The organism is Winogradskyella litoriviva, from assembly GCF_013249065.1.
GTDB lineage: Bacteria > Bacteroidota > Bacteroidia > Flavobacteriales > Flavobacteriaceae > Winogradskyella > Winogradskyella litoriviva.
Genome location: NZ_JABRWQ010000005.1, coordinates 1 through 57,671 on the forward strand (window position 1 = coordinate 1; position 57,671 = coordinate 57,671).

45 protein-coding genes (1 of these 45 running past the window's edge) are annotated in these 57,671 nt (G+C 31.2%); 11 read left to right on the forward strand and 34 right to left on the reverse strand.

The window, feature by feature from the left end:
* From HNV10_RS11505 to HNV10_RS11535, 7 genes are all read right to left on the reverse strand, one after another.
* A partial coding sequence (locus tag HNV10_RS11505) for a choice-of-anchor L domain-containing protein (RefSeq protein ID WP_173301536.1) occupies positions 1-3,931 on the reverse strand: 3,931 nt, incomplete at its 3' end.
* A 112-nt stretch (positions 3,932-4,043) separates the two neighbouring features.
* Positions 4,044-8,885 (reverse strand): T9SS type B sorting domain-containing protein, encoded by a 4,842-nt coding sequence (locus HNV10_RS11510; protein WP_173301537.1) that lies wholly within the window; start codon positions 8,883-8,885, stop codon positions 4,044-4,046.
* 406 nt (positions 8,886-9,291) lie between these two features.
* The gene (locus HNV10_RS11515; RefSeq protein WP_241695501.1) at positions 9,292-11,073 is read right to left on the reverse strand and encodes a gliding motility-associated C-terminal domain-containing protein; all 1,782 of its coding nucleotides are present in this window, start codon (positions 11,071-11,073) and stop codon (positions 9,292-9,294) included.
* A 36-nt stretch (positions 11,074-11,109) separates the two neighbouring features.
* A complete protein-coding gene (locus HNV10_RS11520) occupies positions 11,110-13,581 on the reverse strand; it encodes a T9SS type B sorting domain-containing protein (protein ID WP_173301538.1) in 2,472 nt (823 codons plus the stop codon).
* Positions 13,578-17,021: a T9SS type B sorting domain-containing protein gene (locus tag HNV10_RS11525; protein WP_173301539.1), complete on the reverse strand. Its 3,444-nt coding sequence runs from the start codon at positions 17,019-17,021 to the stop codon at positions 13,578-13,580. Before HNV10_RS11525 ends, HNV10_RS11520 begins: the two co-directional genes overlap by 4 nt.
* 104 nt (positions 17,022-17,125) lie before the next feature.
* Positions 17,126-17,950 (reverse strand): ABC transporter permease, encoded by an 825-nt coding sequence (locus tag HNV10_RS11530; RefSeq protein ID WP_173301540.1) that lies wholly within the window; start codon positions 17,948-17,950, stop codon positions 17,126-17,128.
* Positions 17,951-17,997: 47 nt separating this feature from the next.
* On the reverse strand, positions 17,998-18,900 hold the full coding sequence (locus HNV10_RS11535; protein ID WP_173301541.1) for an ABC transporter ATP-binding protein: 903 nt from the start codon (positions 18,898-18,900) through the stop codon (positions 17,998-18,000).
* 138 nt (positions 18,901-19,038) lie between these two features.
* Between HNV10_RS11535 and HNV10_RS11540 the strand changes: the two genes are divergently transcribed.
* Together HNV10_RS11540 and HNV10_RS11545 are read left to right on the forward strand one after the other, a co-directional pair.
* Positions 19,039-20,100 carry a hypothetical protein gene (locus tag HNV10_RS11540; protein WP_173301542.1) on the forward strand — a complete coding sequence of 354 codons (1,062 nt, stop codon included), beginning with the start codon at positions 19,039-19,041 and terminating at the stop codon, positions 20,098-20,100.
* Between the two features lie 37 nt (positions 20,101-20,137).
* Entirely contained in the window at positions 20,138-20,590 is a 453-nt protein-coding gene (locus HNV10_RS11545; RefSeq protein WP_173301543.1) for a hypothetical protein, read from the forward strand.
* A 58-nt stretch (positions 20,591-20,648) separates the two neighbouring features.
* Here HNV10_RS11545 and HNV10_RS11550 read toward each other — a convergent pair whose 3' ends face one another.
* From HNV10_RS11550 to HNV10_RS11580, 7 genes are all read right to left on the reverse strand, one after another.
* Positions 20,649-21,164, reverse strand: a complete 516-nt coding sequence (locus HNV10_RS11550) for an IS1096 element passenger TnpR family protein (RefSeq protein ID WP_173301544.1) — start codon at positions 21,162-21,164, stop codon at positions 20,649-20,651.
* A gap of 25 nt (positions 21,165-21,189) precedes the next feature.
* Positions 21,190-22,206 carry a COX15/CtaA family protein gene (locus tag HNV10_RS11555; RefSeq protein ID WP_173301545.1) on the reverse strand — a complete coding sequence of 339 codons (1,017 nt, stop codon included), beginning with the start codon at positions 22,204-22,206 and terminating at the stop codon, positions 21,190-21,192.
* A complete protein-coding gene (locus HNV10_RS11560; protein ID WP_173301546.1) occupies positions 22,203-22,658 on the reverse strand; it encodes a GNAT family N-acetyltransferase in 456 nt (151 codons plus the stop codon). The genes HNV10_RS11555 and HNV10_RS11560 overlap by 4 nt, the downstream gene beginning before the upstream one ends.
* A gap of 3 nt (positions 22,659-22,661) precedes the next feature.
* Entirely contained in the window at positions 22,662-24,074 is a 1,413-nt protein-coding gene (locus tag HNV10_RS11565; protein WP_173301547.1) for a CCA tRNA nucleotidyltransferase, read from the reverse strand.
* A 128-nt stretch (positions 24,075-24,202) separates the two neighbouring features.
* Entirely contained in the window at positions 24,203-24,883 is a 681-nt protein-coding gene (locus tag HNV10_RS11570) for an acylneuraminate cytidylyltransferase family protein (RefSeq protein ID WP_173301548.1), read from the reverse strand.
* A gap of 1 nt (position 24,884) precedes the next feature.
* Entirely contained in the window at positions 24,885-25,589 is a 705-nt protein-coding gene (locus HNV10_RS11575; RefSeq protein WP_173301549.1) for a nucleotidyltransferase family protein, read from the reverse strand.
* A 3-nt stretch (positions 25,590-25,592) separates the two neighbouring features.
* Positions 25,593-26,807 (reverse strand): UDP-N-acetylglucosamine 4,6-dehydratase, encoded by a 1,215-nt coding sequence (locus tag HNV10_RS11580; protein WP_173301550.1) that lies wholly within the window; start codon positions 26,805-26,807, stop codon positions 25,593-25,595.
* Between the two features lie 233 nt (positions 26,808-27,040).
* On the opposite strand from HNV10_RS11580, the gene HNV10_RS11585 reads away from it, so the two are divergent.
* Complete coding sequence (locus HNV10_RS11585) at positions 27,041-27,805, forward strand: lipopolysaccharide kinase InaA family protein (RefSeq protein WP_317166901.1); 765 nt, start codon at positions 27,041-27,043, stop codon at positions 27,803-27,805.
* On the opposite strand, the gene HNV10_RS11590 is transcribed toward HNV10_RS11585, so the two are convergent.
* On the reverse strand, positions 27,806-28,570 hold the full coding sequence (locus HNV10_RS11590; RefSeq protein WP_173301551.1) for a glycosyltransferase family 2 protein: 765 nt from the start codon (positions 28,568-28,570) through the stop codon (positions 27,806-27,808).
* Between the two features lie 40 nt (positions 28,571-28,610).
* Here HNV10_RS11590 and HNV10_RS11595 point away from each other — a divergent pair, with 40 nt between their 5' ends.
* On the forward strand, positions 28,611-29,435 hold the full coding sequence (locus HNV10_RS11595) for a glycosyltransferase family 2 protein (protein WP_173301552.1): 825 nt from the start codon (positions 28,611-28,613) through the stop codon (positions 29,433-29,435).
* Here HNV10_RS11595 and HNV10_RS11600 read toward each other — a convergent pair whose 3' ends face one another.
* The 3 genes from HNV10_RS11600 to HNV10_RS11610 all read right to left on the reverse strand — a co-directional run bounded on the left by HNV10_RS11600 (position 29,436) and on the right by HNV10_RS11610 (position 32,455).
* Positions 29,436-30,518: a CDP-glycerol glycerophosphotransferase family protein gene (locus tag HNV10_RS11600; RefSeq protein ID WP_173301553.1), complete on the reverse strand. Its 1,083-nt coding sequence runs from the start codon at positions 30,516-30,518 to the stop codon at positions 29,436-29,438.
* Positions 30,519-30,570: 52 nt separating this feature from the next.
* The gene (locus tag HNV10_RS11605) at positions 30,571-31,560 is read right to left on the reverse strand and encodes a Stealth CR1 domain-containing protein (protein ID WP_173301554.1); all 990 of its coding nucleotides are present in this window, start codon (positions 31,558-31,560) and stop codon (positions 30,571-30,573) included.
* Between the two features lie 79 nt (positions 31,561-31,639).
* Positions 31,640-32,455 (reverse strand): 2,3,4,5-tetrahydropyridine-2,6-dicarboxylate N-succinyltransferase, encoded by an 816-nt coding sequence (locus HNV10_RS11610; protein WP_173301555.1) that lies wholly within the window; start codon positions 32,453-32,455, stop codon positions 31,640-31,642.
* Positions 32,456-32,948: 493 nt separating this feature from the next.
* Here HNV10_RS11610 and ruvX point away from each other — a divergent pair, with 493 nt between their 5' ends.
* The 4 genes from ruvX (at position 32,949) to mazG (ending at position 35,433) form a co-directional block, all read left to right on the forward strand.
* The gene (ruvX, locus tag HNV10_RS11615; protein WP_173301556.1) at positions 32,949-33,362 is read left to right on the forward strand and encodes a Holliday junction resolvase RuvX; all 414 of its coding nucleotides are present in this window, start codon (positions 32,949-32,951) and stop codon (positions 33,360-33,362) included.
* A 126-nt stretch (positions 33,363-33,488) separates the two neighbouring features.
* Entirely contained in the window at positions 33,489-34,079 is a 591-nt protein-coding gene (gene def / locus HNV10_RS11620) for a peptide deformylase (RefSeq protein WP_173301557.1), read from the forward strand.
* Between the two features lie 10 nt (positions 34,080-34,089).
* Positions 34,090-34,518 carry a DUF5606 family protein gene (locus HNV10_RS11625; RefSeq protein WP_173301558.1) on the forward strand — a complete coding sequence of 143 codons (429 nt, stop codon included), beginning with the start codon at positions 34,090-34,092 and terminating at the stop codon, positions 34,516-34,518.
* Positions 34,519-34,659: 141 nt separating this feature from the next.
* Positions 34,660-35,433 carry a nucleoside triphosphate pyrophosphohydrolase gene (gene mazG, locus HNV10_RS11630; RefSeq protein WP_173301559.1) on the forward strand — a complete coding sequence of 258 codons (774 nt, stop codon included), beginning with the start codon at positions 34,660-34,662 and terminating at the stop codon, positions 35,431-35,433.
* A gap of 68 nt (positions 35,434-35,501) precedes the next feature.
* On the opposite strand, the gene HNV10_RS11635 is transcribed toward mazG, so the two are convergent.
* The 16 genes from HNV10_RS11635 to HNV10_RS11710 form a co-directional block, all read right to left on the reverse strand.
* A complete protein-coding gene (locus HNV10_RS11635) occupies positions 35,502-36,323 on the reverse strand; it encodes a hypothetical protein (RefSeq protein ID WP_173301560.1) in 822 nt (273 codons plus the stop codon).
* 348 nt (positions 36,324-36,671) lie between these two features.
* Entirely contained in the window at positions 36,672-38,654 is a 1,983-nt protein-coding gene (locus HNV10_RS11640) for a DUF349 domain-containing protein (protein ID WP_173301561.1), read from the reverse strand.
* Positions 38,655-38,731: 77 nt separating this feature from the next.
* Complete coding sequence (locus HNV10_RS11645) at positions 38,732-39,493, reverse strand: shikimate dehydrogenase family protein (protein WP_173301562.1); 762 nt, start codon at positions 39,491-39,493, stop codon at positions 38,732-38,734.
* Positions 39,462-40,481, reverse strand: coding sequence for a DUF368 domain-containing protein (locus HNV10_RS11650; protein WP_173301563.1), 1,020 nt, complete (start codon positions 40,479-40,481; stop codon positions 39,462-39,464). Before HNV10_RS11650 ends, HNV10_RS11645 begins: the two co-directional genes overlap by 32 nt.
* Positions 40,481-41,449 (reverse strand): DUF368 domain-containing protein, encoded by a 969-nt coding sequence (locus HNV10_RS11655; protein ID WP_173301564.1) that lies wholly within the window; start codon positions 41,447-41,449, stop codon positions 40,481-40,483. Before HNV10_RS11655 ends, HNV10_RS11650 begins: the two co-directional genes overlap by 1 nt.
* Before the next feature lie 40 nt (positions 41,450-41,489).
* Positions 41,490-42,896 (reverse strand): tetratricopeptide repeat protein, encoded by a 1,407-nt coding sequence (locus HNV10_RS11660; protein ID WP_173301565.1) that lies wholly within the window; start codon positions 42,894-42,896, stop codon positions 41,490-41,492.
* Positions 42,897-43,057: 161 nt separating this feature from the next.
* Positions 43,058-44,233: an aspartate aminotransferase family protein gene (locus HNV10_RS11665; protein ID WP_173301566.1), complete on the reverse strand. Its 1,176-nt coding sequence runs from the start codon at positions 44,231-44,233 to the stop codon at positions 43,058-43,060.
* Positions 44,234-44,236: 3 nt separating this feature from the next.
* Entirely contained in the window at positions 44,237-46,084 is a 1,848-nt protein-coding gene (locus HNV10_RS11670) for an OstA-like protein (protein WP_173301567.1), read from the reverse strand.
* A gap of 80 nt (positions 46,085-46,164) precedes the next feature.
* On the reverse strand, positions 46,165-47,445 hold the full coding sequence (locus HNV10_RS11675) for an adenylosuccinate synthase (RefSeq protein ID WP_173301568.1): 1,281 nt from the start codon (positions 47,443-47,445) through the stop codon (positions 46,165-46,167).
* An 11-nt stretch (positions 47,446-47,456) separates the two neighbouring features.
* On the reverse strand, positions 47,457-47,909 hold the full coding sequence (locus tag HNV10_RS11680; RefSeq protein WP_173301569.1) for a Fur family transcriptional regulator: 453 nt from the start codon (positions 47,907-47,909) through the stop codon (positions 47,457-47,459).
* Between the two features lie 114 nt (positions 47,910-48,023).
* Positions 48,024-50,231 (reverse strand): RelA/SpoT family protein, encoded by a 2,208-nt coding sequence (locus tag HNV10_RS11685; RefSeq protein ID WP_173301570.1) that lies wholly within the window; start codon positions 50,229-50,231, stop codon positions 48,024-48,026.
* 96 nt (positions 50,232-50,327) lie between these two features.
* A complete protein-coding gene (locus tag HNV10_RS11690) occupies positions 50,328-50,810 on the reverse strand; it encodes a DUF2628 domain-containing protein (RefSeq protein WP_173301571.1) in 483 nt (160 codons plus the stop codon).
* Between the two features lie 212 nt (positions 50,811-51,022).
* Positions 51,023-51,742, reverse strand: a complete 720-nt coding sequence (locus HNV10_RS11695) for a 3-ketoacyl-ACP reductase (RefSeq protein WP_173301572.1) — start codon at positions 51,740-51,742, stop codon at positions 51,023-51,025.
* 113 nt (positions 51,743-51,855) lie between these two features.
* Entirely contained in the window at positions 51,856-52,305 is a 450-nt protein-coding gene (locus HNV10_RS11700; RefSeq protein ID WP_194241041.1) for an SET domain-containing protein-lysine N-methyltransferase, read from the reverse strand.
* 22 nt (positions 52,306-52,327) lie between these two features.
* Complete coding sequence (locus HNV10_RS11705; protein WP_173301573.1) at positions 52,328-53,560, reverse strand: M48 family metallopeptidase; 1,233 nt, start codon at positions 53,558-53,560, stop codon at positions 52,328-52,330.
* 135 nt (positions 53,561-53,695) lie between these two features.
* Positions 53,696-54,493 (reverse strand): TrmH family RNA methyltransferase, encoded by a 798-nt coding sequence (locus tag HNV10_RS11710; RefSeq protein ID WP_173301574.1) that lies wholly within the window; start codon positions 54,491-54,493, stop codon positions 53,696-53,698.
* Positions 54,494-54,811: 318 nt separating this feature from the next.
* Here HNV10_RS11710 and HNV10_RS11715 point away from each other — a divergent pair, with 318 nt between their 5' ends.
* The 3 genes from HNV10_RS11715 to HNV10_RS11725 form a co-directional block, all read left to right on the forward strand.
* Entirely contained in the window at positions 54,812-55,534 is a 723-nt protein-coding gene (locus HNV10_RS11715) for a hypothetical protein (RefSeq protein ID WP_173301575.1), read from the forward strand.
* Positions 55,535-55,789: 255 nt separating this feature from the next.
* A complete protein-coding gene (locus HNV10_RS11720) occupies positions 55,790-57,556 on the forward strand; it encodes a T9SS type A sorting domain-containing protein (protein WP_173301576.1) in 1,767 nt (588 codons plus the stop codon).
* A 103-nt stretch (positions 57,557-57,659) separates the two neighbouring features.
* Positions 57,660-57,671, forward strand: partial view of a hypothetical protein gene (locus HNV10_RS11725; protein WP_173301577.1) — the 5' end (the start) only. 786 nt of this gene lie beyond the right edge of the window; the window shows 12 of its 798 coding nt (coding positions 1-12); the start codon lies at positions 57,660-57,662; its stop codon lies off the right edge, out of view.

The window sequence follows — 57,671 nt, forward strand, 5'->3', positions numbered from 1 at the left end:
AGTCATCATCACAAACAATAATATCATTAGGTTGGTTGGCAACAGGTTGCGGATTTATAATTAATTGAAAAGGGTAGATAGCATAACATTGGGTAGTACTATATTCTACTCTAGCAAAAAGTGTTTCTATTGAGTTTTGGTATAAATAATTTGTGTCTAGCGGATTCTCCTTGTTGTCAGCATCAGTTTGGTTTGCGTAATAACCAATAATTAAATTAAATGTATCATTAAGTATAATTTCATTGATTTCTAATAAATTGACTTGATTTTCATTGTTTTCACAAATATTATAAGATTCAAAATCATTGATTTGTGGAGGACTATTTAAAATGATGTCAAAAGGTACAATATCAAAACAGTCTGTAGTTGCATTTCTAATCTTAGCATAGATAGTTTGAGGGTTTGACGTGTTAGTGTAGGCTAATGGATTTTGAATCCGATTATTATCATCAAGTAAATCCTCTTCCGATTCAAAATAAGAGAAGTCTACGTTATATTGTCTTCCGTCAAGAATATCTAATTCTATTTCTGTTAAGTCCCATTCTTGCGTATAGTTATAATTATCAGCACAGTCTATTAAAGATTTTCCAAATTTCACTTCAGGAAGTGATAACGTGTTAATGCTAAATTGTTGTATATCAAAACAACCAGAGTTCATATTTTCAATACGAGCATAAATTATTTGAGGATTACTAGTTGATGTATAATTTAATGGTATTGCATTGGTGCCAACTTGCGCATTAAGAGGTGAAAAGTGAAACGAAACATTTAAGTTAGTGGTGCTGCCAGCACTTATTTCTTCTATTTTTTCAATTAAATTCGTTGTCGCTAAACCTGTTTTGTTAACGTCGCATTCAAAAATATCAGTTGGATTATTATATATTGGTGCTTGGCGCACTTCTATTTGCATTGGTGCTACTTTAAAGCAATTGCTTTCTAAAATATTTTCTAATCTTACATATAAAGTTTGAGGATTAGAATTAGCAACGTATGGATTGTTTTTATCAATTGCATTGTCACTATTAATGGCATCCTCTTCAGACTCAAAATACAATACTTCTATATTTTCCTGTCCATTAATTATCTTAATGTCATTATTTGTTAATATGAAACCAGAAGGATTATAAGGTGTTATTTCGCAACTTATATAATCTGTAATGGAATTAAGTTGAGGTTGGTCATAAATTAGAACATTAAATCTAAATACTGTAAAACATTCCGAAGATTCTATTTGTGCTCTTACAAAAATCTCTTTACTTTCTGTTGTATAATTATTTGGATTTGAAATAGCATTTACATTGTCTGTGGCATTATCATAGGTTTCGAAAAAAGTAAAAATAAGATTATCATTTGCGGCTGATATTTCAGGAATTACGGTTTCTAAATTAATAGTAGATATACCATCTTGATCTTCATCACAAACAATTATAGGTTCAGGATTAACAGCATTAATTGAATTTGTGATATTTACTTGAATCGTAGTAAAGTTATAGCATTGGTTAGGAGAAAATATATCGAGAATCCTAGCGTAAAATAATTGTTGGTCTCCTTCTATACTGTATTCTTCATTAATAGAATTAACTTGATTTAATGCATCTTCTTCGGTAGAAAATAATTCTACTGAGGTTATAATATTTTGGTTTTGTTTTATAATGTCAATTAATGGAGGAATTGAAATCGTAGTATAGTTTGTTGTAGCATCTGCATTGCCACAATAATCTATTATCATAGGTTGTGGATTATAAATAGATTCAATTTCGTAGGTTATTTTTGAACTGTGTGTACAATCAAAATATCTAGAGTTTATATAAATACTCTGGTTATTAGCTATTTCTAAAACGGAATTTGGATCTAACTCATTAACATATGAATTTCTATCTTCCTCTGTTAAATAATATTTTAAAATAATATCATCGTAGCCACTTTTAAGTTCGTTAGTTAATGCAGATAAATCTACATTTGTAACTCCATCGTTAGAAGGGTCGTCACATTCAGAAAATACTATGTTATCTTTTAAAACGTTAAACAGTAGGTTTTTATGTATTTCTATAGACATTCTAGTAGGACAGTTTTCATCAGAAAATCTAACATAAAAAGGCAAGGAGAATACAGGGTCGGAAATATGTAAAATAGGAAAATCGAGATGGTCTGGATATGTTATTAATGCAAATAAAACGTCGTATTCTGGATGTTCCGCAAAATACTCATCTCTCAATTCAATGGCATTGAAATCTGTAGTATAGCTATAATAGTCAATAACTTCTCCATTACCAATATATTCATTGTAATTAGGATCCATGCATTGGTTGATAATTATATTATTAAGAACAGGAGATGATACATAGACATAATTTACTGGGACAATAGAGGAACAGCCATTTATATTACTCTGTACTCTGGCAAAAAAACCAAGTGGTTCATTTTCAACATCAGGAAATAAAAAGATTTCATTTATTGTGTTAAAAGCATCTTCCTCTGTATTATAATATGTTACAGAAGTGTCAAAATTATAGTTAGCCACAATTAGATCTAGAACACTTAAATTTGTGAATGTAGTTTCTAATATAGAACCGTTACAGACTTCGATAGAAACTTCATTTATTTCTGGAGAGTTGTACACCGTAATATTAAAACTGCCTATTTGAAGGCAATCTCCACTCGTGCTTTCTATTCTTACATAAATGGTTTCAGATTCTACAATATTTTGATAAATACCGTTAATCGTATTAGTATTATTCTGAGCATCATCTTGAGTTAAATGGTAGCTGATCGTATAATTGGTAGACGGCAAGTTCTCGTAGATTTCATCATTTTTTAAAAGAGGGAAATCAAAGTCATATATACCATCACTAGGTAAATCATCACATATAGAAATATCTAAAATAGTAGCAGCTTCTTGAAATTCAGTAATTTCTATTACAATGGAATCTTCCATATTACAACTCTCACTAGGAGAAGGGATGTCTACGAGGACACGGTAAGTCCCAGATTGGTAGACGTTTAATGTGGAGTTATTCTCACCAGTAATAATAGTGTCGTTTAAATACCATGTGTATATAGCATCGGTATTATTAATGTCAGCATTTAATGTTAAGTCACTTCCGCAAATACTTTGGTCTGGGCCTAAATCTATAGAATTACCAAATCCTTCTGCAGAAATAAAAACAGCAGAATCAAAACGTTCATCTATATGTTCTGCAATTATAAATTTTATATGATACGTTTCGTTTGGGATTATAGCACTGGTTGCAATTAAAACACTAGTGTTACCGTTAAAATTTGTGTAGTCTAGATTATAGCCTTGAAAATATGAATCGTTTTGGGCATCGCAAAATTCACCAATATTTGGATGTATAGTATTTGTGCTAATCGCATCGGTGGTTTCTGGAATTGTTGCTATGTTGATGTAAGGATCTGTAGTTCCGGCACGTTTTATAAGGATTGCAAAAACATCCTTAAAAGTACATGGATATTCTTGCTGATACTCATCTGAGGCAAATAGGTATTTAAAAGCTATAAAATTATTAACTGAAGAAAAATCAAACTCAATAGACGTAGCATTTAGAGTTTGACTTATGCCAAGAACATCTTGTATGTCGGAATCTGTGAGCCAATCTATTTCACCTTCACTTAGGTTTTCAGTAATTAATGTATTTCCAGCAGATGAAACACTACCAGTTGATAGTATCAAACCATTTTGAAGTGGGAAAGTTGAAGCTCCTCTATCGAAAGTACCATAACTAATAATATTATTAATACTACCATTAATTGCAGAAGTAACATTGCTAACCGTTGTACAGTCATTATTTATTAAATTACTAATGAGTTGGTTGGGTTGTTGAGAACTGTCCGTAGAAATCTGTTGTGCATTTAATTGATAAAAATGCAGAAACAGTGCAAAGAATGCATATATATGGGTTTTCTTCTTCAATTTGGCAATTATACAAAAAGAAGAAATGTCTTAAAATTACATAACTTCTTTTTGTATAAATGTAAGAAATATTAAGTAAATCAATGTTTAATTATGCTAAACTGAAAGATTTTTAACGTTTTAACGTAAAATGTCCTTTTACTTCAAAGGCAATAGTACCTCGTTGTACTTGTGCTACATACCAATAATCACTTGTTGGCATTCTGTTTCCGTTGTAATAGCCATCCCAACCAGGTGATGTAGAATTTAATTGCTTTAAGAGTTTTCCGTAGCGATCAAAAATATTGATAATTGTGCCAGGCAGCGTTTCAATTCCTACAATGTGCCAAGTGTCAAAATCACCATCATTATTTGGTGTAAAGAATTTAGGGAAATCAACTACCAAAACTTCTTTAGTAGCACTAGCACAACCATTTAAATCTATAATTGTTAAGGTGTGGTAACCCATTGCTACATTTTCAAAATGATTAGATTCTTGAGGCTCAAAGTTGTCTAATTGGTACATGTAATCTCCAAGACCATCGCTAATGGTTACTGTGATATTGTTTGGGTCAGAAAAATCTACAATTTCTGTAGTTTCAATTGTTGCTGTTTCAGATTCTGATACACCAAAGTAATCCGTATTTTCACATCCAAACTGGGTGGTTACTGTAACCCAGTAGCTACCTACTTCTGTAATTTCAATTTCAGGTGTAATTTCTCCTGTTGACCATAAATAAGTATCTGTGCTAATGTTTGTATTAGCAGATACTAATACAGAAGTGTTATCACAAATAATTTGGTCTTCGATATCTATTACGGCAAGAGGGTTTACAATTGTATTAAAAGTAGTAATACTATAACAACCTGTATTATTGTTTTCTATTCTTGCATAAATTACTTCATTATCAAAAGCCATATATGGCGATTGTAATGCAGAATTATTTTCATTAGCTTGAAGCTCCGAGTTATGATAAGTAACTGTATAATCATTTGGATTTTGACCTCCTAAAACGGTTGATGTTTGCTGAGATAAATTAAACTCCATAATGCCATCAAAATCATCATCACAAGTTATTAAGTCACTTGGTTGATTAGCTATAGGTAATGGGTTTATATTTAAATTAAACTCATAATAGGTAGAACAATGCGTTGTGCTATATTCTGTCCTAACAAATAGGGTGTCAAAATCACTTTGATAGGTGTAATTAGTATCTAGAGCATTGGTATTGGCAATTGCATCTGCTTCATTATCAAAATAACTAAACAGCACATTGTAATTATTGTCTCTTGCAGCGAGATTAACCTCAGTTAAATCTACCGTTTGCATCTCATTGGCACAAGCATCAAAAATTTCAAAATCATTGATAATTGGAGGTTGATTTACAATTAACTCAATAGGAATTGTAACATAACAATTAGATATTGTATTTGTCACTGTCATATAAACCGTTTGCGGATTTGAAGTATTTGTGTAATTATCCGGATTTGCAATTTCATTAATAGTGGCTTCAGAATCTGCAAAATTTTCGTAAAAACTAACTTCTAAGTCTTCTTGTCTTATATCTAGAATATTAGATTGAGCAAAAGTTAAATCGAATTGTAATGTTCCGTCTGTATCATCATCACATTCAATTAAAGAACCAGCAGGAGCTACTTCTGGTGTACTTATAACGTTAATTACAAAAGATGTTATAGACTGACAGATGGTTCCATTATCTATTTGAACATAAATTTGTTGTGGATTTACTGTGTTTTCAAATTGAAGAGGAATCTCATTAACATCATTTATAGCATCATTTTCTGAGGTAAAAAACTTAACACTTTGTATATCTGGAATACCAGCAGAAACCTCTGTAATTTTATCTGTAAAGTCAAACATAGTAGAACCATCAACAACACTGTCATCACAGACTAGTATGTTGCTAGGCTCATTATACACAGGATTTGTTCCTACCTCAATCGTAAACGATGATGTGGTATAACAAGACTCATCTGTTGTGTTATCTACTCTTACATAAATCTGTTGTGGGTTAGAAATGTTTTCATAAATATTAGATTTATCTATTGCATTGGTTTTATTATCTGCATCAGACTGATTAATATAATACGAAACTTCCATGCCAGTTTGGCCGCTTAGAGCTTCGACATCTTTATTTTCAAAAATAAATTCTCCAATACCATCTGAGTTGTCTTCACAGAAATTAAGTTCATTTACATAGTTGGTTAAATCACCTACAAAAGGTAATCTATTAACAATGATGTCTAGTTCTTCTATGGCATAGCAACCTGTGTTTGTATTTTCTACACGCATCAATACAGTTTCAGTTTGTGCGTTGTAATTAATTGTGTCTGCTATTGCATTTTCATCTAGTTGAGCATCTGAAAGTGAATTGTGAAAAGTAACACTTCGGTCTGAAGTTGCTAAAACAGAATTTGGAATGCTATTATTTAAATTAATAATTGAAAAACCATCTCTATCGGCATCACAAATAATAATATCATCTGGTTTTTCACTTTCTGGTGCTGGTAAAACAGTAACCTCAAAAGAATTGGTATCAGAACAGCCAGTGCTATCTGAAGTGATTCTTGCATACAGCGTAAATGGATTGCTGGTATTTGTATAAAAATTAGGGTAAGCATTGGTGTCGTCTTCGGCATCTTGTGCTGTTGGATAATAAGAAACGCTAAAACCTTCTAACCCGTCAGTAATTGATAAATCTAAAGTGGCTAATTCTGTGGTAGTAAAGCCATCTTGGTCTTCATCACATATGTCTAAACTAACAACGGAATCAAATTCAACAATTGGGTTTACAACTAGTTGAAAATCTGCAACTTCAGTACATGTTGTATTAGATAATGTAATATAGATAGTTTGTGGGTTGCTTGTGTTTTCGTAAGGTATTAATGTATTAATTGCATTAGTGTTGTTATCTCTATCGTCTTCAGAGGTATAGAATTCAACTGTAACATCCTCTAGTTCGTTGATTATAGTTTCAGAAATATTAATAAAATCAAATTCTTCTATATTATTATTTCCTATATCACATAATGATACATCCTCAATAACAGTTCCTGTCAATAATAAATTAGTATGAATTTCTACTGGTACAATAGAAGCACAACCAGAACTATTATTAGCTACTCTAACAAAAACTACTTGTACGTCAGCTGTAGTATTTTGATAATTTGTGTCATTAATTATAGGATTATCACCAGAAGCTGCATCAGTTGCAGATTCATGAAAACTTACAGTAACTCCAGTTAATCCTTCTAATACTTCAGGAATAATAGAAGTTAAATCGAAAAAAGCAAAACCATCATGGTCACTGTCACAAGCATCGATAAAATGCGGTTCCATATTTATCACAGGACTTTCAATTACAGAAATATCTAATGTAGTTGTGCTAATACAACCTGTTTCTGCGTTTTGTACACTTACAAATAACTGTTCTGTTGGGTTAGTATTTGTATATGGCATTGGGTATGCATTGATACCAGCAGCAGCATCACTAGCAGTGCTATGGTAAGTAACTATTAAGCCAGATTGAGATAATGTAATTTCGGTATCCTTTAATTCGTTTAAATTCATTGAGGTGCTTCCATCAGCTGTTTGATCATCACAAACTTCTAAAGGTGTTGGGTTTGTTATAATTGGTAAAGAATTTACAATTAGATCAAATGAAGAAAATGCTAAACAACCATTTATTATATCTTCAATTCTTACATGTATTGTTTGTGGATTTCCTGAATTTTGAATTGGGCTGTTAATAGCATTAGTATTACTAATGGCTTCTGCACTAGAATAATGATAAGAAATTGCATAATCTGATGCTGGTACAGAGGCCAAAACTTCGGCATCTTTTGTAGAAAGGTCAAAGGTTTCTACTCCATCACCGCTTGAATCATCGCACAAAGCAAAGTCTGTTATCGGTTCAGCAGTTTGTGTAGAACTTAAAGTAACATTAATATCATCTTCTATAATACAAGAGCTATCAGCAAGAGGCAGTGTAATTTCAACACGATAATTTCCACTTTGAGTAGCTGTTAATGTTGGTTGGTTTTCTGAAGGAATTTGAACATCATTAAAGTACCAAGAATATACAGCACTAGTATTTGCAATATTACCATCTAAAAAGGTGCTTGTAGCGCAAGTAGAAATGTCACCACCTAAATCTACAGAGGCATCAAAACTATTCCCTTCAATAAATACGGCCGAATCATAATTTTTATCCGTTTGATCGGCAATTACTAGTTTAATTTGATATTGAACATTTGGTTGAATAGTAGCCGTTGCAGATAATACTGTTGTTCTACCGTTATAATTTGTATCGCCTACATTATAACCTTCAAAATATTCTTCGTTTGAAGCAGGACAAAAACCTACAATATCTGCATGTACTGTTTTTGTATTAACAGGTGTGGTTGTTCCTGGTACTAATGCAATATTAGTATAAGGATCACTTGTGCCGCTTTGTCTAATTAAAAAGGCAAATCCATCGCTATATTCACAAGGAAAATTACCAAAATATTCTTCAGAGGCTAGAATATAATTAAATTGTATTTGATTTGAAATAGAGACAAAATCGAATTCTATCGAAGTAGCGTTTACTGTACCAGAAATACCTAAGGCGGTTTCAAGATCACTATCTGTTAACCAAGTAGCATCACCATCATTTAAAATATCATTGTTTTGTCCATTACCTGCGGAATTGGCGTTACCTGTAGTTAAGACAATACCGTTTTCAAATGGAAAATCAGAAGAGGCTTTTTCAAAATAGCCATAACTGCCTATACCAATTGATGTTCCGTTAGAGGGTGATGAGATATTTGAGACTTCTACACAACCTTGGATAAGTGTATTTTGAATTAAGTCTTGAGGTGAAACTGAATTATCTACGGTAACCTGTTGTGCGTAAGAAATACCACAAAATAAGGCCATAAATAAGCAGAGGGAGCGATTTAAATAAGTCATTTAGTTTCGGTTAAGTTTAAAAGTTGTAGTGTAGGGTAGATTTGGGGCTAACGCATACACATACTTTAATACGGCCGAAAAGTAGAACTAATAAAGATGAAATACAAATAAATACGTTGAAATACGTAAAATGTTAACATTTGATACGAAATATCAAAGAAAATACCGACAAAAAGTAAAATAAATCGATTTTTCCTATTCATCTACTGATTCAAAAATGTGCAAAAAAGCAAAATTTAAATCAAAGGAATCAATTTATCTTATTTTCTAAATTTAAAATTTGAGGGAAAATATTTTTATATTAAAGGAGGGAATTAACTCTGAAAAAAGTTAACATGGATAAAATTATAATAAGCTTTGTATAAATCCAAATTAATAAGATGAATGGTTTAAAATTTTAACACTTCTAATAATTAACATAGACCCAACCCATAAAAGGTGTATAATTTGGGTCGTTTAAATTTAATATATAATAATAAGTGCCAACAGGTACTGTTTTGCCTTTATTGTTTAGACCTCTATTAATTATACCATACCATGGTTTGCTATTATTACCCTTATAAATAAGATTTCCATACCGATTGTATATTTGTAATTCATGTTCTGTAAAAATATCATATAAACCTTGAATATTAAACCAGTCGTTTTTAGTATCATTATTTGGTGAGAAGCCTTGAGGAATATGAGGAGGACAGTTTTCTATCGCTAAATTAAACTGAAAAACCTCATAACAAGGAGGGCTAGCTAAACGCACAAATACAGTTTCAGGATTAGAGGTATTCGTATAATCAGAGGGTATTAAAATTGCATGAGAATTGGTTTCTAGGTCTTCTAGCGAATTAAAGAATGTTACATCTTCTACATCGTATTCTATACTTTCTAAAGCTTCATATAGATTGTAAGATGAAGTTTCAAAACCTTCATTACATCCTAAAATAGTTGGTAATAAAGTTGTTTCTGGTATAATCAATAGTTCTATTTCAAAAGTTGTAATGTTATTATTTTCATTAGTTTCTGTTACAACACCAGTCATGTTACCACTATCATCTACACTTGCTATTAAAGATACGTTTGCAGTTGCATCATTGGGTAAAGTAAGTAAAACAGAGTTATTTTCATGGTCATTGATAGCTATATCGTTTTGAGTTTCACTTTGTCCTATTAAAACATTATTGTAGTAAAATGAAATTGGCGTATTTGCTGTTAGGATTGCTGTACTATTAGTATTGTGGACTGTGTAAAATAATTCAATGGTGTTGTCACCACAATTAACAATATAGTCTTCCGTGGTAATGGTTGCGTCTGGTAATTGACTGTTTAAAACTGTAATAACATTATTTATCATCACAAAGTCTTGACCAGAAGTTAATGAAATGGTCGCAGAAGTATCTCCAATATTGATATTGTTTTGAATATTGTAAACATCAATATCCATATTATACAAATCTGTGGCTCCTGTAAAAGAATTAGTGCCATTGAAGGCATTATTTGCTGGGTTTAAAGGAAAATTGCTAATAACACTTCCGTTAATTGTTAACTGTTCATTTACGGAAATACCACTATCTCCTTCCCAAGCTATAAAACCAATTTTTGCATTTTCATTATCTAAAACATTAAGGTTATCTAATGTTATACTTAAAAATGTAGGTACACTTTGTAACCCATCATATACGTTTAGTTGATTAAGTGGCAAGCTTAAGTCTTCATAAATTATAGTAATTGCCCAACCTGCAAAATTTGTACCTGTAGGACAATATGTTGATATAACATCAGTTAAATCGAAGTTTGAAAGTGTATAATTAGTATTGCCTAATTCATTAATGATTGTAGTAACATCCGCAAAAGCAGCAAAGAAAACACGATCAACATCTAAGGCGTCACTAAACGTACGTTCTGCAGTAACTTCTATATCATTTAGCGAAATGGTTAAATCTCCCGTGCCTGATCCTGCCCAATATAAATAGGCTGCAACAATGTTTTGATCACTATTAAGATTTAAGTTGGCAGTAGAAGAGGTTAGTATTGAGCATGGAGCAGTTAAACCGTTTTCTGCCGTATTCATTGTGTTGCCAATGGCAACATAATCGAATCGTCCGTTAAATTGCTGATATAAAGAAATGTCTTGCGCAACAAGTTGTAATGTTGCACAAATAAAAACAAAGTATAAAATATGTAATTTGTTTTTCAATTGATGAGGTTTTTCAACCTAAAATTACAATTTATTTTAGCGCTTTAAAGTAAAATGACCTCTTAATGTTCTGCCATCTTCAAGTTTTACTTTAAACCAGTAATCGCTTGTTGGTAATGCCTCACCATTAAAAGTGCCATCCCAACCTGGACTAAGAGGGTCTAATTCTGCTAATAATTTTCCGTAACGATCAAAAATATAAATTATTGAACTAGATTGAAATTCCGCAGAAATACCACTAATGCGCCAAAAATCATTAAAAGTATCATTATTTGGTGTAAAAAACTTAGGAAATCCTATAACAGATACTAATTGGTCTTCTATTCCGCAGTTGTTTTTATCTCTCACATATACGGTATGTAGTCCGGCAGACACATTATAAAAAATACTAGAATCTTGATAAGGCCCTTCAATTACATCTAAGGCATACTCATAATCACCTTCACTATCAACTGTAACTGAGACTGCAATTGTATTATTTTGAGAAGCATCACTCACTTCAATATTATCAATTGTTGCTATGCTAGATGGTAAAACATTAATTGTTCTGTCTTTAAAACAACCATTAGAATTTGTAACTCTTACAGAATAGGTGCCTGCTACACTCACTTCGATTTCCATTGTTGTTTCACCTGTAGACCATAGGTAGCTATAGTTATTCGGTATGTCATCTAAAACTCCACCTGTTAATGTGGTTGTTTCTGGAGCAAGATTTTTACAATAAATAGCTTCATCTGTAAGTTCAATATTTGGTAATTTAAAAACTGTAAGCGCTATTTCACTAATACCATAACAAGCATTTGCATTTTCTACCCGTGCATAAATGGTTTGATTGTAGGCAACTGTATTTGTAAATGTTGAGTTCAACGGGTTGTTTTCAATTAATGCGTCGTTGTAGGTTTCATAATACGTTAAATCTAAACCTGTTGGTGTGCCAGCTAAAACAACGTTATTAATATTGGTAAGGTCAAATTCCATAAAACCGTCTTCAGTACCATCTGTGTCACAAAGTTCTATGCTAGCGTTGTTAGAAGCTGTTGTACTCACTTCTAAAGATACTTGGCTATAACTTACGCAGCCACTTGTTGTATTAGTTACTCTTGCATAGACAATTTGTGGGTTGAAGAAGTTTTCAAACGAGCTACCATCAATTACATTTTCTTGATTTTCTGCATCTATTTGACTTAAATAATACTCTATTGAAGCATCTTGAGCACTATTTGTAATGTCATTATGGGCTTCAGTAATATTAAATATTGTAAAACCTTCTGGTATACCATCTTCATCGCATTGCAAAAGTGAGACATCATTGGCTATTGGTTTTGGTAGTACCTCAATATTAAAAGAAGTGAAACCTATACATCCCAAATCTAAATCTTCAATTCTAACAAATATTTCAGTTGGCGTTGGTGATGTATTAGTATAATTAACTGGTAGTGGAGAAGATGATACTTCTGCATCAGCTTGACTTAAATAATAACTTATATTGTAATTTGCATCAGCAATTCCTTCAATAATTTCTTGGCTTTTAATATCGAAATCAAAAGTTGCCAAACCATTTTGGTCATCACCATCTATGTCATTATCACAAATGCTATAATCAGTTGGTACGTTGAAATTTGTTAATGTTGTAACGTTAATTATAAGTTTATTTATGATAAAGCAGTCAGTGGTTGTGTTTTCAACTCTAACATAAATACTTTGGGTGCTTGAGGTATTATTAAATATATCACTTAATGCATTTGCATTTATATTAGCATCACTTTCAGATAGGTGATAACTAACAACTACATCAGATTCTCCATTAATTATATCTTGCGATAGTTGTGTAAAATCAAACTCTCTAATGGAATCATTAAATGGTGCTTTATCATCACAAGCATCAATGCTAGGAAGATTAGTGGACGTAGAATCAGCTAGTAACGGATTAGAAGGGCCTTCCGGAAATGTTGCAGTACCCGTCCATTCTATAGAGAAAGGGCTATTTCCTATAGGTCTGTCAATCACAATAAAATAGCTCTCTCCTGCTAATACATCTATATCACTTACAAAACTATCACCATCAGCTCCTGGTCCTTCATCAGGATCAGGGTCGGTACTATTCATTCCTGTTAAATTATTGCCTTGGTTGGCGTTAGACGGGTTAGTTGTAGAACAACGAATAGCTTGGCCTATATTGCCACAAGCAACATTAGGTCCAAATACATAAAAATCATAATCTTCATTAATACTGGTACTACTTGGTGTTAGTGTAAATGCTAGTGTACCATCTGTTGCGATATTAACAACTAACCATATACTATTGTTTTCTCTACCTGAGCAGGTATTTGATCCGTTTAATTCTTGTGTACCAACACCATTAACATCTAAACTAAAACTAGAATTACCACATACAGTTACTGCATTAGCGCAATCGTTAGGTTCTTGTGCAAAAACCAACAAATTAAAAATAAAAATTGTGGTAAAGGCTAAAAGAGGTTTAAATAAAGATTTAGGGTTTTTGGTCATCGTTTTAATGTGAAATGATTGGTGTAAATTCGTCCATCTTCTAAAGTAACTTTAAACCAGTAATCGCTAGTTGGCATTTTATGGCCATTGTAATTACCATCCCAACCAGGACTCAATGGGTCTAGCTCTTTTAAAAGTTTTCCGTATCTGTCAAATATATATATTATTGAGTTAGCTTGAAACTGTTTTGTTATTCCATAAACTTGCCAAAAATCATTTATAGTGTCATTATTAGGTGTAAAGAATTTAGGGAAGCCTATAACGGATACTAATGTTTCTGTAATACCACATTCGTATTTATTTCTGACATAAATTGTATGTAAACCGGGAAGAACATTAGTAAACGTATTACTGTCTTGGTAAAAACCAAATTCATCATCTAATGCATATTCAAAATGGTCTGGATATTCGTTTTCGTTATTTACAAATACTGTAATAGAGTTGTTTTCTGATGCGTCGACAACTTCAATTTCAATGGTTGCTAAATCAGAAGGTAAAACTGTAATTGTTCTAACTTTATTACAGCCATTGGTGTTAATGACACTAACTGTATAAATACCAACTTCATTTATTTCTATTTCTGAAGTAGTTTCTCCTGTAGACCATTCGTAATAATAGTTATTTGGTAAATCTTCAATTACACCACCATTGAGAACTATGGTTTCAGGATAAGTGTTTAAGCAATATATTGTTTCAAATTCAGTTTCAATATTTGGTAAGTTAAAAACAGTTAATTCTATTTCGCTAATACCATAACAAGCATTAGCGTTTTCTACTCTACCAAAAATGGTTTGGTTATAAGCCATGGTATTTGTATAAGTAGCACTCAAAGGATTTATTTCTAATAATGCATCTTCATAAGTTTCGTAATAGATTAATTCTAAATCTGCGGTTGTGCCAGCTAAAATAGAATCGTTTGCATCAGATAAATTAAAAGTCATAAAGCCATCTTCAGCCCCATCTGTATCGCATAATTCTAAGCTTGTGTTATTGGCAGATGTTGTGCTTACTTCTAATGAAATTTCACTGAAATTTATACAATTTGAGTCTGTGTTTGTGACTCTAGCATAAATAAGATGTGGATTATAATAATTCTCAAAAGCATTGGCATTGATGGCATTTTCTTGGTTTTCGGCATCAATTAAAGAGAGGTAAAATTCAACTGAATTTATAGAGCCGTCCGTTATTTCTTCTATATGATTATTAATGTTGAAAACGGTAAAACCTTCTGGTATTCCATCTTCATCACATTGTATAATAGATAAATTATTTGCAATTGGAATTGGGTTGACCTGTAAATTAAAACTTAATGTTAAGTAACAATCTGTTTTTAAGCTATTTTCAATCCTTGCGAAAATAGTTTCATTAAAAGCAGAAGTATTAGTGTAAGTTGAAGGGAATGCTGACGTTTTAGTATCTGCATTATCCTCTGATGAATAAAAAGTTATAGAGACGGCAGATACATCTTGTTCTCCAAAAATTTCAGGTATTAAACCTTCAAGATTTACTGTGCCTATGCCATCGGTTTGGTCATTAAGATTATCACAAATTTCAATAGTATTTAAATCTGAAAATTGTGGTGTGCTAAATACTTCAAGATTAAATGAATTTATATCGTAGCAATTGGAGTTTTCAGAATTATCAACACGTACAAAAATGGTTTGAGGGTTTGTGACATTAGTGTAAGGAAAAGTGATTTCATTTTCACCAGAATTGGCATCTTCAATAGTTTCATAATAATGAACATTATATATTGACGCATCTTGTGTTAATAAGGCTTCTGAGTTTTTGTCTGTGAAATCAAAACTTTGAAAACCATCATTAATAAAATCATCGCAAACTTCAATATCTGCAAGTGTATTTGCTACAGGTATGTCAAATACGCCAACAACAGCACTTCCTTCAATTGGGCAATTTCCGTTATTAGGTTCTATGTATACTTCGTAAAAACCTGGTGTGTCAACAAATAATTGAGAGGAGGTTTCTGTTAATGCAGTATCATTAAATTTCCAAAAATAATCTGCACCTTCAATGTTTTCGGCTTGCAAAGTATAAGAATCGTTTGTACATAATTTTAGTTCTGTGGTGCTTATACCATTTTGAATGATATCAATTTCAGAATTAAACAAAGACTGAATAAAAGGCGGTAAACCAATTCGGCTTTTATTAATATTGCTGCCATTTATATCTAAAAGTATACCTTGCTCAATATAGCCTGCTAAACTTCCGTTAGCCTCAGGATTAGGGATAACACCAAGATAGTCTGAAATATTATCATTACCATTATAGCTTAATTGTGCTCTGTATATGCGTCTGTCGATTCCTAACTGCAATGCTCCTGCTGTAATATCACTAGAAGTATGTATAATTTGCATGGAATTTACAATATCTGTACTTTCTAAATCCCATTGCATAACCTGACTAGTTCCTGCGCCTCCAGCTCCTTGGCTAATAGTTGCATAAACTTTTCTGTTTTCTGCAGAGAATTCTACACCATAAGGACTAGCGTTGTTCTCTGTGCCGTAGAGTTGTAAATGGTTAGAAATAACACCTGTTTCGTTATTAAAATCATATAAATCAACACTTCCTGCTGCATTACCAGCCGCAACTGTTGCATAGCCAAAATTGGCAGCAATTATTTTAGATGCATCTGGAGACGCTTTTAAATAGCCCAAAGAGTTACGCCTATAACCTTCAATAGGAACATTTGGACCAACTGTAGAAACAACAGGTGTTGTATTAACACCGTTAACATCAATTCTAAAGGCATAGAATTTATTTCCGAAATGTGTAATAACCCAAAAAGACGAACAATCTTCAGCTCTAACAGCTGTTATTTTTTCAGAACATTTATATTGAAGTTCTAAAAGCACTGAAGGGTCATAAGTAACTAAGTGTATATTTTTTTCAATAGCATCTACATCACCTAGACCACCATTTAGTGTCATATCTATTAATGAGTAATTAAAACCATTGTTAAAACCATCATCTTGTTCTGGTGCAGAACCGCCTTGATCATAAGTGCCTGTAAATTGGTTTGGGTAAGCACTAGCATTGTCATGATGAGGTTCATCTACTGTAAAGAGGTAATATTTTGTTGGGTCTTCTGGTTTAGGAACAATGAGCCCAGAAGATGTGCTCGATGGATCACCCAAAAGACCAGTGCCTCCAAAATAATCTCCATTAGACATGATTTGGTGGTTGCTGTTCCAGACGGTTCTGCCATCTGAGTAAAATTGTAAATTACCGTCTGCATCAGAGATTGAGGTGCAGCCTTCTAAAGTATTTATTTGTCCATTGGTTATTGCTGTAACGGTACCAGTTTCGGCATTAAATTGCAGCCCAGCATTTTGACCAAAGTACCAGAATGAAGCTTCATTTTGAGCAAATAATTGGACGCTAGAAATTATTAAAATAAAAACTAAATAATTCTTTTTCATAACAGCTTAATGTGCAGCAAACACATAATGTGTACAAGATAACAATAGAAGTTATATTCTAAAAGTTTTCTCCTGAACATTATTAAGCAGCACTTTTAAAGCTATTACAAATCTCGCTTTTTTAGTAATTGATACGATAAAAAGACAAAAATGCTTGTCCAACCTAATACAATGACAATCTCATACCAATGTACTGCGTAGTCGTACATCATATTTGTTTTGTCTGGGAATTTTGTCATTGCAATTCTCTGAATAGGTTGGTTAATAAGATTCCACATAGATTGAAGTGGCATAAAATTATGAATGCCATCTGCAATGGAGTCACTTAGTTTCCATTTCATTAATCCGTACGTAATACTTTCTGTAATAAATAATAAAAACAAAAAGCCTAACGCAAAAGCAGAGCGTTTTACAAGCATACCTAAGAATAGACATAAGCTAAAAAAGCCAACTAATTTTACAAAATAGGCTAATAAAAATTCAACTTCTCTAAAAACTATAGAAGCTTCAGTATAACTGGAGTAGTATAAACCTATAAAGTAGGTTGCCAAGCCAATAAGTAAGGTTGCACACAATGAGAAAAATACAATGGTGTAGAATTTAGAAAGGATAAATTCCTTTTTACTTAAACCATCAATAAGGTTTTGCTTTAGGGTTTTATTACTATACTCATTACCAATCATGCTTACCACAACGATAGCAAAGAAAAACTTAAACTGTGCTGCAAAAAAGGTAGTGATATGCCATATGATTGGAAAATTAAAAATGCCAAGTTCACCTAATTCTAAAGTAAAGAAACCAAAGAAATTAATTTTAATAGAAGATAGAATTAATACGGTAAAGGGCAATATAAAGGAGATTATTATTAAAACTCTACTAGCCTTATTGAGCCAAAGTTTTTGTAATTCGAGTTGTATAAGACGTAACATATTTTAGTTGATTTTTGATTGTTAAGTAATAGATTAAACCTCTATTATTAGTTTGCTTGGTTGTCTGTTAATTGTAAAAATTGCTCTTCTAAACTCTCTTTTCGCTTAACTAGATGAGATAATAATATGCCTTTTTCAAACATTAATTTATTAAAATCTGAAGCAGACATTGGTTGGTTTAAAAAAGCTGTTATTAACTCGCCTTCAACTTTTACTTTTTCAATATTTGGATGTGATTCTAAAATGCTAATTAATTCTTGATGCTTTTCGGCCTTTAATTCAAAAAAGCCATGACTGTTAATCATTTCATCTACACGACCAGAATATAGTTTTTTACCTTTACGCAAAACCACTACGTGCGAGCATACCTTTTCAACCTCGTCTAATAAGTGAGAAGCCAATAGAATAGTTGTTCCGTTAGCAGCAATATCCTTTATTATTTGGCGTATTTGATGAATTCCTTGTGGATCTAAACCATTGGTTGGTTCATCTAAAATTAAAATTTCAGGATCATTAAGTAGGGCAGAAGCAATGGCTAAACGTTGTTTCATTCCTAAAGAATAGGTCTTAAACTTATGTGTTTTTCTGTCTAATAAGCCAACAATTTCTAATTTTTCGTCTATTTTACTATGCGGAACGCCTTTAATTTTACAAACTAATTTTAGATTTTGCTCTGCAGACATGTAAGGATAAAAGTTAGGCCTTTCAATAATAGCACCAACTTGTTTTAAGGCTTCATGTGTTGTTGTGTTGCCATCAAACCAGTGAAAATCGCCTTGTGTTTTGTTTACTACATTAAGTACAATACCTAATGTGGTAGATTTTCCGCTTCCATTAGGACCTAAAATGCCGTAAACATTTCCTTTGTTTATAGTGAAACTTAAATCTTTTACAGCTGTTAAGTAGCCAAATTTCTTAGTGAGATTGTTAATGGTAAGGATTGGTTCCAAAATTATTGGTTTTAGAGATATCCAGAAAGCCTTTAGTTATGTTTAAAGAAACAACTAGATATTAATTGGTTATGTGGATAAGACGAATGAGGTTATTATTTGTTACAATAATTTAAATAAAACTCTTAAATTTATGCAATGAACGAAGATTTAAAAATATCAAAAAGAAAGCCATCTTACCCTATATCTACAAAGTTAGATGCGTATTTAACCCACTATAGGCGTAATATTAATTTACCAATTTTTTATTCCGATTTGTTACGTTTTCAAGGTTCTATTATTGTTTATGATAAGAATGATGAAGACACACTTTGGATACGTGTTTATTATAATGATTATGAACGCGATGAGATTGATTTGAGTCTTAAACGTGTGTATTCTAGTCTAGTATCTGATGGAGGAGAGAGTATTTTAAAGTACCTAAGTGTAGATGCTATTGATTTTTGCACTTTTGGTAATTCTAAGCCTTTTAGAATTAAAGTTAGAAATATTCTTAACGATAATTACACGTATTTTTATATTAAAAAAGCAGATGCCTCTCGTATTTATGGGTTAGAGTTAGAACATATGTTGTCACCACATAGTTTAAACTTTTTAGTGTGGAAGGATACATTAATTGAAGAACACATAGCGGGAATTCCTGGTGATGAATTTATAAAATCGAAACTTCCAGATTGTAGTTCTTCAGAAAAATCACAGATAGCAAAAGAGTTTGTAAAATTTAACGAACGTTGTTTAATTAGGCTTTTAGGAGATATGCGTTCTTATAATTATGTGTTTGTGCCCATACACGATTTTGACCAAGTCGTTTTTAGAATTAGAGCCATTGATTTTGATCAGCAATGTTATGAAGGCAATTTAAAAATATACAGACCACAATTTTTTAAAGAGAATTTTAAGATGGTAGAACTGGTAAAAGAAAGAATACAAAAAGAATCTATAGACCAGTACAAAATAGAAGAACGTTCTATTGTAGCTAAACGTATGATAAGTTATAAAAATCGCTTAAAACGATTATTGGAATGTATGACTAGCGATAAAATTTCTACTGATGAGCATATAGAATTGATTAAAGCAGAAATTTTTAATTACACACACGATGTTAACTTTAAAAAAAGTAATAACATGGGTGAAGTTCTTAAAAATGCACTCGACTTTGTAAAACGAAATTATGAAGGTGTAGGTTTAAATAGACTATAAATAGATTGACTTGTGCTAAAAAAATACATAATATAAAATGCTCAATATAATAGCAGAGTTATTACTTTGCCGAGAGGATTATAAGTTTAGAAAAAGAAAACAAGCAAGACGTCAATTTGAAAAGGAAAACAATCTTCCTAAAAAAATAATGATTCATCCTGTTTGGGCCCTTTTTGGAATTATTGTGATTATTATAGTTCTATTAAAATTTATAATTGGATTTTTCTTTTTTTCTGATGTTGGAGATAAAAAGACTTTAGAAAAAATGGAAGCGATAGAACTAATATTAGAAAAAGAAAAAGCTGATATTGGGAGTTATCCAAACGAATTAAAAACTATAATTAGAAATAATCCCCTAAGAAAAGACATAACTATTGATTTTTGGGGAAATGAATTCTTTTATAAATTAAAAGAAAATGAGCAAGATTATATCCTTATTTCAAAAGGTAAAGACGGTATTTTAAAAACAGAAGATGATGTAAAAAAGTAAAAACTTGCCAAAATCATTAATTAAGGCAAGTTTATTTATGTAAGTTTAATTGAAATATTTAATTCCAGTTTTCGTCAAAATTTAGATTATCATAGTCGTCTAGGTCTAAATCATCATCAAACTCATTGTAATCATCATCTTCATCAGCTTCAAATGTTTTTTCTGGTGCTTCATCAGGTATTTGACCATGTACATACATTAAGTTAGGATAGTCTGTACCTTCAGCTTCTTCAACAATTTCGCCTAATTCTACATAAAACGTCCACATATTCATAAAATCATATAAATAAATGAGTCTTGTTGAGGCTTCATGTACTACATCTTTAATGATGGTAGTACTCATCATTTTTACTTCATTACCAGCTTCGCTCATATCCATCATAGAGATTTCCTCTCCTTGATTCCATTGGTCGTCACTTATATAAAAAGAAGCCATTTCCATACCATCAAACCCAAAAGATTGCGTAATAATGTTGTGAAGGTCTTCCATGGTGTCACTTTCACGAATCTCTAAGTCGCGGAACACATCATCGTCTGTATCGTTATCTAGGATAACTCTAAATCTATAAATCATGCTGCAAAGTTAATAGAATTTTTAATTATTTACTGAAGCGATGTAAAGTAAAAATCATAGCACTTAATAAAATAAAAGCGCCAACTTGGTGCAATACACCCAACCAAACCGGAACGGCTAATAGTAAAGTTAAAACACCTAGAAAAAATTGAATACCTACCATTATTAATAAAATATTAATCCCTTTTTTCTGAAAAGAAGTTAAAGACAATGGTTTAGCCTTGTACCAAATGGCAAGTATTAATATAACAACAATATAAGCCAAAATTCTATGTACAAACTGAACACCACTTTTACCTTCAATAAAGTTGAGATAAGTTGGGTTTTGTTCTATAAAAACGGTTTCGTGTATCCATTTTCCTTCATTCATTAATGGCCAATGATTATGAATCCATCCTGCATCTAATCCTGCTACAAAAGCACCATATATAATTTGAATTATAAGAATAACTAAGCTCCATCTTATAAAATTCCGTATTTTTTTATTAATGACTTTTTTATCAGGAAACATTAAGTCTAAAGCCACCCAAAACGTGTAAGCAAAAGTTAAAAATGCGGTTGTTAAATGTGCTGCTAACCTGTAATGACTAACATCTGGTCGGTCTACCAAACCACTTTTTACCATATACCAACCAAGAAATCCTTGAAATCCTCCCATGATTAAAAGAATAGTAGCTTTTTTTATAGTCGATTTTGAAAGTCGTTTTTTTATTAAGAAATATACAAAAGGAAAAAAGAATACCAAGCCAATAAAACGACCAATAACTCTATGAATCCATTCCCAGAAATAAATATCCTTAAATTCTTCTAAACTGAAATGATTGTTTAGTTTCTGATATTCTGGGTATTGTTTGTAAAGTTCAAAAGCTTCGTTCCACTCAACATCATTCATTGGTGGAATTGTGCCAGAAATTAATTTGTAATTAGAAATTGATAATCCAGAATGTGTTAATCTTGTTATACCTCCAACAACAACCATGATGAAGATTAAAATACAACCGGTTAAAAGCCAGTAAATTACGGTTTTGTTTTCTTTTTTCATCTTTTTATTTTTTTCTCAAAGCACAAACTATTTTTAACACCTTTATATTGACCATAGTTTGGAATAATTTGATATGCATTTGTTTTGTAAAACGCAACAGCCTCTTGTTGTCTAATTCCGGTTTCAAGGATACATGACGAATAGTTTAATTCTTTAGCCCAATCTTCTAGTTCCGTTAATACTTTTGTGGCAATGCCCTTATTTCTTGCTTGTGTAGTCGTAAACATTCGTTTCACTTCAACACTGTTTTCATTATATTTTTTAAAAGCTCCACAAGCAGATGGTTTTCCATCTATGTAAGCAATAACTACATGTTTTAGTGCCTTTATAGAATTAAACTGATTATAAAAATTATGCTCATCACCATCTGTTGTTTTTAGATAAGCATCGAGTTGCTTAACTAAAAATATAAAATCTTCATTTTCTGCATTGGATCTAATAATTTTTATCATCCTTTAAGATGTTTCAAGTCCTAATTGCTTCCCTTTTTCTAACATCAATTCAAAAGCAGCTTTATGTTCATTAGGGATTTCTCCTTCTAAAATAGCTTCCTTTATGGCTTCTTTAATTAAACCAATTTCTCTTGAAGGTTTTAAGTTAAACGTTTTCATAATTTCTTCACCTGTAACTGGTGGTTGAAAATTTCTAATCTGATCGCGTTCTTCTACTTCAATAATTTTATCTCTTACTTTTTTGAAGTTATTATGATATTTTTTGAATTTTTTAGGGTTCTTTGTTGTGATATCTGCTTCACAGAGTGTCATTAAATCGTCTACATAATCACCAGCATCAAACACCAAACGTCTTACAGCAGAATCTGTTACATCTGAAGCTAAAACAATTGGTCTCGAACTCATAAACACCATTTTTTGAACAAATTTCATTTTGTCATTTAATGGCATTTTTAATCTTTTAAAGAGTTTGTAAACCATTTTAGAGCCTACAAATTCATGCGCATGGAAAGTCCATCCAATTTTTTTATGAAACTTTTTTGTTGGTGCTTTTCCTATATCGTGCAATAATGCAGCCCAACGTAACCAAAGGTTATCTGTAGTTTTGGCAATATTATCTACAACTTCTAGCGTGTGATAAAAATTGTCTTTGTGTCGTTGTCCTTCAATTTCGTCAATACCTTTTAAAGCTGTTAATTCTGGAAGGATATAATCTAAAAGTCCTGTTTTTTCTAAATGAATAAAACCTATAGAAGGAATTTTACTTTCTAATATTTTATTTAGCTCTACAACAATACGCTCTTTAGTGATAATCTTAATACGTTCCTTGTTATCTGCAATGGCTTTAAGAGAAGCATCTTCAATTTTAAAGTTTAATTGTGTTGCAAATCTTATGGCACGCATCATTCTTAGAGGATCATCGCTATACGTAATATTTGCGTCTAAAGGAGTACGGATTATACCTTTATCTAAATCATTTAAGCCATTAAAAGGGTCTAATAACTTACCGAAATTCTTTTTATTTAAACTCAGTGCTAATGCATTAATAGTAAAATCTCGTCTATTTTGGTCGTCTTTTAATGTACCGTTTTCTACAATTGGATTTCTGCTATTTTCGTTATAACTCTCTTTGCGTGCACCAACAAATTCAACTTCAATATCTTCGTAACGTAACATGGCTGTTCCGTAGGTTTTAAAAATTTGAACTTTGGGTTGATTAGGTAGATTTTTTGCGACTTGTTTGGCTAATTCAATACCACTACCAACAGCAACTATATCAATATCTTTAGCATCACCACGTTCTAATAAATAATCGCGCACAAAACCACCAATGACATAACTTTCTACTTGTAATTCTTCAGCAGATTGAGTTATGTATTTAAAAATGTTGTGTTTTAAGGCTTGTTTGTGGTTCATATGATAATTGAATCAACAGAAATTCTTCAAATTAATTAAAAACAATCTTGTTTTTTTAGCTGTGCAAAGATACGACACAAGGCTAATCTATTAAAATGTAAAACAAGCTTTTTAAGGTGTTTTAAAGATTAAGAATTTTGAAGATAGAATTCGGCTATTTTCCAATCTAATGGTGTGTCTAAATCAATTGACGTTTCTTCAGACATTATGTATTTTTTTACTTTGTTAAAGGCTTTCATCTTTTGTTGACGTAATGAATTTGAATTTATAACATAGATAGCACCATTAAATTCCCAAACCTTAGGACAATCTTGTCGTCTGGTATAGTTGCCTTCTTTAGATGGTTTTAAAAAACCGTTGTCCTCTTCGTATAAATTATAATACGGATTTGCAGAAGCTTGTTTAGCCGAAACCACCATGTCTATTGAGTTGTCGTACAATTTTATACAATCTTTTACTTGCTCTAAAGTTCTAAAAGGCGATGTTGGTTGCAAGAGAACAATAGCATCATATGTTTTATTATTTAGTTTTTCATAGGTGGCCAAACCGTGTAAGATTACATCTTGCGAATTGGCTTTATCTGTAGCTAATTCTGCAGGACGTTTATATGGGATTTTCAGCCCTAATTTTTCTGCAATTTCAATAATTTCGTCGCTATCACTTGTAAAGCAAATGTCTTTTATATCCGCAATTTCTTTGGCAATATCTATACTATATTCAATTAATGGTTTTCCGTTTAAAAGCTTAATATTCTTTTTCGGAATACCTTTACTTCCGCCTCTTGCAGTAATTACAACTAAATAATTCATGTTATAATTTTAAATGTTTTACGTCTTCTTGGGCTTTTTTAAAATCCTTATGATTTCCAATATCTAACCAATAATCTAAAATAGGGTAATTTATTATTTTCTTATCCTTTGCTAAAAGCAATTCAATTAAATCTGTAGCATTAAAAAATGTATTTTCGGGTATAAAATCTATATGCTCTTTTTTAAAAATATAAATGCCTGCATTAGAATAATAGGTGTAAGACGGTTTTTCTGTTATCCCTTTTACATAACCAGATTCAGTTTCTACAACACCATGCGGAATATTAACTTTATAAGGTATTGTAGCAATTAATACATCGCCTTCTTTTTTCTTAAATTCATTTATAAATGCATCTAGATTTACGTTGGTTAATAAATCTGCATTCATTACCAATAAAAAATCTTTTTTTATGTTTTTTAGGAGTTTTAAAGACCCAATTGTGCCTAATGGTTTTGACTCTTTTAGGTATTTAAAATTAATTTGATGTTTATTATTTGTATTAAAATAATCTATAATCTGCTGACTTAAATAATTAACAGAAATAGTAATGTCCTTAATGCCTTTGGATGCCAATAAATCTATGTTGTGTTGTATTATTGGTTTAAGCCCAACTTTTAAAAGTGGTTTTGGAGTTTGCGTCGTTAAAGGTAATAAGCGTTTGCCTAAACCTCCAGCCATAATTACAACATCAATCTTATTATACATTAGTTACATTTTATCATCTAAATATTTGCCTGTTTCTTTATGGTTAAAGTTCGGTAATATTTTATTGATTTCACAAGTAATATCTTCTTTTGACCAAGTTTGATTTAATTTTAAGGTATTGATAGCTTTTGTAAAATGGTTAAGTTTAGTTTTTAAGCTATTATCCATTTTATTTTTAATTATTCCAATAGTATTAAAATAGTCTAAATCTACATTTTCATTATTTGAGAAAAAGATTTCAGATTCTTTTTCTCCTGTGGTATTACTTTTATTAAATAAGCAAGGCCATTTGCCTATTAGAGGAAGCGACTCTGCTAAGTCTCTTGCTTCATTTTCGTCTTTACATAAATGAGGTTCAAAACCTAAGGTTTTAATATAATTTTTAGCAATATCTACAAAGCTAATTGAGTCTAAGTTTTTATTTAGTTTTGGAAAAAAAATAGTATTGTTCTCTCCAAATATGCATGACAAAAGACATAGCTCTGCGGCTTCTTTAGGTGTTATAAAGTAGCGTTGCACATCATTTGGAGCTACTATTGGTTGGTTTTTTTTTATACGTTGGTCAAAACTATGTAATAAGGATCCATCGGAAAAAGCCACATTTGCAAAACGAGCAGATGAAATATTAATTACATTGCTTTTTTGCATTAAAAATAATTCCATAATTCGTTTTGAAGCTCCCATAATATTCACCGGATCTGTAGCTTTATCCGTAGAAACACAAAAGTATTTCTTTACACCTTTATTAATAGATTGTTGAAGTGTTTTTTTTGTATTAAAGATATTTGTTTGAATCATTCGCATTAAAGTAAAAGGGTCTTTTTCATTTCGAACGTGTTTTAATGCAGAAAGATTCAATACATAATCATAATTTCCGTCTGAAGCTATAAAAGCATCATACTCAAACGAGCCAATGTCTATAGCAAAGGTCTTAAATTCACCATTAGTGTAGCCAAAACTGCTTCTTATGTCTCTTACTAATTCTACTAAATTATTTTCACTAATATCTACAACATGAAGTTTTAATGGATTGCGCCTAAATATTTCTTTGGTAACGGCTTGTCCTATTGTACCTGCACCTCCTAGAATTAAGAATTTTGAAGAAGAAACGATAGCGTTTATTTCTTTTTGATGAGTACTAAGGTCATGGTCAAATAAATTTTCAGTTCTATTAATGAGATTTAAAAGATTTTTTTCTGTGGTTTGTCTATGAGCCATAGTGCATATTAATGTAAACGAAATATTACAACTGAAACAAAAAAAATAGATTCGTTGCTTTGTAAATATAAGGTTTAGAGTTAATGATTAAAAATCAAAGAATAAGTATTTAGATTTTGTTGAAAATTAAATACGCACAAAGTAAACTATGAATAAAAAAAATGGATTAAAGTTGCACTGCGCATATACAACCAAAATATATAAATGTTGTAAATTTGTTTAAAATAATTTAGGTGCAGCAGACTAAAGACATTCATAATAATTTTAGCAAACACGAGGCTTTTTTAGATGATATTATTATCAATTATGATAGTAAAGGCGAGGATTATGGAAACCAGAAAAGAAATTCTTTAAAGCTTTTTAAGCTTAACGATAAAACACTTAATGTGAAGTCGTTTAGAATTCCTAATGTCATTAACCAAATTGCATATCGTTTTTTTAGAAAAAGTAAGGCGCAACGTTCTTTTGAATACGCTAAACAGTTGCAAAGTTTAAATGTAGGAACGCCTCAGCCTATTGCTTATTACGAATTTAAGACGCTGTTTCTATTTAAAAAAAGCTATTACATTTCTGAACATTTGGAATGTGATTTAACTTACCGAGAGCTTATTCACGATTTTAATTATCCAGATTACAATACTATTTTAAGAGCTTTTACAAGATTTACTTTTAATCTGCATGAAAAAGGAATTAAATTTTTGGACCATTCACCAGGAAATACTTTGATTAAAAAAACCGAAAATGGTTATGATTTTTTCTTGGTTGATTTAAATAGAATGGAGTTTAAGCAATTGGGTTTTGAAGAACGCATGAAAAATTTTGCACGTCTTTCTAAATATCGTGAGATGGTAGAAATTATGAGCGATGAATATGCAAAATCCTATAACAAACCGTATAAAGAGGTTTTTGATTTAATGTGGAAAGAAGTTCAGGTTTTTAGAAATAAACACGAAGGTAAGCAACGTCTTAAAAAGCGTTTAAAGTTTTGGAAAAAATAACTAAGCGTTTTTAGTTTTTTGTAAAGACCTAAGTTTACTGTATTTTAAGAATGTAATTCTGGCCGTTTCTTTACATATCACAAAACCATTATAGCCATCTAAAAACCCAAGTCTTATAATATAAGATTTAAAAAAGGCCCAAACAGGATTTAAAATTAGTTTCCAGATTGGTGCTTTCTTCCCTAATTCGAAATACGATTGCGCTGAAATTGAAGAAAAATAGTCCGTTTTTTTGCTAAATTCTGAATACGATTGATACGTATAATGTAAAATATCGCCTTTTAATTTTCCTGCTTTTGAAGCTTCAGAATTAAGACTTACGGTTTCATGGATTTTATGACCTGTCCATTGGGCTTTTTGTCTGTCAAAAACACGTAGCTTTTTATTAGGATACCAGTCAGAATGTTTAATCCACTGACCACAAAAATTATTGAAACGATTAGCGTAATAACCATCAAATTTCCAATTAGATTTTAATTCAATTATCGACTTCTGAAGCGTTTCGGATAAAGCCTCATCGCCATCTAAAGATACGATATGGTCATATGCAGCTTGTGTTAGTGCAAAATTCTTTTGTTCTACATAACCTAAGAATTTTTGTTCAATAAATTTCACATTAAAACGCTCACAAATTGCTTTGGTGTTATCTGTAGAAAAGGAATCCACAACAACAATTTCATCTACGACATCGACTAAAGATTGTAAACATTTTTCAATGTTGCGCTCTTCGTTAAAAGTTATAATAACTCCAGATAGTTTTAGCATCGTTGTAATTTCTCAGCTGTAAAAATAGTATTTTTGTGTTATGCAATCTAATCCAAATACTTCTGTAATTATAAGTACATATAATCAGCCCGAATGGTTAAGATTAGTTTTACATAGTTATAGCTTGCAAACAGCAAGTGATTTTGAAATCATTATTGCAGATGATGGGTCTGATGAGCGTACAAAAGTTGTTATTAAAGAATTTACTGAGCAATCTAATTTAAACGTTATTCACGTTTGGCAAGAAGACAATGGATTTCAGAAAACTAAAATATTGAATAAAGCCATTGTGGCTTCAAATTCTGATTACCTCATTTTTACTGATGGAGATTGTATTGCTCGTAAAGATTTTGTAGAAACACATCTTAATTTACGTCGAAAAAAGTGTGCACTTTCAGGAGGTTATTTTAAGTTAAATGAATCTATTTCAAAAGATATTACAATAGAAGATATTTCTCAAAAAAATTGTTTTGATCAAGATTGGTTAATCTCAAAGGGTCAGTCTAAAAGCTTTAAATTAAATAAGTTAACCAAGTCAAAAACCAAAGCTAAACTTCTAAATGCGCTAACTCCAACAAAAGCAACTTTTGATGGCATGAATGTCTCTTGTTTTAAAGAAGATATTTTAGCTGTAAATGGTTTTGACGAGCGCATGCAATATGGGGCAGAGGATAGGGAAGTAGGCGAACGTATGATGAATAATGGGATTAAGTTTTTACAAGTACGTTATAGTACAATCTGTGTGCACTTGTTTCATCAAAGACCTTATAAAAATGAGGAGAATTTAAAATTGAACAATTCCATTAGAAAAGAAACTAAGAAAAGGAAATTACGATTTACCGACTTCGGAATAGTAAAAAAGTAATTATTTGACAGTAATGGTATAGGGTTTATTGTAACTTTTAAACGTAAAGTAGCCCAAACGTTTTCTTATTTTGTATTTCCTTATAAGGTTTAAAGGCTTGTTTTTTATATGCGTTTTGTCTTGGTGTAAATAGGTAATACAGGCTTCTATAACGCGCTGACTAGATTTGCCATCATTATAAGGGTGTAACTGATTGATAAAAATTTCAATATTTTTTAATAAATTTTCAGGGTAACTTAAGGCATATTCAAATCGCTCTTCTAGTTTAGCTGCGTCATTTACATGAATTAAATAATCATGATTGAATGTATGATTAAAACTTACTACAGGTTTCTTTTGAAGTAAAAACTCTTGAATAGCTGATGTCGTATCTGCAAACATAATATTTGCTTTTTTAAAAAGAGGCACTAAATCTGTAGTGTCGTAATACTTAAAGTGTTTTCCTTCTAAACTTTTCCATTTCTCTTTGGTTTCAATAGGTAATTTAGGATGCAATACCATAATGAAATTGTACTTCCTAGATTGCGCTAATATTTTAATAGTTTCAAAAACATCATTATTCAAAGCTAAACTTAAGCGTTTACTAAATGTTGAAGCAATCATTATAGTCGGAAGACTATTTTTTTCTTTTTTAACAATAGGAAATAACGGGTCTACTTTGCTCCAGCCAGTTTCTTTTACCTCAAAATGTGGATGTTTTTTTTGTTCTGCTTTAAAACCAGATGTGGTTGTTGGACCTTGAGTACAATACAAATCAAAAAATCCACGAATCCTGTAGTGCGAAAAACTGTTATTACCTTCAGGGCGTTTTTGGGCATTAAAACCATGAAATATCTGAACTTTAAGTCCAGATATAAAATCTGGAACATCATTAGTCGCAGCTAAAACAATATGCGGTTTATAATTTACAACATCTTTTATGGTATTTAAAACGTTGCTTTTATTTTCTAATGCTAACTTTCCATCATTAAGATCACTATACCACATTACAGTATCACCTCGTCTTAAAATTTCTACCTCCAAAGGATTACCTATGGGAAGTGCGTAACTGTAAGATATGTATATTAGAAACTTGTAATTCATGAATATTTGAATGAATAAAGAAGAATTATAGATTTTTAAAAGCTTCTAAATACTAATTAAACGTCAACTGTTTATCTATCCAATTTAAGATGTAATTTAAACTTTTATCATCTGCCATGTCTAAACTTTGAAAAGTGATAAATATTTTATTCTTATTTTGTTCAAACCACTTTAACTTCAGTTTTGTAATAAATAAATTCTTGTAATTTCTAAAATAAGTTAATTGCGCATTATTTCTGTAATGAAAAGTCTTCTTTTTAATCTCTAAATGTTCAGATAGAGAGGATATAATAAACTGATTCTCATTTCTAAATCTGTGTTTAATATTTTCTTCCAGAAGATTCTCATTTTCTTTAAAGAAATTTTCTAATGTTGATTTTCTGAGACATACAGGTGTGTGAAAACGTCTTATGTATCTTTCAGTATTAGCTAGTTTTGCACTGTTTTGCTGTAATTTTTTAAAGCTGTAACCTTTTTTGTCTGGCATACCTAAAAAAGATTTAAACTTTAAATAAAACTTTCTTAGTTTTCTTTGTTCGTTAAATTTTTGCCATTGACCTCTAATAATTGGTTGTCCATCAATAAAAAAATCATTAACGGCTACATTACTCATTATAAAAGTGTCATCATTAAAAATAACAAAGTGCTCTGCTAAGTTTGGAATATTAAAAAGCATTGAGCCAATAGAGCATGAGTTAAAGCAAGGTAAATATTCTTCATGTCCACTAAAAATAATTTTATGGTCAATAATTTGAAGATTTATACCACGGTTTTTTGATAAAGACTTTAAGGACTCAAATGCCTTGGGTTTTTGATTATCCGTTACTAAATATATGTTTTTAAAAAAAGGAGCAAACTTTATTATAGATTTAATAGCTATGTCAATTTCTCCGATAGAATTGTATCGCTTTTGATGTTTTTTTGACGAGAAATCAATTTTAGTTTCTGAATAAGTATTTATTTTTTCTTGCCAATATTTATCGTTACCATTAACCCAAGTTATAACAGCATCAACTTCAATATTAGTTTTTAATTTACTCATATTTATATTTTATATTAACTTAAAAAAATCAACAAAAACATTGTTTTTTAAGTTAAAAAATATTTAATGTAATTCCTAATTAAACAGCCACATCATACTCGCGCAAAGCATCGTTTAATGAGGTCTTTTTATTAGTGCTCTCTTTACGTTTTCCTATGATTAATGCACAAGGCACTTGGTATTCGCCTGCAGCAAACTTTTTAGTATAACTACCAGGAATAACAACAGAACGCGCTGGCACAACGCCTTTGGTTTCAATTGGTTCATCTCCAGTAACATCAATAATTTTAGTGCTCATTGTTAATACTACATTAGCACCTAAAACAGCTTCTTTTTCTACTCTTACGCCTTCAACAACTATGCAACGCGAACCTATAAAAGCACCATCTTCAATAATAACAGGAGCAGCTTGTAACGGTTCTAAAACGCCACCAATACCAACACCTCCAGAAAGGTGAACATTTTTACCAATTTGCGCACAACTACCAACTGTTGCCCAAGTATCTACCATAGTACCTTCATCTACATAAGCACCAATATTTACATAACTTGGCATTAAAATAGTACCAGCAGAAATATAAGCACCATGTCTTGCAACGGCATGTGGTACAACTCTAATTCCTTTTTCTGCGTAACCACGTTTTAGTGGAATTTTATCATGATATTCAAAAATACCAACTTCAAAAGTTTCCATTTTCTGAATAGGAAAGTATAAGACAACCGCTTTTTTTACCCATTCGTTTACTTGCCAGCCATCCGTAGTTGGTTCGGCAACACGTAAAGTACCTGCATCAACAAGATCTACAACGCTTCTAATAGCATCAATGGTTTCTTTGTTAGTTAAAAGTGAACGGTCTTCCCAAGCATTTTCTATAATAGATTGTAGTTGTTTCATAGTTTTAAGTAAATTTTTTCCCAAATATAAGTCCATCTGTTTCTATCAGAAAATATTTTGTAAAGAATACCTAACTAAATTTAAAATTAGTGGTTTAAAAGCTTGTTTTTTTAAACTCGTAAAGTGTAATTTTAATACATGTTTCTGAAGTGTTAAAAAAAAATGTGACCAATATAATTTATAAGTGTCTTAATATTAGTTAAGAAGGATGATAATTTGTTTCTAATAGCATTATCTGATAATTTAATTAATAGCTAATTTTGAAAACCCCTTTCCCCTTATTTAGGGGTTTTCTTTTTTTATATATGTAACAAAATGTGACCTCATTAAATATTATGTGTCTTATAAGTGATTGATGAAATGATTTATTTTATAGAGGGAATAATATCATATAATTGGTTTGTTTAGATTGGTTATCTAGAAACGCTTCCTTTTTTTGGAAGCGTTTTTTATTTAATATAATTAAATCTATAATTACATTATCTTTGCAACTATGGGAAGAATTTTAGCCGTTGACTACGGAACTAAACGAACAGGATTAGCTGTTACCGACGAAATGCAAATTATAGCATCAGGACTTACAACAGTTGAAACTAAAGAATTACTTCAGTTTTTAAAAGATTATGTATCTAAAGAAAACGTTGAAAAAATTGTGGTAGGTTTACCAAAGCAAATGGATAATACAGCTTCAGAAAGTGAAGTATATATTCAGAAGTTCTTAGTTCAATTAGCAAAAGCGCTTCCAGAAATACCAGTAAATCGTGTAGATGAACGTTTTACATCTAAAATGGCATTTCAAACTATGATAGATAGTGGCTTAAAGAAAAAACAAAGAAAAAATAAGGCGTTAATTGATGAAATCAGTGCAACGTTGATTTTGCAGAGTTACCTGACTAGTGTTCAATAATAAGAAATAAAGTATTGAAACGATTCTTTCTTTTGATTTGAAGTAAAAATCATTAGAATTTAGTTTTTAAAATTTGAAAAATAATCCACGATTTTTGATACTTTTGCACCCGAAAATAAACGAATTATGATATTACCGATCGTTGCATATGGTGACCCAGTTTTAAAGAAAAAGGCAATTAATATTGATAAAGATTACCCTAAGCTAAATGAGCTTATAGATAATATGTACGAAACCATGTATGGTGCATATGGTGTTGGTTTGGCAGCACCACAGATTGGATTGGCAATTCGTATGTTTTTAGTAGATGCAAGCCCTTTTGCAGAAGACGAAAGTTTATCTGAGGAAGAACAAGAGCAACTAAAAACCTTTAAGAAGACTTTTATTAATGCACAGATTTTAGAAGAAGATGGTGAAGAGTGGGCATTTAATGAAGGTTGCTTAAGTATACCAGATGTAAGAGAAGATGTTTTTAGACAACCAAAAATAAAAATTCAGTATCAAGATGAAAATTTTGATACACATGTTGAAGAATTTGATGGTTTAATCGCTAGAGTTATTCAGCATGAATATGATCACATCGAAGGTGTGTTGTTTACAGATAAATTATCGTCATTTAAAAAACGTTTATTAAAAGGACGACTTACAAATATTTCAAAAGGAAAAATTAAAATTGATTATAAAATGCGTTTTCCTCTAATGAGTAAAAAACGCTAATAAAAAATATATGAGTTTAGATAAAATTTTATCCATTTCAGGAAAACCAGGATTATTTCAAATTGTTACACAAACCAGAACAGGTGCTGTTGTTGAGTCTTTAATTGACAAAAAACGAATTACAGTTGGTGCACATAGTAACATTAGTATTCTTAGTGAAATTGCTATTTATACATTAGCAGAAGAAGTGCCTTTAAGAGAAGTACTAAAAAAGGTAAAAGAAAAAGAAGGCGGAAAGCCAACCTCAATTAGTCATAAAGATAGTAAAGATACTTTAGAAGAATTTTTCTTTGAAGTATTACCAGATTATGACGAAGACAGAGTTTATCCTTCAGATATTAAGAAAATTGTACAATGGTATAATTTGCTTCAAAAGAACAATCTATTAGATTCATTAGAAGAAACTAAAGAAGATAAGGATACTTCAGAGGAAGAATAAATTACCTAAATCGTTATTTCGAGCGATTTGTAAAGTATAAGCAAATTGTATCTCGGATTTTATTTAGTTTTTATGTTGCTCGAAACAAAATTCTAAAAACATGAATTTCACACGGAGTGATGTAAATATTACCATTTTATTATGTCTGATAAAACAGCCCAACTAAAAGCCTTTGAGCGTTTGTTGATTATTATGGACGAGTTGCGAGAGCAATGTCCATGGGATAAAAAACAAACCATGACCTCTTTGCGTCATTTAACTATTGAGGAGGTTTACGAACTAGGTGATGCAATTCTCGATAATGATTTGGAAGAGGTTAAAAAGGAATTGGGAGATGTTTTGCTTCATATTATATTTTATTCTAAAATAGGAAGTGAAACCAATGATTTTGATATAACGGATGTTTGTAACAGTATTTGCGACAAACTGATAGATCGTCATCCACATATTTATGGTGATGTAGTTGTTAAAGATGAAGAGGAAGTAAAGCGTAATTGGGAGCAATTAAAACTAAAAGAGGGTAAGACTAGTGTTTTAGAAGGTGTCCCAAAAAGTTTACCAGCTATGGTAAAAGCAAGTAGAATACAAGAAAAAGTTGCTGGAGTAGGTTTTGATTGGGAAAAACCAGAACAGGTTTTTGCTAAAGTGGAAGAGGAGTTGGCAGAATTAAAAGTTGAAATAGCAAAAGGTAATCAAGATAATATTGAAAGTGAATTTGGAGACGTTATATTCTCCATGATTAATTACGCACGTTTTCTTAAAGTAAATCCCGAAAATGCTTTAGAGCGCACCAATAAAAAATTCATTAAACGCTTTCAATACCTTGAGAGCAAAGCCAAAGATTTAGATAAATCTTTAAAAGACATGACACTTTCTGAAATGGATGTGTTTTGGGAAGAGGCTAAATTATTATAATTTTATTATACTCCGTATTCTTGTCACTATACAATATTGATATATAGTAGTTATAACTGCTTTTGTGCTTAGTTGGTTTTTAATTTTTCAAATCCCATTTCATATTTACAGTTAGTTCCTTCGTCAAAAGAACCGTCAGTATCACAAGTCTTTATTAACTTACTGTTCTTATAATATTTCCGAAAGGTGTATTTTTTATTTTTCATAAAGGTTTCTACTTTGTCAAAACCATTAAAATTGTAATGTGTATTTGTTAATCCACTAACTTTTTCATCGTCTACATATTCAATTCTCGAATATTGTTTTCCATCTGTTCGGTTGTGAATATGTAAGCCTTGTTTTAAGCCATAAATATCTATATAGTTTATGGTATCATTATTAACAATTTTAAATGAAGGCTTATCTTTTCTTATCTTAAATCTATGCTTGGTTTTTGGTATTATTTTATTATTAAGTGTTATTGTATAATCTTTATTTATCAGTCCTTTTATTTTGTAAGTTAGGTTAAAGGCACAATCACAATCGGCAACCTCTTCAATCCATTCTTCCGTTACAATTTCAATAGAATCATTTTTAGTCTCTTTATAAATGCGATATTCTCTTGTTCCGCGAAAGACTAAATTTAATGTGTCTTTTTTTAATTCAATTTCACCTTTTTGTGTTTTACTACAATTAGCAACAACAAAAATGTTATACAAATGAAAATCGTCAGTCTTTTCTATTTCTAATATTCGATTCTGAAATTTATTTAGATTTGGATAATAGACATCTTCTACACACTCACTTGAATTGTAATTTAGTAACTCAATTTTTGTTTGAGACGTGCCTGTTAAGCAGATAAATAAAAGAGGTAACAGCACTAAATAAAGCGTTATATAAGAATGTTTCATTTAATTGGCTCAATTATTTCCGTGTTAGGATTGCAACTAATTTAGCCAAAACAACCCGAAAATGTGCAATAGTTAACAAGAAAATTTGCGAGAACTACCCAATTTAACTTACCGTAATAATAGATAGTAACAGTGTTAAAGTTATCTAAAATTAGTTATATAAACATCCAAAACTAATATTTGTGCGTAAATACTGTATATAAAAGCAAATTCGCTTTTATATCTTAGTAGGAAATCTTAATTATTATTTTAAGCGGTTGTAATTAAGGTTAATTTAGTTTAGTTAGGGCAAAACCCATCTGTTGAGACAGATGGGTTTTGATATTTTAAGGATAAAAGTTTATCTTATTAATTGTACATTCCACGAACCTTACTTAGCTTGGCTTTCCAAGTATCTAAATCTGTTTTATGTTTAGCAATGTTTTTATGTACATCTTTTACTAATGGATTATCTGATTTTACATTAGAGAAAAATTGTAAATTATTTTCTAATTGGTTGATTTCAGATTTTATCTCATCAATACGTTTTTTTATAAAGTTGTATTCATTATCTAATAATCTCGTATCATCAGGATTGGCTAAGTTTTCAAGTTTACTATCAAACTTAATCATTTCTAATTTAGCCTTATCCATTTTTAGTTTATCAAAAGAATCATCAATGGCTTTGTAAAACTTACCATCAATGTAACGTTTGCTTTGTGGTACATGTCCTATGGCTTTCCACTCTGCAATTTTAGATTTTAAAACTTCAATATCAGCTTTTGGATCTTCGGTAAGTTCCATGGTTTTTAAAGTGTCTAAAAGCTTCACTTTTTTATCAAATGCATCAAAAAGATGTTGGTCTTCTGCTTTTCTTGCTGCATGCATTTTGTCGAAATAATGATTACAAGCGTTTTTAAATTGCTTCCAGATTTTATCACTATCTCGTCTTGGTACATGACCTATTTTTTTCCAGTCATTCTGAATTTTCTTCATCAAAGGAGTAACTGTCTTAAAGTCGTCGTTATCCTTATTATCTTCTGCAATTTGAATTAATTCCTTTTTCTTTTTAAGATTTTCGTATTGATCTTTCTTTAGGTCTTTGTAAAAGCCGTTTTTTCCTCTGTTAAAAGTTCTAACTGCATCTTTAAATTTTGCCCAAGTAGCTTCATTAACTTTTATTGGTACTTTACCGGCTTTGAAAAATGCTTCTCTTAGAGCTTCAATTTCTTTTATTTTTTTCTGCCATGCGCTATGAGAATTATTTTTGTCTTCTGCTATGGTGGCTATTTGAGCAATAATTTCTTCTTTTCGCTCAAGATTTTTTTCGTGAGCTTTATCCATGTCTGCAAAATAGGCTTGGCGCTTGTCATGTATTGCTTTTGTTGCATTACTAAAACGTTCCCAAATTTCTTCTCTATGTTCTTTACCAACAGGTCCAAGTTCTTCTTTCCATAATTTATGTAAAACTTGTAATTCTCTAAAAGAGCGATTGGTGTTTTCATCTTGTGCTAACTCTTCGGCACGTTCTATGATTTTAATTTTCTGATCATAGTTGTGCTTAAAATCCATATCTCTCAAGTCATTGTTGAGATGTAAAAAGTCGTAAAAACGTTCTACATGATGGTGATAAGTATTCCAAGCATTATTGTATTTATCTCTAGGAATTGGACCAGCGTTTCGCCATTTCTCTTGTAGTTCTTTGAAGTTTTTATAGGTTGTACCCATATTTTCTTCAACACTAAGCAGACCTTTGATGTCTTCGATTATTTGTAATCTATTTTCTAAATTTTGTTTTAGATTTTGCTCGCGCTCTTTGTAATAAGTGTTAATAGATTGCTTGTAATCTTTATAAAGTGAGTTAAATAATTTTTTAGTATCGTTAGAGTAGTAGAAGTCTATTTCATTGCCTCCTTCTGCTACAAATTCTTCTTTTTTCTCCTCTAAAAGTTCACTAAATTTTGCATTAAATTCAGATTTAATTTCATTAACATGTTTAGAAATTGTTTGAATTTTATGATGTTTCAACAATCGATTTAATTCCGTTGCTAATTCATCCATAGACATAGCATGGTAATCTTTTTCTTCAACCTCATGTCTTTCAGCATTAGATTCGTCTTCTGCATCTTCTGCGTTTGAAGCCTCTATTTCGTCATGGTGATCTTTGTCGGTTGCTTCGGTTTCAACGTCTTGGTCAACGTTAGTTGATTCAGTGTTTGCTGTTTCGACTTCGGCATTTTCAGTTGTAGCTTCAGAATCAGCATTTTGCGTCGATTCTTCTATTTGAGTAGTTTCAGTAGTTTCTACTTCGTTTTTTCCATCTGCTTCTTGCAGGTTATCATTCTCAGACATATGTCAAGTTTTTTATAGGAGTTAAAGATACTAACAACTGTTAGAACTACAAAGTAAATGCTTCTAGACCTTATATTTTATGACTTATGCCATATTTTCCAAGATTTTTCAGCCTGTAGTCTTAGCATCTCTAATCCGTTGATTGTTGTTGAACCTTTTTTAAAACCATAATTTAAGAATTTGGTTTGTTCTGGATTATAAATAAGGTCGTACAAAATATGATGTTCTGTTATGCCTTTATATGGAATTGTAGGACATTCTTCTATATTTGGAAATGTACCAAGAGGTGTACAATTAATAATAATCGTATACTCTGAAATAATACGTTCAGTTAAATCATTATAAGAAAAAGTAACCCCTTTTTTGTGTGATCGCGAAACAAAATCAAATTGTATTTTTAGTTTTTTAAGAGCATAAGCAATGGCTTTAGACGCTCCTCCTGTACCTAGAATCAATGCTTTTTTATGATGGGATTTTAAATGTGGCTTAAGTGAGTTTTTAAAGCCATAGTAATCCGTATTATAGCCTACAAGTTTGTTGTTTTTTGTGAACCTAATAGTATTTACTGCACCTATTTTTTCGGCTGTTTTATTTAATTTATCTAAAAAAGTAATAACTTGTTCTTTGTAAGGAATGGTAACATTAATGCCTTTTAAGTTTGGCGTGTTATCAATAACTTCTTTTAATTCGTCGATAGTTTGCAAGTCGAAATTAACATAAGTATGAGGTAAGTTTTCTTTTTCAAACTTCTTTGCAAAATAGCCTCTTGAAAACGAGTAGGAGATGTCTCTACCTAATAACCCAAATTTATATTTTGCTTTGTCTTGTTTGTTTTCCATACCATTCTAATCCTAAAACTATGAGAATTCCTAGGGCAATATAAACAATTGCAATATAAGTTTGACTATTAAATTCTGGTAAAAAACGCTCGTAATTTGCGATAATTTGTTTCCCTGTTGAATCTAAAATAAGTGAACCATCGAGATTTTCTTGGTAAATCGTTTTTTTCCATGGCCAAACCACACCAAGTGAGCCTATTATAAAACCCATAATAGTGGCTAAAGTAATGTTTTTATAATGTTTTAGAATATAGTTTAAAATATGAGAAAACGTAACTAAACCAGTTATTGAGCCTATTGTAAATACTGCTAAAACTTTTAGAAGTCTTATGCGTACTTCATTATGTATAAATTCAAAATTACCACTAAATATATCGAACATGGTATCGAATAATGCGTTAACAGAATCCACCAAGAGTAGAACGTAGTTACCTAAAATTATTAGAATAAATGAACCCGAAAAACCAGGAAGCGTCATACCAGAAACACTTATAATACCACAAAAGAAAACAAAAAACAGATTGTCGTTTTCAGTCGCTGGATCTAGAAAACTAATACTTATACCTGCAATTGCGCCAAGTATTAAGGCTGTAAAAGTAGTTCTGTTCCATTCTTTAAAGTCTTTACTTAAATAGTATATAGAGCCTAGAATCATTCCGAAGAAAGTGCTCCAAACGTATAATTCATAATGCACAATAAGATAGTCTAAAATTTTAGAGACACTAAAATAACTCACTATCATACCTAGAAATAATAGACTTAAAAATTTACCATTAATGTAGCGGTAGAAGCTTTTAAATCTTCCATTAAATAAAAGTTTAAAAGCTTTTTTGTTAACGCGTTGTAAGGAGTAAATAAATTCTTGGTAGAAACCAGCAACAAATGCAACAACACCTCCAGAAACACCAGGCACTTTATTGGCTGCTCCCATAGCCAAACCTTTAATGACCAAGAATATACGATCTTTAAGGCTCCTTGTACTTTGCATTATACCTTATTTTTTTGTTTTCCTAAGGTTTCTAAAATAAGAATTGCAGCAAAACCAATAACGATAAAAATAATGGCCATTATTATTTCGTTATCACCATTATAAGAGGTTGGTAGGATGCTTCTATCGAGTAAGGTTACTACTTCTCTTTCAGAATTAACACGTGTTTTTAAAACCTCTTTCCAAGGCCATATTTTGTTTAAGGAGCCAATCATAAAGCCTGTTAGGATGGCTAATGTTAGATTTTTTTGATGTTTAAACATCCAATTTAAGGCTTTAGAGAACACTTTTAAGCCTACAATTGCACCAACAGCAAGCAGAATAAATTTAAAAAAGGCGTCTTTAAATAAAGCCATGTCTCCATTTAATAAACCGTCTCGTAAGTTGTTAATAGTATCAATAGCAGTTTGGTAAGCACCAAGAATTAATAAAATAAATGCACCAGAAACACCAGGTAGTATCATAGCAATTATAGCAATAAACCCACAAAATAAAAGATAAAAAGGACTGTCTGGAGATGCAAATGGTTCTGCAAGTGTAATGTAATACGATAAAATGGATGTGACAAAAATGGCTATAACCACTTTTAGAGACCAACCTTTAATTTGTTTAGCTATATATAGTATACTTGCTAAAACTAGCCCAAAAAAGAAGGACCAAAGCAAAATAGGTTCATGGTGTAATAACCATTTAATTAATTTAGCTAAGGATAAGATACTTATGGCAATACCCAAAAATAAGGCTAGTAAGAAATTACCGTTAATAGAAGTCCATGCTGTTTTAAAACCATCTTTTTTCCATACTTTAAAAACATTGAGATTTACTTTATCTATGCTTTCTAGTAGTTCTTCGTAAATACCAGATATAAAAGCTATAGTTCCACCAGAAACACCAGGAACAACATCTGCTGCTCCCATAGCAATACCTTTAAAAGTTATAACTAAGTAATCTATAAATCGTCTTTGCATTTTAAGTCTTGATAAAAAGAATGCTAAGGTATGATTTTTTTTAGTTTGAAGACTTTTTACCTTCTGAAATTATAGCCTTAACCAAAGGTCTATCTTTAAGTTGTGGGAATAATTCTGAAATTATAAAACTATAATCAATATTTAGACGTGTTGCATTTTTTAGATGAAAACGGCCTTCTTCTGGTTGGTGTACCATAAAATAGAGTCCAGCTAATCGATATTCAATTTCTGCATTTTCTGGATAAAACTCTGTGGCCTGGAGCAGGTTAAAAATTGCAGCTTGGTGTTCTCCAAGTGTTACTAAAATATCGGTTCTATTGAGCCATGTATCTAACTCGTAATTACCCAATTCTAAAGTACGCTTGTAACCTTGTTCTGCTTCTTCTAAAAAATTTAAACGTTTATTTACTGTAGCGTATAATTTCCAATAAATTACATTATCGCTATCTATATTAACAGCTCTTTTTATATAATCTAGAGCGCTTTGGTAGTCTAGACGCTTCATGTAAAACTTAGTAATTGCAATCCAGCCTTTATCTAATAAAACATCTTCATCAATAGTTTTTTTGAAGAATTGAACAGCTAAGTCATCTTGACCGAGTTTAGAATAACACTGGCCAATGCGCAGTAGTGCAAAGGATGTTGGGTCATCTAAAACTAAAGTGATTTTGTAATTTTCAATGGCCTCTTCGTATTTTTTTAGCTTTTCTAAAACTTTTCCTTTTTCAATGTAAGCACCAACAAAAGTATCATCAGATATAATTGCAAAATCAAATGCTGCATTTGCTTTAGCTAAATCATTTATGGCAAAATATTGTCGCCCTAATTGATGCCATGCAACCTCAGAATAAGGATTGATGTCTAAGAATTTATTAAGATAATCTATAGCTTCTTCATTTAGATTTAAAAAATCGTAGCAATAAATAATATTATGAAGTGCTGAGTAGTCTGATGTATCACTTTCTAAACATTTTTTAAAAAATACAAGCGCCTTATCAAATTTGTCTATAAATAAATATTCCATGCCAACTAGTGCGTATAAATCAGCATCGTCCTCTGGCGTGTTAGACATTTCTATAGCTATGAGTAAAGTGTCAATAGCTTTTTGGTGTTCATCTTGTTTAGATAAAACATTTGCTTTTTGAATAAATACTTCCTCGTTTGTTGGTTCTAAATTGTGTAGCTGATCTAATAATTCGTCAGCTTCGGTAAACTTATTTTCAATAACTAGTATTTCAACTTGAAATAATCTTAAATTAATTGAACTAGGATGTTGTTCTAGACCTAATTTAATGGCGCGTTTAGATAGGGCAATTTTACCATGTTCTAAATAATAATGAATAATATTTTCAAACTCATTAGAATCAAAGAACAAAATATCATTGGTCTTTAACATCGATTCAAATCGAGTAAGTGATAAATTTTCGTCGTCGCGACTGTATTGCATATAAGGTTAAATAGTTCTTTGGAATAAAATTACAGTTATACTTAGCTCAAGATTAAAATTTGAACTATTGTTTTTAACAAAGTAGTTAACATTGAAATGTTACTTTATTTAATGAGTTCTAAATAGTTGGTATTAAGTTGTTTTAGACTTAGATTTTCTAGTTAAAACTTATCTAAAATTGAAGTTATAATACGACAACCTTCAATTATTTCATCGTTTGATATAGTTAAAGGCGGTGTAATTCTGATAGCTTTTGGTTCAAAAAGTAGCCAAAATAAGATTAGTCCTTTGTCTTCTGCTTGCAGGATTACATCATTAGTAAGTTCAGAATTATCTGTAAGTGCGGCTAACATTAGGCCACGTCCTCTAATTTCTTTGATGTGTTTATGTTGAAGGTGTTTTCTTATTAATTTTTCTTTTTCTAAGGTTTCAGCAATGAGGTTAGTCTCTGTAATTTCTTTTAAAGTCGCCAAAGCAGCTGCCGCAATTACAGGATTGCCACCAAAAGTTGTGATATGTCCGAGTTTAGGATTGTCGCTTAAAGTATCCATCATTTCTTTAGATGCTGTAAACGCTCCAATAGGTAAACCACCTCCTAAACCTTTACCGGTAACCACTATATCTGGTTGACAATTGTAATTTTCAAACCCAAATAATTTACCTGTTCTTCCTATTCCTGGTTGTATTTCATCTAAAATAAATACAGCACCAACTTGGTTGCATCGCTCTTGTACTTTATTTAAATAGTTGTCTATAGGTTCAATAAAACCTGCGCCTCCTTGTATAGTTTCTAAAATAACAGCGGCTGTGTTTTCTGTAATTTTAGCTAAATCACTCACCATATTAAAAGCAATATGCTTTATATCCGGAATTAATGGCAGAAATGGTTTTTTGCGCTCTTCAAAATCCATAAGACTAAGTGAGCCCATTGTATTTCCGTGATAAGCATTTTTTGCAGCTATAACTTCTGAACGACCAGTATAGCGTCTTGCGAGCTTAATGCTGCCTTCAATAGCTTCAGTACCTGAATTAACTAAATATGTCGATTCTAAAGGCATTGGTAAATACTTAGCTAAAAGTTTTGATAATTCTACAGCCGGTTGCTGCACATATTCACCGTAAACCATAACATGGAGATATTGGTCTAGCTGTGTTTTTATGGCATTAACAACCTTAGGGTGAGAATGCCCTAAACTGCAGGCTGAAACACCAGCAACAAAATCGAGATAAGCTTTATTCTTAGTGTCGTAAATGTAAGAGCCTTTGGCATGACTGATTTCCATCGCTAAAGGATGTGGTGTCGTCTGCGCTTGGTATTTAAGAAAATCGGATTTCAATTGCTAATTGTCTTTGTCAGATTCTGTTTTGATGTCTTTTATTAAATCATTTTTAATGATTTTTTTAGCATCTTTAGTCAATACTTTTTCTTCTTTTTTATTTAAAGGTACAATTGTTGGCTCGTTTTCTTTAGGTAAATTCCGAGCGGCTTTATTGGCTTTTGTTGGTGTAGCTTTCCCTGCTTCTTCAATACGTTCTGTAACCGCATCGTCAATAAATTCTTCTGGTGGTACATAATCCTCTAAACCTTTTATTATAGGCAGGTTTAATGGTGGGTCGTCTTTAAATAAATCTTCTACAGACATCGGTCGTTCTTCGCCTCGCCAATCAAAACCTCTTAATCGTCTTCCGGCTTTTGGAAATTCAGATTCTGGAAACAATTGGGCATCAATTTGAAGATTAAATCGTGTTTCTACAATTTCTTGATTTTCAATTTGAATGTTGATACTACCGGATTTTGATTTGTCTATTCCGATTAATTCGTTTTTATCATTTCTTAAATAGTAAATAACTTCGGCATTTTTTATAATATCTACATTGTAAAGTTCATTATCTCTAAACAAACCTATTAAGCGTTTCCCTTTTATTTGGTTATAAGCGTCTTCACTTAAGGTGTCTTTACTCACTAAAAATGCATTTTCAAATACTTTTAAGGAGTCTAATTTTTCTGTTACAACGTTAGATAATAAGTGAATAGTATCTCCTGTCATTTGGTTGCCAATATTCCAAAGTACAGGTTTTCGTTTGGTTGCAAAAGCATCTGTAGAACTAAACCTGCTAAGATTAATTAATTGTGTTAAGCCTTTTTTATGGTCTACATGAATGGAATCTGCTTTACCAGCCATGTCACTTTTATATAATTTTACATTATAAAAAGCTCTGGTAATTCGGTTGGGTTCTTTTCCTGTTAACATTAAAGTATCTGCATGAATGTATACAGAATCTTTTTCTTGAACCGTTATTGCTAAAGCACGTTTAGTTATAAAAACGGAATCTTTTGCTCTCCATACTTCGGCATAATGACCTCTAACAATGCTTTTATTTAAGGTGTCTGTAACTGTTATATTGTTGGAGGCAGAAGCAAAACTTTTGTTTCTATCAAAATATAAACTATCACCTTCAACAGTTCGGTTATCATAATCAATTTTTGCATTTCTTTGAAAATGACCAATGTTTCTATTGGTATCATAAAATCCACGTTCGCAATAGACTTTGCTGGTTTCTCCAGTGATTGTTGATGGACCAAAAAGATAAGCATATCCATTTTCTGTGAAGAAGTCTAGACGTTCTGTATTTAAGGTGTATTGTGGGTTAACGAGAACAACATCCTTTATAAACTGGTATTTGCTTGTGGACATATAGTAGCGGCCAATTTTACTAGTAATAGTTCCGGATGAGTCTCTAACTACCGTTCCTCCTGTATTGTAATAGGCTTGCTGTTTAATTCTGTCAAAATGTAGCGTGTCTGTTTTTAGTGTAGATTTTGGTTCTGTTAAAACTACATCACCTCTTGCAAAAGCACGTTGTGTTTTTCCGCTATATTCTACATATTTGGCGACCATATTTATGGTGTCACCTTGTTTCATTACTACGTTACTAAAGGCTTCAAGATAATCTTGATCTTCGTAATAAATTGCTTTATCGCACCAAACATTTACACCTTTATGAATAAAATGTACTTGCTGAGATTTGTCTCTAAGAAACACCAAAGCACCATCTTCAATATCTGGTGCTGTTGATGTATTCCCTGAGTATTCTACAGTTATTTTTTGTTTATCCTGAGCAAAACCAATTGTAACAACAGTAATACAAATGAATAAAACAAGATTTTTAAAACGTTTCAAAGTCATATATTTTACAAAATAACATTTAAAAGATTTGCATTAGTATATGTTAACGTTTTTTTTAACACAATTAAAATGTTAAAAATCTAAACTGTTTTACGTACAATAGTTTGTTTTCTATCTGGTCCAACAGAAACAATTGTAATAGGTATATGTAATTCTTTTTCTAAGAATTCTACATAGGCATTTAGATTGTCTGGTAATTCTGAAGCTTCAGTCATACCTGTTAAATCTGCAGCCCAACCATTTACTTCTGTATAAATAGGCGTTACATTTTCTTCTTCTATGTTGTATGGTAAGTGTGTAATTGTTTCTCCTTTATAATTGTATGCAGTACATACTTTTAAAGTTTTAAAACCAGAAAGCACATCACCTTTCATCATTATTAATTGGGTAACACCATTAACTTGGCAAGCATAACGTAAAGCGACTAAATCTAACCAACCACAGCGTCTTGGACGGCCTGTTGTTGCGCCAAACTCGTTACCAACTTTAGCCATTGTTTTACCATCTTCATCAAATAATTCGGTTGGAAAAGGACCAGAGCCTACACGTGTTGTATATGCTTTAAAAATTCCGAATACTTCTCCTATTTGGTTTGGTGCAACACCTAAACCTGTACATGCACCTGCAGCAGTTGTGTTTGATGATGTTACAAATGGATACGTGCCAAAATCTATATCTAATAAAGAGCCTTGAGCACCTTCTGCCAAAATTGTTTTGCCAGATTGTTGTGCTTGGTGAACATATTCTTCTGAATCTATAAATTTTAAGCTTTTTAGAGTTTCAATAGCCTCAAAGAAATCTGTTTCTAATTCTTTTAAATCGTATTGAATATCTACATTGTAAAAGGCAATCATAGCTTCGTGCTTATCTGCTAAAGCTCTGTATTTGTCTTTCCAGTCTGCCAATTCTATGTCACCAACTCTAATTCCGTTTCTGCCAGTTTTGTCCATATAAGTTGGGCCAATACCTTTTAATGTAGAACCAATTTTAGCTTTTCCTTTTGAGGCTTCACTTGCAGCATCTAATAAACGATGTGTTGGTAAAATGATATGTGCTTTTCTAGAAATACAAAGGGATTTTTTATAATCTACATTTTGCTCTTCTAGTTTATCGAGTTCTTTTTTAAAAATAACTGGGTCTATTACTACACCATTACCAACTAGGTTAACTTTACCTTCATGAAAAATTCCAGAAGGAATAGTGTGTAATACATGTTTTCTGCCGTTAAAAACTAAAGTATGACCTGCATTTGGGCCACCTTGAAAACGTGCAATAATATCGTATTTAGAGGTAAATACATCGACAATTTTTCCTTTGCCTTCGTCTCCCCATTGTAATCCAAGTAGTAAATCTACTGCCATTATAAAATTTATTAGTCGTCTTTTTTACGATTGCCGTAAAAATATAGTGAATGATTAGTTATTTGAATATCAAAAACTTCTTCGATAGTTTTCTTAATAGATTGTATACGAGGGTCACAAAATTCTATGACCTCACCAGTATCTGTAAGAATTACATGATCGTGATTTTTATCGAAATATGATTTTTCGTAATGCGCCTGACTTTGTCCAAATTGATGTTTGCGAACTAAGGCACATTCTAAGAGTAATTCAATGGTATTATAAAGTGTTGCTCTACTTACACGGTAGTTTTTATTTTTCATTTTAATATAAAGTGATTCTATGTCAAAATGTTCTTCACTATCATATATTTCCTGTAGAATAGCGTAACGCTCAGGTGTTTTTCTATGACCTTTATCTTCAAGGAATTGAGTAAATACACGTTTTACTATTTCCTGATTGCTTTCTTCTGTAGTTACCTTCATAATTAAGACACAAATTTAAGTAAATTTTATGTGATATGAATTATAAAAACTAGGTTTAAGATGGAAAGAAATGAACATACTTTTAATAACTTTATTTATGTGATTAAAAAGCCATCATACTCTAGTAACTTTATCAATTCCATTAATTTTTTTGAGATTATCTATAAGTTTTTTTAGCATGGCTTGGTTTTTTACATCAACTGTTATTCTCCCAGTAAAAACGCCATCATCACTAGAAAAACTTAAGCTTTTCATGTTTACATGCATGTTTTCAGATATTAACTTAGTGATGTGGTTAACAAGACCCATATCATCAATACCAGACAATTTTAGTTGAGATGTATAAACTTGTTGAGATGAGTCTATCCATTTGGCTTGCAAAATTCTATATGCATAGTTAGATTGTAAACTTACAGCATTAGGGCAATTTTTTTTATGAATTTTTATACCATCATTAATAGTTAAAAAACCAAATACTTTATCTCCAGGAATAGGATTACAACAATTTGCTAAAGAATAACTTAGTTTTTCCTCTTCTTTTCCAAAAACTAACATGTCATATTTAGACGTTATTTCTTCTTTGTGTATGTCTTTTGGAATGCTTGGTTTGTAAATTTTATTTTTAAAATAACTAACAAAAGAATTGCTGCGGGTAGAAGCAAATGCTTTTAGTTTAGTGTTATCAATAGTGCCAATACCAACACGGTAAAATAAATCTAAAGAGGTGTTAAGTTTAAAATAACTCACCAAATCGTTAATAGAACTTTCGTTCAAATTAATTTTTAGTTGTTTTAATTTACGTCTTAAGATTTCTTTGCCTTCTTCAGCAATAATTTTAGTGTCTTCATTTAATGCCGATTTTATTTTGCTTCGTGCTCTTGCAGTTGTTGCGTAATCTAACCAATTAGCATTAGGTTTAGCGTTGTCTGAGGTCATGATTTCTACACGATCACCGCTTTGTAATTCTGTGCTTAACGGTACTAATTTGCCATTGACTTTTGCACCTCTTGTTTTCATACCTACTTCGGTATGAATACTGAAAGCAAAATCTAAAGGCGTAGCACCTTTAGGAAGTGATTTTAAATCCCCTTTAGGCGAAAAAACAAAAATTTCTTTAGAATATAAATTGAGTTTAAACTGTTCAACAAAATCTACTGCATCTGCTTCATTGTTTTCTAATGCCTCTTGTAATCGGTTAATCCATAAGTCGAGGTTGTCTTCTTTGTCATCGGCATTTTTGTATTTATAATGTGCAGCATAACCTTTTTCAGCTATTTCGTTCATTCGCTCACTTCTAATCTGAACTTCGACCCATCGACTTTTTGGTCCAACAACAGTGATATGTAATGCTTCGTAACCGGTAGATTTAGGGGAAGAAATCCAATCTCTGAGTCTAACCGGATTTGGTGTAAAATGATCAGTAACGATGGAGTATATTTTCCATGCTAAAAATTTTTCGTTGGCTAAATCTGATTTGTAAATAATTCTAACAGCAAACTTATCATAGACTTCTTCAAAAGCGACGCCTTGTTTTACCATTTTTCGGCGAATGCTAAAAATAGATTTTGGTCGGCCTTTAATTTCATAATGTAAGCCTTCTTTAGTTAAGGAGTCGTCTATAACTTTTGAAAATGCTTTTATATAAGCGTCTTGATCTTCTTTACTATCTTTTATTTTTTCTAAAATATCATTATAGACTTCTGGCTCAGTGTATTTAAGTCCTAAATCTTCTAATTCTGTTTTAATATTATACAGGCCAATTCTGTGAGCTAAAGGCGCGTAAATGTATAGGGTTTCTGAAGCAATTTTAACTTGCTTGTCTGCTCGCATAGAATCCATAGTTTGCATATTATGCAAACGGTCTGCTATTTTTATAATGATAACTCTTACATCATCATTTAAAGTTAATAGCATTTTTCTGAAATTCTCAGCTTGTAAAGACACGTCCATGTCTTTTTTTAGAGAAGATATTTTAGTTAGCCCATCTACAATTCTGGCAACAGTTTCTCCAAAGAGTTGTTCCATATCATTGATGGTGTAATCTGGACTGTCCTCAACCACATCATGCAGCAACGCGGCAGCAATAGATGTGGCATCCATACCTATTTCTTGCGCTACAATTTTTGCTACAGCAATAGGATGGAAGATGTATGCTTCGCCAGACTTGCGTCGTTGATCTTTATGTGCATCAACAGCTACTTCAAATGCATGACGAATTAATTTCTTATCGTCATCAGTTAAAGTTTGGTAACTTACTTTAAGTAGTTCTTTGTAAGCTTTTGCAATGGCTTTATTTTCTTTTTCTATAGCTTCTTCCGTCATAGAACTAAATTAGTGAAATGCTTTTTAATTGGCAATTGTTTTTTTGAAGGAAATTTAGTAACAAAAAGTAAATTGATATAAAATCCTTATATAATTCTAAATATTTGTGATAAATATTAAGGCTATAAGTATTAACAGCAAAATAACAGGTGCAATACTGTTTACGCCTCCTTTTTTAGAAATCAATTCATTTTGTGTTTTAGTATCTTTATTTTCAATCAAGATTTTTTTAATATCCTTTTTTGTTTTTGAGATATACAATCCATTTGATAGTGTTGCAAATAGAAAACTCCAAATAAACATGCTAATAAAATCAATTACTTCATAAGCTGCATAGGAAATCACTCCAAAATCTAATAGCATTTCTTCAATCAACATTTCTGCGTAAATAATTCCAAATACTATTGTAATATGGATATACATTTTGCGATAGGCCATCCAAAATATACCAAGAAAAAATGCAGCAATGTTAAATGTGAATTTTTTTCCATTATTAATTTTTTCCGTTTGTTCTATGTAGTAATCTGCATTTGATTGAAAATAATTTTCGTAATATATTTTATTTTCTTCTGTTAACATATTCTGTAAGAGTTTAAGAGTACTGTAAACTATTAAAAAGTTTAAATTAAAAAAGGTCGTTATATTTTAGAATTACAAGGTATAATAAATTTTGTTCTTTAGTTAAATCGTATTGATGTAATAATGAAACAGATTAACAGAAATTCTAATTTTACATAAAACAACAAAACCCACAATAACGCGGGTTCTGTTAAATAATTTTTAAAACTAATTTACGGATTAGTAGACCATAATGAAGCATTTGCCATCATTGCGCGTCTTGGTAATTTTAAACCAGATACAATTAATTCTGCAAAATCTTCTGGTTGTAAAACGCTGTCTTCAGAATTATCATCTGCAATACCTAAACCTATGGACATGTCTGAGGCAATTGTGCTAGGTGTTAATGTACACACTCTAATATTATTTTTTCTTACTTCTTTCATTAGCGATTGCGACATGCCAATTACCGCAAATTTAGATGCTGAATATGCCGAAACCGTGGCATTACCATTTAAACCAGCAGTTGAAGATACGTTGATAATATCGCCTTCATTCTTGTCAATTAAATGTGGTAAAACCTCTTTAGTTACATAATACATTCCCATTACGTTGGTTTGTATAATTTGGCTCCATTGGCTAACTTCCATGTCTATAAAAGAACCAAAAGCCGCAATACCAGCATTATTTACTAAAATATCAATAGAGCCTAAAGTGTCTATTAAAGTTGAGATGTTTTTTTTAACTTCATCATATTTACTTACGTCAAAAGCAGCGTAAGTTGCATTTACACCCAATGCTTTTAATTCTGAAACTGTAGCTTTTAAGGCTTCTTCATTTCGGCCTGTAATGGCAACGTCAATCCCTTCTTTTGCAAATGCAATGGCAGTTGCTTTTCCGAGACCTCTACTTCCTCCTGTAATTATTGCTTTTCTATTTTTTAACTCTGTCATGATTTTATGTTTTCTTTCATTCAAAGTTATAAAAACAGCGGTTGTTTTATGTTATAATATTGTGAAGTTAATACACAATTTTCATAAAAAAGATAGAGGAGGCATAATTAGGTTTAATTAGCATGTTTTTTCCAGTATGGTTTGCCATAACTACAAAAGATTTCTTCGCCAGCATCTATATTTCTTATAGCTTTGATACAAACATTATTGTCATCATCTAAAGTAATAATGGCATTGTTTTTAAATGAGCTTTCCATTAAACCTTCAGCATCATTGGCATATTTTGCAAAGCAATCTGTATGCATGCTGTCCATTATAGAGCCATCTAGTAAATTTACGAAATATCTATCCTCGTTAAGAAGCGCTCTTTTTTCTGCCTCTTGGTTATTGATAATTTCTCCTTTAAACAATGCCACTATTTCTTCTTCAAAAATATCGATAGCAGTAAATAAACCTGTGCCAGCATTTTTAATTTGTGAAGTTTCGGTGTACAGGTAATCGGATTCTGGCGCTTCAATAATGTTTAAGCTGATATAGTCGTCTTCCGTGTTTGGGTTGTTCAATTGTGTAAAAACGTTTGTTATTCTATTTTTTTAAATTTTGAATGCGTTCTGCAAGTGTTGGATGCGAATAATGCATAAAGACATAAGCTTTATGTGGTGTTAAATTACTCAAACTATTCTTAGATAATTTTTTTAATGACGAAATTAAAGGTGCTGCTTTATAGGTGCTTTTGGCATAATCATCTGCTTGGTATTCAAAAACTCTAGAAATATAATTCATAATTAGTCCTGTGATTTCTTGTATTGGCGAATAAAGTAAGCCGAAAGCAATCAGTCCAACATGAAAACTTGGCGTCTCAACACCAATCGCGTTTGAGAGTAATGGATTTGAAACAAAAATAGAAAGAATAAACAGCGTTAAACCTGTGAGTAGGATAGAGGTTACTAAATTAAAAATAATGTGTTTTCGTTTGTAGTGCCCAACCTCGTGCGCTAAAACAGCAACAATTTCTTCGTTATCTAAATCATTGACTAAAGTGTCATAAAGTGTAACGCGTTTCTCGTTTCCAAATCCAGAAAAATACGCATTTGCTTTTGTGCTTCGTTTAGAACCATCGATAATAAATATTTTTTCGAGATTAAAACCTACAGATTCTGCATAAGCCGAAATTTTATTGCGTAGTTCGCCTTCTTCTAAAGGTGTTTGTTTATTAAATAATGGTACAATGAGTTTAGAGTAAAACATATTCATAAACACAGTAAAAACGGTTATAATTCCCCAAGCATATAACCAGAATTGATTTCCTGTTAACTGGTAAAACCAAACAATAAGCGAAATAATACCTCCTCCAAGAATTACAGTCATAAGTAAACCTTTCAGTTTATCTAAAACAAAGGTCTTTTTTGTGGTTTTATTAAACCCGAATTTCTCTTCAATCAAAAAGGTTTTATAATAACCAAAAGGTGTTGTAATGATGTCGCTAGCAATCATAATTATTCCAAAGAAAATTAAAGCAATGATAATTGGATTTTCAGAATAACTTCTAGCAATATTATCTACATATTCAAAACCATCTAAAAGTAGAAATCCTAAAGTTAAAGCGAATGAAAACAAAGAAGTTCCTAGTCCAAATTTATAGTTTACGGTTTTATAAGCTTGAGATTTTTTGTATTCAGTTTCATCGTATACATCGTCAAGCTCTTCTGGAATTGGGTCATTATAATGTTTAGCATTTATGGCATCTAAAACTTTATCGATTATAAAGTTGATCACTATTATTGCTATAATGATATAAAAAAGTGTGTTTGCGGTCATTTTCGTATTTATACGTTTAGTCAGTTAGGGTAAATTTTCTCTTTTCGAAATTTTGTATCAATAAGCTTTTTGTTACAATGGTTCTCGATACAATTTTCTCGTTCCTCTAAAATCACTCGAACTGACGTTTTTTATTTATTTAAAATCGCGTTGACGTTTGGCTTCAAAAATAAGGATACCTGCAGCAACAGAAACATTCATAGAGTCTATAACACCTTGCATAGGTATGCTAATATTTTGCTTGGCTGCTGTTCGCCATTCTTGCGTTAATCCTGTTGCTTCTGTACCAACGACTATTGCGGTTGGTAAGGTGTAATTTTGCATATGATAAGGTTGTGATTCTTGCAAAATAGCCGAAAAAATATTGAAATTATAATGTTGTAAAAATTCTATCGCTTCTGTAGAGCTTGCCATAGCAATTTCTGTAGTAAATACGCAACCAACACTAGAGCGAATGATGTTTGGATTATATAAATCAGATTTTGGATTTGCAATAATTACAGCATCAACATTAGCAGCATCAGCAGTGCGTAATAAGGCACCAATATTACCAGGTTTTTCTGGTGCTTCAGCAACTAAGATTAAAGGGTTTTTGTTTTTAAATTTTAAATCTTCAAGTTTATGGTTTTTAGAATTCACAACAGCAATAACACCTTCAGTTGTATCTCTATGCGCTAATTTCTGAAATACCTCTTTAGAAATCTCAATAATTTCTATACCATAAGTACTCATTGCTTTTGCTTCGCTTTCTGAAAATAAATCAGGAAAAAATAAAAGCGTTTCAATGGTGTAACCACCTTTAATTGCTAGCGATAATTCGCGTTTCCCTTCAATTAAAAATTGATTTGTTTTTTTTCTTGCTCTAGACTTTTCTTTTAATAGAGTGAGCTGCTTTATAAAGGGGTTTTGTGGGCTTGATATAATTTTATTCATAAAAAAATGATTACCTTTAAAGGTACTGTGAAAATAAAATTTGATTCTTTAAAAGAATGGGTAAAGTTAAGAATTTACGGCGTTTAATAGCATAAATTTTAGTTAAGACGTAATCCAATTTCTAATTGAGAGTTGAAAAAATAAAAAAGTGAATTTTGATTAAATAATTTAGACGAATTTTTGAAAAAAAAAGAAGAAAGTATTTTTTGGAGCAATTCTTGTATGCATAAGTTATAGCAAAAATGTTTTAGTGCTGTTTAATGCGTGTGTATTAGACGTCATAAATTAAGTTTTGTAATAAGTTAAATTTAAACAAGAATGATGATTAAAAAATATAGCTTGTTCGTGTTTATTACAGTCACTCTATTTTCATATAGTCAAGAGATTAATTTTCAAAAAAATGATAATTCTACTGCGACTGAATTATTAGTTGTGCAAAAACTGAATAAAAGTGGTGATAGTTTAATATTAGAAAGTGAGAAATTAAAGATACGCCAAGTAGATATATTAAATGACAACTATTTTGAGACTATTAAAATAGATAGTATTAAGACTAAGATTGGTCTCAATAAATTGCCTGTTGGTAACTATGTTATACAAGCCAGAATTAAAAAGCATTGGATTGTTATGTATTTTGAAAAAACGAAAGACTTAGCAAAAGGTTTAAATATTATTGATAATAAAAATAATACAAAATTGAACCTTGTTTCTATTGAAACAAAAGATTTAAAGAATGACTCCATAAACTCAAAACAAAATCTTTACAAAAAAAACACCATGTATTGGGTTGTGTATGAAACCAATTCTCCGTTTTCTACAACAAAAACAATGAGTTTAAAATATCCTGAAGAGATAGATGATTTAATAGCTAAAATAAAACTAGATGTTAAATCAAAATCTGGAGAAAATAATAAGTTGTTGGTTTATGAGGTTTACAATACGTCCGAATTTATGAATATGCAACTCAAAAATCGTTTATATTATAAAAATACAAAATCAGATTATTTTAATGTAATTCCATTATATAGCTCTGAGAATTAGACGAGTAATAAGTTTAGTCTTAAGCATAACGTGTGTAACTATTTGGGGTTTTAGAATTTCTACACTTTTCTTTTAGCAGAACAAGTTTTAATTAATTGGTTTTTGGGTTTTCTATTCGATTTAATCATGTAGTTGATGTTCTCGTATGAGTGACAATGCAAATTTTAGTGAATAAAATGAAATTATCTTATTTTAAGGTAGAAGGAGTTTTTTCACCTAACTTGTTGTATTATTGAATCATTAACCCAACCAATTATGAAACAAAAATTACTTTTCTTTTTTCTATTCGTATTTTCAATAACAACAATGTTTGCACAAGTCGCTAATCAACCTAGTGATTTAGTAATTTGCGATAACGATAATGATGGCTTTGCGTTGTTTGATTTAACCGTTTTAGACGCACAAGTTTTAGGGTCTCAGAGTGGAATTGATTATACTATAACTTATCACGAAACTCAAACTGAAGCAATAACTGGTGCGAATCCGATAGCATCACCTTACGGCAATGTAGTAAGTGGTTACCAAACTATACACATAAGGGTAGAAGAAAATGAGACTCAAAATACAGCATTAACCACTGTTAATTTAATTGTGAACCCTGTTCCAATACCAACTCAGACAACACCATTAGAGTTATGTGATGATGATAATGACGAGATTGCAACATTCGATTTAACTATTAATGATAATCAAATAACAGCGGGTAATGCAGATTGGTCTGTATCGTATTATGAATCTCAGATGGATGCTGAAATGCAATTAAACAATATACTAACGCCAACATCTTATGATAATACTTATAGCCCACAAACTTTGTATGTTGCCGTAACAGATGTAAACACTGGATGTGTTGGTTTTACAACATTAACTCTATATGTATTACCTAATCCGTCAGGTGCTATGGGCATACCATCGGATTTGGAACAATGTGATTATAATAATAACGTAACAGCTGAATTTGATTTAACCATAAATGAAGGGGTAATTAATCCTTCTGGTGAACCCTTCAATATCACTTATTTTTTAAGTGAAGCAGATGCATCAGCTAATACAGGTGTATTGGCAACGCCAGATAATTTTATAAATACAACTAATCCTCAAACAATTTATGTGAGAGTTGAAGCTCTAAACGGCTGTTATGCACTTACTTATTTTGATATTTATGTTAATCCATTACCATATTTGGATTTTGAAAGTGATTATAGCTTTTGTCTTGGCGATACATTGGTCTTAGATACAGAATTATCGACTTCTGAGTATGCATTTCAATGGACACATAATGGTAATCTTATACCAGATGAAACGCAAGCGTCTCTAACGGTATCAGAACCTGGTTTTTATTATGTAACGGTTATTGCTTTTTCTGGGTGTGGAACAGTTTCTACTATGATTAACGTAGAGGAAGTGGTTTGTACAGATTCCGATGACGATGGAGTAATAGATTCCGATGAAGATATAAATGGAAATGGTAATTTAGAAGATGATGATACCGATAATGATAATATTCCAAATTATTTAGATGATGATGACGATGGTGATGGTGTAGATACATTAATTGAAATTAATATTGTTTTAGGTAGAAATGTATCGCATGTTTTTGTTGACACTGATAATGATTTAATCGAAAACTATTTAGATGACGATGATGATGGCGATAATGTGCTAACCATAGATGAAGATTACAACAATAATGGAGACCCAACAGATGATGATACCAATTCTAATAATATACCAGATTACTTAGAGCCAAGCGTTGCTTTAAGTGTAGCTAGTTTTAATGTTTATAAGTTTTCAATATTTCCAAATCCAGCTCAGGATGAAGTTACATTTCAATTCTCAAATTCAAATTCAGAGAATGGATTAATAAACATATATAATATCCAAGGAAAGGTTATTCTGAAAGGTATTAAACTAGAACATCAATCTTCAACTTTAGATATTTCAAATTTAGAAAGTGGATTATATTTTGTTGAGTTAACCTTAGGAAATACTAAGACTATTGAAAAATTAATGGTCAATTAAATATAGTTTTTATCTAATTTAAAAAGCTTCAGATGATTTCTGAAGCTTTTTTGTAATGTATCCTATTTGTCTTCGTCAAAAGACACTAAATTAAAACCATACCATGAAAAAAATA

Coding starts and splice junctions, on each gene's coding strand:
- HNV10_RS11710 (WP_173301574.1), bottom strand. CDS start 54,493: ATGAATAAAATTATATCAAGCCCACAAAACCCCTTTATAAAGCAGCTC.
- HNV10_RS11610 (WP_173301555.1), bottom strand. CDS start 32,455: ATGAAACAACTACAATCTATTATAGAAAATGCTTGGGAAGACCGTTCA.
- HNV10_RS11635 (WP_173301560.1), bottom strand. CDS start 36,323: ATGAAACATTCTTATATAACGCTTTATTTAGTGCTGTTACCTCTTTTA.
- HNV10_RS11675 (WP_173301568.1), bottom strand. CDS start 47,445: ATGGCAGTAGATTTACTACTTGGATTACAATGGGGAGACGAAGGCAAA.
- mazG (WP_173301559.1), top strand. CDS start 34,660: ATGTCTGATAAAACAGCCCAACTAAAAGCCTTTGAGCGTTTGTTGATT.
- HNV10_RS11680 (WP_173301569.1), bottom strand. CDS start 47,909: ATGAAGGTAACTACAGAAGAAAGCAATCAGGAAATAGTAAAACGTGTA.
- HNV10_RS11605 (WP_173301554.1), bottom strand. CDS start 31,560: ATGAGTAAATTAAAAACTAATATTGAAGTTGATGCTGTTATAACTTGG.
- HNV10_RS11655 (WP_173301564.1), bottom strand. CDS start 41,449: ATGCAAAGACGATTTATAGATTACTTAGTTATAACTTTTAAAGGTATT.
- HNV10_RS11685 (WP_173301570.1), bottom strand. CDS start 50,231: ATGACGGAAGAAGCTATAGAAAAAGAAAATAAAGCCATTGCAAAAGCT.
- HNV10_RS11575 (WP_173301549.1), bottom strand. CDS start 25,589: ATGTATAATAAGATTGATGTTGTAATTATGGCTGGAGGTTTAGGCAAA.
- ruvX (WP_173301556.1), top strand. CDS start 32,949: ATGGGAAGAATTTTAGCCGTTGACTACGGAACTAAACGAACAGGATTA.
- HNV10_RS11510 (WP_173301537.1), bottom strand. CDS start 8,885: ATGACTTATTTAAATCGCTCCCTCTGCTTATTTATGGCCTTATTTTGT.
- HNV10_RS11540 (WP_173301542.1), top strand. CDS start 19,039: ATGAACGAAGATTTAAAAATATCAAAAAGAAAGCCATCTTACCCTATA.
- HNV10_RS11580 (WP_173301550.1), bottom strand. CDS start 26,807: ATGGCTCATAGACAAACCACAGAAAAAAATCTTTTAAATCTCATTAAT.
- HNV10_RS11650 (WP_173301563.1), bottom strand. CDS start 40,481: ATGCAAAGTACAAGGAGCCTTAAAGATCGTATATTCTTGGTCATTAAA.
- HNV10_RS11695 (WP_173301572.1), bottom strand. CDS start 51,742: ATGACAGAGTTAAAAAATAGAAAAGCAATAATTACAGGAGGAAGTAGA.
- HNV10_RS11670 (WP_173301567.1), bottom strand. CDS start 46,084: ATGACTTTGAAACGTTTTAAAAATCTTGTTTTATTCATTTGTATTACT.
- HNV10_RS11560 (WP_173301546.1), bottom strand. CDS start 22,658: ATGATAAAAATTATTAGATCCAATGCAGAAAATGAAGATTTTATATTT.
- HNV10_RS11600 (WP_173301553.1), bottom strand. CDS start 30,518: ATGAATTACAAGTTTCTAATATACATATCTTACAGTTACGCACTTCCC.
- HNV10_RS11720 (WP_173301576.1), top strand. CDS start 55,790: ATGAAACAAAAATTACTTTTCTTTTTTCTATTCGTATTTTCAATAACA.
- HNV10_RS11660 (WP_173301565.1), bottom strand. CDS start 42,896: ATGCAATACAGTCGCGACGACGAAAATTTATCACTTACTCGATTTGAA.
- HNV10_RS11625 (WP_173301558.1), top strand. CDS start 34,090: ATGAGTTTAGATAAAATTTTATCCATTTCAGGAAAACCAGGATTATTT.
- HNV10_RS11520 (WP_173301538.1), bottom strand. CDS start 13,581: ATGACCAAAAACCCTAAATCTTTATTTAAACCTCTTTTAGCCTTTACC.
- HNV10_RS11595 (WP_173301552.1), top strand. CDS start 28,611: ATGCAATCTAATCCAAATACTTCTGTAATTATAAGTACATATAATCAG.
- HNV10_RS11640 (WP_173301561.1), bottom strand. CDS start 38,654: ATGTCTGAGAATGATAACCTGCAAGAAGCAGATGGAAAAAACGAAGTA.
- HNV10_RS11705 (WP_173301573.1), bottom strand. CDS start 53,560: ATGACCGCAAACACACTTTTTTATATCATTATAGCAATAATAGTGATC.
- HNV10_RS11525 (WP_173301539.1), bottom strand. CDS start 17,021: ATGAAAAAGAATTATTTAGTTTTTATTTTAATAATTTCTAGCGTCCAA.
- HNV10_RS11530 (WP_173301540.1), bottom strand. CDS start 17,950: ATGTTACGTCTTATACAACTCGAATTACAAAAACTTTGGCTCAATAAG.
- HNV10_RS11565 (WP_173301547.1), bottom strand. CDS start 24,074: ATGAACCACAAACAAGCCTTAAAACACAACATTTTTAAATACATAACT.
- def (WP_173301557.1), top strand. CDS start 33,489: ATGATATTACCGATCGTTGCATATGGTGACCCAGTTTTAAAGAAAAAG.
- HNV10_RS11570 (WP_173301548.1), bottom strand. CDS start 24,883: ATGAATTATTTAGTTGTAATTACTGCAAGAGGCGGAAGTAAAGGTATT.
- HNV10_RS11645 (WP_173301562.1), bottom strand. CDS start 39,493: ATGGAAAACAAACAAGACAAAGCAAAATATAAATTTGGGTTATTAGGT.
- HNV10_RS11555 (WP_173301545.1), bottom strand. CDS start 22,206: ATGAAAAAAGAAAACAAAACCGTAATTTACTGGCTTTTAACCGGTTGT.
- HNV10_RS11590 (WP_173301551.1), bottom strand. CDS start 28,570: ATGCTAAAACTATCTGGAGTTATTATAACTTTTAACGAAGAGCGCAAC.
- HNV10_RS11550 (WP_173301544.1), bottom strand. CDS start 21,164: ATGATTTATAGATTTAGAGTTATCCTAGATAACGATACAGACGATGAT.
- HNV10_RS11690 (WP_173301571.1), bottom strand. CDS start 50,810: ATGTTAACAGAAGAAAATAAAATATATTACGAAAATTATTTTCAATCA.
- HNV10_RS11715 (WP_173301575.1), top strand. CDS start 54,812: ATGATGATTAAAAAATATAGCTTGTTCGTGTTTATTACAGTCACTCTA.
- HNV10_RS11545 (WP_173301543.1), top strand. CDS start 20,138: ATGCTCAATATAATAGCAGAGTTATTACTTTGCCGAGAGGATTATAAG.